At 53.5% G+C, this 57,671-nt stretch carries 38 protein-coding genes and 5 pseudogenes (1 of these 43 running past the window's edge); 26 read left to right on the forward strand and 17 right to left on the reverse strand.

Annotation, left to right across the window (positions count from 1 at the left end; all coding sequences use genetic code 11):
• Window positions 1–447: 447 nt before the first annotated feature.
• The 4 genes from CKL79_RS23890 to CKL79_RS12390 all read right to left on the reverse strand — a co-directional run bounded on the left by CKL79_RS23890 (window position 448) and on the right by CKL79_RS12390 (window position 3,254).
• The gene (locus tag CKL79_RS23890) at window positions 448–837 is read right to left on the reverse strand and encodes a hypothetical protein (protein WP_240518829.1); all 390 of its coding nucleotides are present in this window, start codon (window positions 835–837) and stop codon (window positions 448–450) included.
• Window positions 838–1,040: 203 nt separating this feature from the next.
• Window positions 1,041–1,952, reverse strand: coding sequence for an endonuclease/exonuclease/phosphatase family protein (locus CKL79_RS12385; RefSeq protein WP_240518838.1), 912 nt, complete (start codon window positions 1,950–1,952; stop codon window positions 1,041–1,043).
• 632 nt (window positions 1,953–2,584) lie between these two features.
• Window positions 2,585–2,734 (reverse strand): hypothetical protein, encoded by a 150-nt coding sequence (locus CKL79_RS23170; RefSeq protein WP_205879071.1) that lies wholly within the window; start codon window positions 2,732–2,734, stop codon window positions 2,585–2,587.
• 79 nt (window positions 2,735–2,813) lie between these two features.
• On the reverse strand, window positions 2,814–3,254 hold the full coding sequence (locus CKL79_RS12390) for a hypothetical protein (protein WP_240518830.1): 441 nt from the start codon (window positions 3,252–3,254) through the stop codon (window positions 2,814–2,816).
• Here CKL79_RS12390 and CKL79_RS12395 point away from each other — a divergent pair.
• Window positions 3,253–4,326 (forward strand): transposase, encoded by a 1,074-nt coding sequence (locus CKL79_RS12395; RefSeq protein ID WP_170944049.1) that lies wholly within the window; start codon window positions 3,253–3,255, stop codon window positions 4,324–4,326. The genes CKL79_RS12390 and CKL79_RS12395 overlap by 2 nt on opposite strands.
• Window positions 4,327–4,967: 641 nt before the next feature.
• Here CKL79_RS12395 and CKL79_RS12405 read toward each other — a convergent pair.
• Window positions 4,968–5,270 (reverse strand): annotated as a pseudogene (locus CKL79_RS12405) (DUF1830 domain-containing protein).
• 438 nt (window positions 5,271–5,708) lie between these two features.
• Window positions 5,709–5,957: a hypothetical protein gene (locus CKL79_RS12410; protein WP_121969904.1), complete on the reverse strand. Its 249-nt coding sequence runs from the start codon at window positions 5,955–5,957 to the stop codon at window positions 5,709–5,711.
• A 107-nt stretch (window positions 5,958–6,064) separates the two neighbouring features.
• Between CKL79_RS12410 and CKL79_RS23175 the strand changes: the two genes are divergently transcribed.
• The 9 genes and pseudogenes from CKL79_RS23175 (at window position 6,065) to CKL79_RS12450 (ending at window position 15,254) form a co-directional block, all read left to right on the forward strand.
• Window positions 6,065–6,214: a hypothetical protein gene (locus CKL79_RS23175; RefSeq protein ID WP_170944050.1), complete on the forward strand. Its 150-nt coding sequence runs from the start codon at window positions 6,065–6,067 to the stop codon at window positions 6,212–6,214.
• 399 nt (window positions 6,215–6,613) lie between these two features.
• Entirely contained in the window at window positions 6,614–7,633 is a 1,020-nt protein-coding gene (locus CKL79_RS12415; protein ID WP_121969905.1) for an endonuclease/exonuclease/phosphatase family protein, read from the forward strand.
• A gap of 258 nt (window positions 7,634–7,891) precedes the next feature.
• Window positions 7,892–8,185: pseudogene (locus CKL79_RS12420) on the forward strand (type IIL restriction-modification enzyme MmeI); the annotation flags it as partial.
• Between the two features lie 124 nt (window positions 8,186–8,309).
• Window positions 8,310–8,855 (forward strand): annotated as a pseudogene (locus tag CKL79_RS12425) (type IIL restriction-modification enzyme MmeI); the annotation flags it as partial.
• Between the two features lie 447 nt (window positions 8,856–9,302).
• Window positions 9,303–11,207 (forward strand): PhoX family phosphatase, encoded by a 1,905-nt coding sequence (locus CKL79_RS12430; RefSeq protein ID WP_121969906.1) that lies wholly within the window; start codon window positions 9,303–9,305, stop codon window positions 11,205–11,207.
• A gap of 107 nt (window positions 11,208–11,314) precedes the next feature.
• Window positions 11,315–11,911: a PEP-CTERM sorting domain-containing protein gene (locus tag CKL79_RS12435; protein ID WP_121969907.1), complete on the forward strand. Its 597-nt coding sequence runs from the start codon at window positions 11,315–11,317 to the stop codon at window positions 11,909–11,911.
• A 345-nt stretch (window positions 11,912–12,256) separates the two neighbouring features.
• Entirely contained in the window at window positions 12,257–13,123 is an 867-nt protein-coding gene (locus tag CKL79_RS12440; RefSeq protein WP_141242201.1) for a hypothetical protein, read from the forward strand.
• 101 nt (window positions 13,124–13,224) lie between these two features.
• A complete protein-coding gene (locus tag CKL79_RS12445; RefSeq protein ID WP_121969909.1) occupies window positions 13,225–13,845 on the forward strand; it encodes a plasmid pRiA4b ORF-3 family protein in 621 nt (206 codons plus the stop codon).
• A 23-nt stretch (window positions 13,846–13,868) separates the two neighbouring features.
• Window positions 13,869–15,254: an ISKra4 family transposase gene (locus CKL79_RS12450; RefSeq protein ID WP_121969910.1), complete on the forward strand. Its 1,386-nt coding sequence runs from the start codon at window positions 13,869–13,871 to the stop codon at window positions 15,252–15,254.
• Between the two features lie 576 nt (window positions 15,255–15,830).
• On the opposite strand, the gene CKL79_RS12455 is transcribed toward CKL79_RS12450, so the two are convergent.
• The 3 genes from CKL79_RS12455 to CKL79_RS23180 form a co-directional block, all read right to left on the reverse strand.
• Complete coding sequence (locus tag CKL79_RS12455; protein ID WP_121969911.1) at window positions 15,831–20,045, reverse strand: chemotaxis protein CheB; 4,215 nt, start codon at window positions 20,043–20,045, stop codon at window positions 15,831–15,833.
• Between the two features lie 35 nt (window positions 20,046–20,080).
• Complete coding sequence (locus CKL79_RS12460; RefSeq protein ID WP_240518833.1) at window positions 20,081–20,362, reverse strand: helix-turn-helix domain-containing protein; 282 nt, start codon at window positions 20,360–20,362, stop codon at window positions 20,081–20,083.
• A gap of 139 nt (window positions 20,363–20,501) precedes the next feature.
• On the reverse strand, window positions 20,502–20,642 hold the full coding sequence (locus tag CKL79_RS23180) for a hypothetical protein (RefSeq protein ID WP_170944051.1): 141 nt from the start codon (window positions 20,640–20,642) through the stop codon (window positions 20,502–20,504).
• Window positions 20,643–20,890: 248 nt separating this feature from the next.
• Between CKL79_RS23180 and CKL79_RS12465 the strand changes: the two genes are divergently transcribed.
• The 4 genes from CKL79_RS12465 to CKL79_RS12480 all read left to right on the forward strand — a co-directional run bounded on the left by CKL79_RS12465 (window position 20,891) and on the right by CKL79_RS12480 (window position 32,395).
• Complete coding sequence (locus tag CKL79_RS12465) at window positions 20,891–23,533, forward strand: PAS domain S-box protein (protein WP_121969912.1); 2,643 nt, start codon at window positions 20,891–20,893, stop codon at window positions 23,531–23,533.
• Window positions 23,530–26,793: a PAS domain-containing protein gene (locus CKL79_RS12470; protein ID WP_121969913.1), complete on the forward strand. Its 3,264-nt coding sequence runs from the start codon at window positions 23,530–23,532 to the stop codon at window positions 26,791–26,793. Before CKL79_RS12465 ends, CKL79_RS12470 begins: the two co-directional genes overlap by 4 nt.
• A gap of 72 nt (window positions 26,794–26,865) precedes the next feature.
• Window positions 26,866–28,092, forward strand: a complete 1,227-nt coding sequence (locus CKL79_RS12475) for an EAL domain-containing response regulator (RefSeq protein ID WP_121969914.1) — start codon at window positions 26,866–26,868, stop codon at window positions 28,090–28,092.
• A 205-nt stretch (window positions 28,093–28,297) separates the two neighbouring features.
• A complete protein-coding gene (locus tag CKL79_RS12480) occupies window positions 28,298–32,395 on the forward strand; it encodes a PAS domain S-box protein (RefSeq protein WP_121969915.1) in 4,098 nt (1,365 codons plus the stop codon).
• Between the two features lie 803 nt (window positions 32,396–33,198).
• Here the strand turns inward: CKL79_RS12480 and CKL79_RS12490 are convergent.
• Window positions 33,199–34,683: a TonB family protein gene (locus CKL79_RS12490; protein ID WP_121969916.1), complete on the reverse strand. Its 1,485-nt coding sequence runs from the start codon at window positions 34,681–34,683 to the stop codon at window positions 33,199–33,201.
• A 548-nt stretch (window positions 34,684–35,231) separates the two neighbouring features.
• On the opposite strand from CKL79_RS12490, the gene CKL79_RS12495 reads away from it, so the two are divergent.
• From CKL79_RS12495 to CKL79_RS12510, 4 genes are all read left to right on the forward strand, one after another.
• A complete protein-coding gene (locus CKL79_RS12495; protein ID WP_121969917.1) occupies window positions 35,232–36,971 on the forward strand; it encodes an ABC transporter ATP-binding protein in 1,740 nt (579 codons plus the stop codon).
• Between the two features lie 114 nt (window positions 36,972–37,085).
• Complete coding sequence (locus CKL79_RS12500) at window positions 37,086–38,111, forward strand: iron ABC transporter permease (protein ID WP_121969918.1); 1,026 nt, start codon at window positions 37,086–37,088, stop codon at window positions 38,109–38,111.
• Window position 38,112: 1 nt separating this feature from the next.
• Entirely contained in the window at window positions 38,113–39,186 is a 1,074-nt protein-coding gene (locus CKL79_RS12505) for an iron ABC transporter permease (RefSeq protein ID WP_121969919.1), read from the forward strand.
• A gap of 100 nt (window positions 39,187–39,286) precedes the next feature.
• A complete protein-coding gene (locus CKL79_RS12510; protein WP_121969944.1) occupies window positions 39,287–40,108 on the forward strand; it encodes an ABC transporter ATP-binding protein in 822 nt (273 codons plus the stop codon).
• 344 nt (window positions 40,109–40,452) lie between these two features.
• Here CKL79_RS12510 and CKL79_RS12520 read toward each other — a convergent pair.
• The 6 genes and pseudogenes from CKL79_RS12520 to CKL79_RS12545 form a co-directional block, all read right to left on the reverse strand.
• Window positions 40,453–41,510 (reverse strand): annotated as a pseudogene (locus CKL79_RS12520) (IS630 family transposase).
• Between the two features lie 30 nt (window positions 41,511–41,540).
• On the reverse strand, window positions 41,541–41,726 hold the full coding sequence (locus CKL79_RS12525; protein WP_121969921.1) for an SDR family NAD(P)-dependent oxidoreductase: 186 nt from the start codon (window positions 41,724–41,726) through the stop codon (window positions 41,541–41,543).
• Between the two features lie 6 nt (window positions 41,727–41,732).
• The gene (locus tag CKL79_RS12530; RefSeq protein ID WP_121969922.1) at window positions 41,733–42,068 is read right to left on the reverse strand and encodes a DUF2470 domain-containing protein; all 336 of its coding nucleotides are present in this window, start codon (window positions 42,066–42,068) and stop codon (window positions 41,733–41,735) included.
• Window positions 42,069–42,117: 49 nt separating this feature from the next.
• On the reverse strand, window positions 42,118–43,401 hold the full coding sequence (locus CKL79_RS12535) for an MFS transporter (RefSeq protein WP_240518834.1): 1,284 nt from the start codon (window positions 43,399–43,401) through the stop codon (window positions 42,118–42,120).
• Window positions 43,402–43,459: 58 nt separating this feature from the next.
• Window positions 43,460–46,042 (reverse strand): TonB-dependent siderophore receptor, encoded by a 2,583-nt coding sequence (locus tag CKL79_RS12540; protein ID WP_121969923.1) that lies wholly within the window; start codon window positions 46,040–46,042, stop codon window positions 43,460–43,462.
• 138 nt (window positions 46,043–46,180) lie between these two features.
• On the reverse strand, window positions 46,181–47,122 hold the full coding sequence (locus CKL79_RS12545) for an AraC family transcriptional regulator (protein WP_121969924.1): 942 nt from the start codon (window positions 47,120–47,122) through the stop codon (window positions 46,181–46,183).
• Between the two features lie 431 nt (window positions 47,123–47,553).
• Between CKL79_RS12545 and CKL79_RS12550 the strand changes: the two genes are divergently transcribed.
• The 8 genes and pseudogenes from CKL79_RS12550 to CKL79_RS12585 all read left to right on the forward strand — a co-directional run bounded on the left by CKL79_RS12550 (window position 47,554) and on the right by CKL79_RS12585 (window position 56,541).
• Window positions 47,554–48,522, forward strand: a complete 969-nt coding sequence (locus CKL79_RS12550; RefSeq protein ID WP_121969925.1) for an AraC family transcriptional regulator — start codon at window positions 47,554–47,556, stop codon at window positions 48,520–48,522.
• Between the two features lie 318 nt (window positions 48,523–48,840).
• Window positions 48,841–51,213, forward strand: a complete 2,373-nt coding sequence (locus CKL79_RS12555) for a TonB-dependent siderophore receptor (RefSeq protein ID WP_240518835.1) — start codon at window positions 48,841–48,843, stop codon at window positions 51,211–51,213.
• Window positions 51,214–51,234: 21 nt separating this feature from the next.
• Window positions 51,235–52,245, forward strand: coding sequence for an iron-siderophore ABC transporter substrate-binding protein (locus tag CKL79_RS12560; protein WP_276300136.1), 1,011 nt, complete (start codon window positions 51,235–51,237; stop codon window positions 52,243–52,245).
• Between the two features lie 5 nt (window positions 52,246–52,250).
• Window positions 52,251–52,631, forward strand: a complete 381-nt coding sequence (locus CKL79_RS12565; protein WP_121969928.1) for a DUF1636 domain-containing protein — start codon at window positions 52,251–52,253, stop codon at window positions 52,629–52,631.
• Window positions 52,632–52,830: 199 nt separating this feature from the next.
• Window positions 52,831–54,639, forward strand: coding sequence for an ABC transporter ATP-binding protein (locus CKL79_RS12570; protein WP_121969929.1), 1,809 nt, complete (start codon window positions 52,831–52,833; stop codon window positions 54,637–54,639).
• A 99-nt stretch (window positions 54,640–54,738) separates the two neighbouring features.
• A pseudogene (locus tag CKL79_RS12575) lies at window positions 54,739–55,174 on the forward strand (EamA family transporter).
• Between the two features lie 244 nt (window positions 55,175–55,418).
• On the forward strand, window positions 55,419–56,108 hold the full coding sequence (locus tag CKL79_RS12580) for a MotA/TolQ/ExbB proton channel family protein (protein WP_205879072.1): 690 nt from the start codon (window positions 55,419–55,421) through the stop codon (window positions 56,106–56,108).
• The gene (locus tag CKL79_RS12585; protein WP_121969930.1) at window positions 56,092–56,541 is read left to right on the forward strand and encodes a biopolymer transporter ExbD; all 450 of its coding nucleotides are present in this window, start codon (window positions 56,092–56,094) and stop codon (window positions 56,539–56,541) included. The genes CKL79_RS12580 and CKL79_RS12585 overlap by 17 nt, the downstream gene beginning before the upstream one ends.
• 403 nt (window positions 56,542–56,944) lie before the next feature.
• Here CKL79_RS12585 and CKL79_RS12590 read toward each other — a convergent pair whose 3' ends face one another.
• A protein-coding gene (locus CKL79_RS12590; protein WP_121969931.1) for an iron-siderophore ABC transporter substrate-binding protein crosses the window boundary here: on the reverse strand, window positions 56,945–57,671 show its 3' portion. It continues 236 nt past the right edge of the window; only the last 727 of its 963 coding nucleotides appear in the window; its start codon lies beyond the right edge, outside the window — the gene reads right to left on this strand; it ends in the stop codon at window positions 56,945–56,947.

Consider the following 57,671-nt stretch of genomic DNA (forward strand, 5'->3'; position numbering starts at 1 on the left):
CTTTTCATTCTTCTGTTACAACAGATTTCTCGCCCTTTGACCACTCATCGTTACTTTCCTCAATAATGCTACTTACCAGCGGTTATTGAGCTATTGCGGGGGGCTTACGGAACTGCCGTCAGCTGAGTTTGATTGTTTTTTACTGGGGAAGCCTAGTGAATAACGTTAAGCAGGCGCTATGCAAACTCTTTCTACATCGTCTTTCTTTAGCTCGCCGTCTAAGTCTCAGCCGCTGATTGTCCGCGCTCGCAGCATCGCGATCATGACGCTGGTCATTGGGACAATTCACTACGGGTTAGCGACGCTGGCTCAGTCTGTTTCCTTTGAAAGCGGGGCATCTGCCATCTGGCCTTCCTCAGGCTTCTACCTGGGGGCAATCATGCTGTTTGGCCCGCGTCTGTGGCTCCCTATTCTACTGAGCGAACTATTTGCTAATGCACTGCTGTTCTACCCAAACGCACCGGCTACAATCATTGGCATTTCTGCAATTAGTACCGTCGAGCCACTGGTGACTGCCTGGCTGATCAGTCGATTTATCGGTAAGCGCGATTTGTTTGGGCGAACGTTCACTTGGCGGGGCACCGAGGCGTATTTTTCATTGACATACCCTTGCAGCCATGGCTCAGAAACATCAACGACGCTAGCAATGCCAGCCATCGGAATCTTCTCTAACAGAAGTTTATCAATCAGCGATTTCGTTTCGTCGCTAATAACCTTGTTCTCAGGGTTCGCTACGAATTGCCGCCCGCAATCTTGACAACGATGATTCTGTTTACCGTTGTGAATAAAGCCATTTTTAACGACAGCTTCAGAATCGCAACTGGGACAAGCGGGCAAAAGGGAAAACACGGAGAAGGTTTGGATTGCTACGCCTACATTATCGGTAAGGGGGGATTATCGGTAAGGGGGGAGCGATCACACATCCCCTAATTGACAGAAATATCCTTACTCGTTTAGGACTACCCATGATAGAAGGTGCGTTGAGTTTACAAAAGGTGAGTCGCCAGCACGCTTAGTGAACCTTAGTGCGCCGTAAACCATTACTCTTTTTGTATCGAAAAATCGACTATGATCGGCAGGTGGTCTGATCCAATCTCAGGGCCTGTATGCATTCTGACCACATTGAGTGAAGGGCTTGCTAGACATTGATCAATGGGGATTTGAAACAGTTTAGTAAGGATGTTTAGCTTAGGTGTGGGGCGATATGACATATTAGCGGGCCAAGTGGGAAAGGTTCCGAGTCCTTTGCGCGTGTTCTTCAGACCCGTTTCGTGAGCGAGTGTTCGGTAAAAAGGCGACCACATAGTAGTGTTAAAATCACCGATTAACAAAACGGGGTCGGTTTGCTGTTGTATATAGTCACTGACTGCCCCAAATACTTTGTTTCGACTGTGGAGAAACTCTCTTGTAATTGGCGGTAACGGATGGATGGCAACGATTAATAGTTGTCGATTTATAGTTTGGACATGTGCGGTCAGATTGACCGCATTGTTGGTATCGAACTTTCTGACTTTAAGGTCTGTGATGGGGTCTTTGCTGTAAAGGACAGTACCGGGCTGATACGGCGTCAGTTGATTAGAGCTATAGGGTAAGAATGTTTTTAAGACTTCTAGCTGTTTTGCCATTGAATCGTTGACTTCCATGAACAATGCCAGGTCAGGCCGTTCCTTTTTAGTCAGTTTGATAACCTCGGTAGCATTGCTGTTAGCTACGTTTAGGTTAGTGCTCATCACTCGGTAGTTTGAGTTTGTATCGCTTTGAGCAGGCGGAAAATACCAGGGGATAACCTGAGCTGAGAGGAGCGCTGAGCAGAAGAGTGTGAATAGGATCAGGCGCGATCGCTTCAGCCAGACCGCGATCACACCTAGAAAAAGTACCATCCCAAAATACTGCATCTGAAAATGGCATAGCAGCTCGAATAACAGTGGGCCACTCATACGACTGCTGAGCATTGCCACGGTTGTGATACCTAGTACTAGCAAGGCACATCCAACGGACTCGACGGAAGCGGATCGTTTCATATCTTTATGACTGTCTGGAATGGCACTGGCACGATATCTGAAAGGGTAGTTTTTCGGGAATAAACTTTGGAACTGGACAGTGGGAAGTTTCTCTTGAAGGGCGATCTCTGAAAGTAACGAACATTCCAATACCGAAAAGGCAAGGAATGTTCGAGACTGGTTGAATTACTACACTTAACCAGTCCAATTATGGAACTTTACGCTCGGATTGAGCAAATTATCGTCACACGGCGTCCCGCCTTCAGTCGAGAGACGCCGTGTGACTGGTTTGTGCTGCTGTTGTAGGGCGTACGAGAGCGGGGAAAACTGAGGGGAAGCCCGGAAATTCGTACCCTTCCCGCTCGGAGGCTTACCTTCTCAATCCTGCGATCGGCGATCTCAACCCACAATCAACGCCGGTATTCAGCATGAACCCTAATAAAATCGTTTGTACTATTCAACGAGTTTTCAATGTTTCCCCACCTTTTTTTCGCGCGCGCGCGCACCTTGATCACCTCATGCAAAAAGCACAGAATCCAGACAATCCCTGGGAATAGATGCTCCCAAGCCCAGCGCGTCGCCTCCTAACCGTCGGTCGTGACCGTCTTCGGCGCATAGTCGGGGGCATGGTCATGGACTTCCTGTTGAAACCCGCCATAAGCCATTGCCAGCCCCTCATGGCCAGCATTACGACTCAGGCTATTGCCGAATAGACCGCCTTTAGCGGCGGTCACCGCCAAGTAGACTCGCTGTCCTTGCCAATCACAGTGTTTCTCGTCTGCAACTAGATGGGGGGGAGCGCTGCCTCAGTTTTCACTGTGCTACCGACAATTGACGCCCGCCCCAGGGCCTGACACAACCGGTACCAGTGCATCTCTGAACGCCCATCACATAGGCGATGCCCTCATATGAGATGCCATGGTGCTTCAGATACAATGCTTTGGCTGCCGTCTCTGCCGTTTCGCTCATGTACGGGGTGACAAAGTCTGGCCGTAGTTGATAGGCACTCTCACTGCTTGGCAGATAGATCCGCCGTATCTTCAGGTCTTGCCGCAGCGATTTCGTCCAGCCGTGGAACCGATAGCCTTGGCTAATCTCTACCGGAAACAGTTCTGGATGCGCTGCTATTTGCTGATCTAGGTACTGCCGATACGCTACTCTATCATCTGCTAGCGTGGCGTAGTCGATATCATCCGCTATCGGTAGGCAGATGGTCTTGTCTCCGGCAATGCCTCGTGGCTTCCGCTTGGCCATGTCCTTGGCCTCCACTCGCTGGCAATACCTCTATTTTACGCCAAACAAACTTGCTTGGAACCAGGAACGGTCGTGGCAAATTCTTGAACGCTATCATCGGAGCCTGGGCAGCCTGCTCAACTTCACGTTGAGCCTGGATGTGATGGGACTCTCGTTGAGGGACTTACAGGAAGCGCTGTATCATCTATTGGGCAGTGTTTTGTTCGTCAGTGCCATCAATCGGGTGACGATAGAAGCGCAGGTGCATATGGACAGTCATCGCCAAGCCAAACTCGTCCAAACGCCGCCGATATTGATAGTCGATGGGGTATGGGTAGATATTCAGTACGCTTCAGCAGAGACAAAAGTAGACCGGGCTGGACATGTCCGTCAACTGCGCCAAGCTCAAGACCGTGTGGTCTTAACGGCGCTAGCAGTTTGGCCGGATGGGAATCACGAGGTTTTGCACTATGAAATTGCCGAACAAGAAGACATTCAAGGCTGGGAAACCTTCTTTGCACACTTGATTGAGCGCGGACTCGACCCCGCTGCGGTGGAACTGGTCGTCAGTGATGGCAGCTTGGGCCTACCGGCGGCGATGACCAAACACCTACCCCAAGCTAAGCAACAGCGATGCATCACTCACAAAGTACGACGCATCCAAGACTATCTGAGCTATGCTCAGTTGCCCACACAGACTGAGCAGGGCCAAGCGCTGAAGCCCTCTGAAGCGAAGTCACAACGCCGCTATCAAATCCAAAGTGACGCCTACGATATTTATAAAGCTGAGGATGAAGCGGCGGCTCAACAACGCTTAGCCGCCTTCGTCGAAAAGTGGCAGGCGCTCGAACCGAAGGCAGTTAAGACCTTTGAGCGGGATATTAAACTGACCTTTAGCTTTTACTCGTTCGATGAACTGCTGCATCCTCGAATTCGCACTTCCAACCTAATCGAGCGCTTATTTGAAGAGTTTCGACGAAAATCTGATGAAATCGGGGCATTCCCTAATGAGCAAAGCTGTCTGACGATCTTTTTCCTCGTCGTTCAACGTGACCAGGCTAAACATGACCGCTCAAGCATGGCGAAAAACTAAAGACACCAACGATAATCCAGTGGGCTATCGGGCAAAGGACTATGCTTGCGGCGGCTTTGGTAAGCTTATGGGCACACGAGACAGCTCGTGCTGACTTGGACGTTGATCTGATGTTTTTGGCTGAGCAGCCTTTGCTTTTCAGAAGAAGCGCAGATTGGTTGAATGATATCAGCTGGGGCGATCGCCGAATCGAAAGCTGGGAGGATAAGGACTACGGTGCTGTGTGGTCACGTCATGTATATTTAAATGGCGATAGTTGTGCCGAGAGCGAATTTAGTCTTGGGCGATCAGCTTGGGCGTCCATAGCTCCTCTAGATCTAGGTACTCAGCGAGTAGTGAGTGATGGTTGCCGTATTCTTTATGATCCTGAAGGAATACTCATTCAGCTGATACGATTCGTATCGTACATGTTTAGCGTCTATGTACGGTTAGCCGTAAACTGAATACCGGCGTTGATTGCGGGTTGAGATCGCTGGCTCCAGGATTCGGAAGGTAGGAATCTAAGAGGGAACCTCAACAGTTTCCGGGCTTTCCCACATTTTTTGCTCTCGTAGCCACTCGCTGCAATCTTAGTTCTAGATAGCGGGGGACTTATCGGTTCGCCGAAACACGTAGGGGCAATGGTTAGCGCTGCCGCCAAACTACCCAACCACACCGCAGAGACTACCATCCTGGGGCAGTTCGACCGGCTCAGCAAGGCGTAGCTGCGTGCAGGGTATGCGCTCAGCCAAAATAGCGGTAGCCGCTTCGCTACTGTGAACCTCTAGCAGCGCTTCAGACAGGGCATGGAAAACGAGCTGCTATCGTGGGAAAACAATCCGTTCAAAATACCAGCTTGAAAGATTAGCGATACAGATGACTTGAAGTCTGCCCGTCTCGTTTTTATAGCAACAGGTGATGTGTCCAGAGGCACCAGTTGTCAACGAGTCTAAACGATCATTCACAATTTTACAGGTAGGTATGGGTTTAGAAAAGTGCTTACGCTCACTAGAGTAGAGCTGTGGATCTGAGTTGTGATGTAGGCAGCTCGAACCATAAAATAGTAGAGGCTGGCTTATTACATCTATCGTGTACAGCAAACCAAATCGCGATTAATCTATCCGAGGGATGAGAAGAATGGAATCTTTGCTTATTCTCTCGAAAAGACATACTCCAGATTGAGACTCACTCATTTCAATCCACAGATTGCGCGGCCTTAACACTATCCAAATACCGAGATATCCAGGCACCTGTTTGTCCCTGTCATTCGACTATTTATTCTAGGAAATCTAGCAGAAACGGCTTTTGCTTGACCCGAGCTTTGTCTGCTCGTCAAGGAGCGCTCCTATGAACGCCTCAGGGCATTTTGGCTACCTGTTAAAGAAATCGAGCAGAGGCGTTGATTAATGCCTCTGCTGAGCGATTGTCCAGCGCTTGATGAAGGCGATCGCCTCTGCCCTTTGAAACAAAATCTGAGGAACGCCGTTAATGACCAATAGCCACCGCTGGTAATCTTGCTGCAAATACCAGTGATCCGAATGGCCATGCGTGCGAATCTGCCAGTTTCCTTGCTCATCTTTTTCGCATAAAAAACCCAAAGCTGACGCGGAGCGAGGTAGTGCATCGGCTGCTGTATGCTGAAGGTCAGTCATGACCTAAGCGATAGACAAAAATATCAATTGATTTTTAATCACACGTTAACCTAACAGCGACTAAAAGGTATTGTAATGTATTAAATAATACATTCTAGATTCTTTTTATGACCATTCGCTACGTTATTTTCGAAGTGGGCCTGCAAGATTCTGTCTCTCAGATGGAGGCCAGCATTATCGCTGAAGCTCAGACGTATGGCGCTCTGATTGGCTGGTTTACCATGGACGCCAATTACAGCGACAAACTATCGCTGTAATTGGCGCTTTTTCAGAAGCGTAGCCAGCTCGAAGTGATCGCCTACGCCTCGCTCTATATGCCTCGTTGTGTCTTAATCCATACACGTCAAAAGCCTGCGCTCCCTTGCGCCATTGACTGAGAGCCTAAACTGGCCATCCCTGGCGAGAGTTAAGCACAGTGGGAACGCCTTCTCAACTCGCCTGTGCTTGGGTATAGCTCACCCGGTCAATGCGTCACCCATTGTTATAGATTCGGAGTTGAGCCATCCAGTCATGCGTGCCAAAGGCACCGGCTAGCACTGTTTTGTTCCTTACGCCACCTCACCCAGCTGATTGACTGAGTGACATAAACCACATACTCAATGAGACCATTGGCAGTATGCTCCCTATGAACTTCACAGATTTTGCAGGAGCGCTCTATGGCTAAACGAGGTGCGAAAAATATTAGCTTTGCCACCTTCAATCTGTACAACCTTCAACTGCCAGAGGTTGAATGGTACAAAAAGGTCTATTCCAAAGCAGAGTACGCTGAAAAAATTAAGTGGTCGGCGGCAACCTTGATTCGGCTAGATGCTGACGTGATTGCTTTTCAGGAGTTATGGTCTAAACAATGCCTCGTGGACTTGTTTGAAGCTGCCGGTCTGGCAAAGGACTATACCCTCTACTTCATCCAGGATGAGTGGTACAACATCGCGGTCGCAGCAGCCGTGCGGAAGCCCTGGCGGGTAGTTGATCGCAAGAACCATAAGGACTTTCCCTCAAACATCAACCTCAGTAAGCCGCGCAGTCGAGATGGTGAAGATGATGAGCTGGACATCACCATTGACCGGTTCTCGCGCACGATTTTGCAGCTCTCCATCAACCACGAAGACGAGCAGACTGAGCTACCCACTATTGAAGTTTTGATTACCCATCTCAAGTCAAAGCGTCCGACTGTCTTAGGTACTCGAAGCAAGGCGTTGAAGGTACATCAGGAGGCGATTGGCAGCGCCCTCTCGACCATCCGGCGGACAGCGGAGGCGGCAGCACTGCGGGTGTTGCTCACAACGCTTATGAAGCAGACCGATCAGCCAGTGGTCGTGTTAGGCGACCTAAACGACGGTGCGCTGAGCAACACGCTTTCGATTATCACTCAACAACCGCCGTGGCGGATGTATGCCTCTAGCCGGGTAGGTAATCGCAATGATGCAGGTCTCTATACGGCTAGTGTCTTGCAGCAAATGCGATCGCTCAAAGACGTGTATTACACCCACGAATTCAAGGGCATTCAGGAGGTGATTGACCATGTGTTGGTCTCAGAGCAGTTTTACGACCATTCGGATCGTCGCATTTGGTCATTTCGGGAAATGCGCGTTTGGAATGACTATATTGAGGATGATGACAGCAGTTCGTCAGATCATGGCGCGGTTAGTGCCTATTTTCTGTATGACCCGAGATAAGCACAGAGTAACGGCCTAGGCTTGGCCTAAAATAGCCTCCGACACTAAGGCTCAAACGGCGAAAACTCGTGAGTCTCATAGCCTGTCTGCTACCAACCGAAAAAATGGTTGTAAGTCAGTCATATCAGGTGATTTAGAGCATCAAAAGACGTAGGGTGATTGCTTTACCCAGCAGAAAGTCAAGAAAGTAGGTTGTTTTTAAATCCTTTCTCTGAAAGGGTTTAAGGCAAAACCGTAGGTTTCTGGCCAAATGCCCCCGCTAGTCCTAAATCTGACATTGGCGGCGTACTCCAGCGCAACAATATCCATATAAAGGTTTGCTCTGAAGGGGAAGTCAGCGCCACGCTTACGGCCTTGCGAGATAGCCCAGCGACTGCTAAGCAAAAGGCCAAGCTTATCCTCGCTACCGATGGCAAAGGCTTTGAGGCTGAAAACCTTGTCGATGGCGAGACGATCGCCTGCGACTACCCCGACTTTCATAACTACTTCGGTTTTTTCTTGCCGCTGGCGGGCATTACGACGATTAAGCAGATTCGTGAAAACGCCTTTGATACGGTTTAGTCTTTGATGAGCCACTACAGGCTACAGATGATAGATCATCTATAAAGTCCTACTCTAGAGGGATACAGCGGTTACTCCTCATGTCGCTATCCGTAGCATCTCAAAAGCTAAACCGTATGATATCAAGGCTACGAGTCGTCTTAATCGTCTTTATATTGAGCTGCTGAAGGAGAACCCAGACTGGGATAAGGCGGAGCGACGAGAGGCGCTAAACCACTTTATGGCTCGGTTAATCTTTTGCTTCTTTGCAGAAGATACGAATATATTTCACAGTGATGGTCTATTCACGACCACTGTTGATCGGATGAGTTCGAGCGACTCCTCCGATACTCATAAGATAATCTCTGAGCTATTTCAGGCAATGAGTACCGTGCTCGAAGCGCGAAAAGCTGCCAAGATCCGCAATTGGGCAAATGAGTTTCCTTATGTAAACGGTGGACTCTTCTCGGGTGATGTAGAGGTACCCCGATTTAGCAAGATTGCTCGCTCCTATCTGCTTCACGTTGGCAATCTCGACTGGACGAAAATCAACCCTGATATTTTCGGCTCTATGATTCAGGCGGTAGCAGATGAGGAGGAACGCGGGGCGCTGGGGATGCATTACACTAGCGTGCCAAACATCCTCAAGGTGCTGAACCCGCTGTTTCTTGATGACTTGCGATCGCATTGCCTACCTTGAAATACGTACTAAAGCCACGCTTTACTTTAATTGAATCGGCTTTAACCTGCTGAGGCAGTTTTAATCTTTACTTAAACAACTGTCGATAGATAGGATCTACGATTATCACTCGTACATTGAAGTCACGCTTTACTTTAATTGAATCGGCTTTAACCTGCTGAGGCAGTTTTAATCTTTACTTAAACAACTTTTCAACAATGTCCTCAATTAGCCCTTTTTCTAACCCTGGTTAAAGACAAGTCTTTTGCCAAAAAGTTTGGACTGAGATTAATCGTTGGTGGGCGATGGTGAACAGAAGTTGCTGTAAGAAAGCCAGCAAAATAAAGAGGTAATGATTGGAGATTTGAAAGGGTTGAGCTTTGGTTTATGCGAACCCCGGACTGAGATTTGATGTGCGAAAACGGTAATTTTGTAGAGAGGAGAGCATCCGTGAATCACGATAATGACATTACCAATCAGTCAGGTAATCGTCCGTTTGAAAGCATACTGAAGACTAGAATGTCTCGGCGACATACACTAACGCGTGGGGCAGCTCTGTCAGCTACAGGCTTTTTAGCGGCGCTAGCGGGCAATAAGGCATTGATGCGGGGGGCGGTTGCGGCAGCAACGGCCCCTGCATCCGGTGCTGCGGCATCTGGAGGAGGTACTGCGATCGCACAGGCCCGCCGCTCCTCCCTGTTCAATTTTCCGGCTGTCCCCGCTGCCGTTTCGGGTGGCCCTGAGCCCGCCATTTCCTCTACCTACCAGTACGATGTGCTGATTCCTTGGGGCACCCCGATTCAGCCCGGTGGCCCTGAGTATACGGGCGATCCCAACAGCCGCCCCACGGCTGCACAACAGGCTGAGCAGGTGGGCCTGGGTCACGACGGCATGTGGTTTTTCCCCATTGGCCGGGGCAATGACCATGGCATGTTGGCGGTCAACCTAGAGTTCGGCACCAACTCTCATCTGCTGGGCAAAGAAGCTCCTACCAGCCCGGAAGATGTGCTTCTGTCTCAGCACGCTCACGGAGTCGCCGTGGTTGAAATCAAGCAGATCAACCGCAAGTGGCAAGTCGTCCGCAGCGATAAAGCCCGCCGCATCCACGTCAACACCCCCGTCACCTTCAGCGGCCCTGTGGCTAACAGCCCTCTCCTGCAAACGCCCTTCGGCAATGCGCCCCTAGGCACCGTCAACAACTGCGCCAATGGCTACACCCCCTGGGGTACCTACCTCACCTGTGAGGAAAACTTCAACGGCTACTTTGGGGCATCTGGCAGTTGGACCCCCACCGAAGCCCAGGCCCGCTATGGCTTATCTGAGAGCGGCTTTGGCTATGGCTGGCACCTATTTGACCCCCGCTTTGACCTGGCCAACTCCAGCTACCGCAACGAAGAAAACCGCTTCGGCTGGGTGGTCGAAATCGATCCGATGAATGCTTCTCAAACGCCAGTCAAGCGCACTGCATTGGGCCGCGTCAAGCACGAAAATGCCCAACTGGTCGTGGGTAGCGGTGGCCGTGCGGTGGTCTACATGGGGGACGACGAGCGCTTTGACTATTGCTACAAATTTGTGAGTCGAGCTAACTGGCGATCTATGATTGCCCGTGGCATTAGCCCCTTAGATGAAGGCGATCTGTATGTGGCCAAGTTCAACGACGACGGCACTGGTGAATGGATACTGCTTGACTACGACGCTAATCCAGCTCTACAAAATTCTTCGGAGCTCTCAAGCCAGGAAGAGGTACTCACCTTTACCCGCGTCGCTGGTGACGCCGTAGGTGCCACGCCGATGGATCGGCCTGAGTGGACTACCGTGGCTCCTGATGGCAGCGTCTACTGGGCGCTTACCAACAACAGCCGACGTGAGGAGCCCAATGCGCCTAACCCGCTGGCACCGAACCCGTTCGGCCACATCTTAGTCACTAAAGATAGTAACAATCAGGTCGGTACCACCTTTACCTGGGACATCTTCGTGCTGGCTAAAGATACCCACTCTATTGAGCAAAGCGCCTTTGGCAGCCCCGATGGCCTCTGGGCAGACGCCGATGGCCGCCTGTTCATCCAGACTGATGGTGACCAGCCGATCGTTAATGGAGTCAAGCTCAATGACCAGATGCTGGTGGCTGATCCCGGAAGCGGCGAAATCCGCCGTATTTTTGCTGGGGTGGCAGGCTGTGAAGTGACTGGAGTTGCGGTTACCCCTGATCGCCGTACCATGTTCATTAACCTTCAACACCCCGGGGAGGGCGATCCTGCTTTGACCAACTTCCCGGCCCCTACCGGCAGTGGCCTCATCCCTCGTGACGCTACCGTGGTAATCACCAAAAAAGACGGCGGCATCATCGGTTCGTAAGCATCGCCTTCACTAGTAGGGACTCTGAGGTCAGGATTAGAGTCCCTGCTGCTCTAAAAATTGTCTCCTTGTGCGTATTTTGCTTATCAAACAATTAGGTAACTCTTATGAAACATCTAGCTTGTTCGGCAGCTGCGGTCTTAGGTCTTTGTGCGATCTCAACCCCCGCTAGTGCGGTCGAGTTCAAATGGAATGTTGAGTACACCGGCTGGTGGGAATCTGAGGGCGGTGGTTCGGTTGCTGGCTTTTTTACCGCTGATGCCGCCGATGCCGCCGATGGCGTTGTCTCCGCATCTGAAATTCAGTCTTGGCTGTGGAGTTGGGCTGGTAACGATATTGTTCCAGCCTTTGAGATTCAAGGATCAAGGGGGGGAATTCAAACCTTTCCGGAAATCGCCCCAGCTGGCTTTTTTGTAGACGGTACGCTCAACCTGCCCTTTCTAGTGGATGATCTTGATCAAGCAACTTATGTGGGTGGCGAAGCAGGCGAGCAAATCATTGACCTAGAGTTTCTCATCGTTCAAGGTAATGATCCCTTTCCCACTGGCGATTCCGTGGCGAGTAGCGGGAGCGCAAATGCTGAGGCTGGTCAAATTGTCATTGGGGAGCCCACTCAAGTTCCTGAACCTGCTGCTGCCCTAGGGTTGATCGCTCTGGTGGGAGCCAGTGTGGTTACTCTAAAGCGACGCAGCCAGGAAGCATAGGGAGCACATCATTCTCTGAGTAGAGAAAAAGTAAGCTAGAAGCAGTCGCTGTGAGTAAGAGGATAGAGTCAATGACGCCAGAGAACCATGCCCTCACATGGATGCCCATGTGAGGGCATGGTTCATTTTTGGGCGTTGCTGATTTCCGGGATGAATCGAGTTTTGGACGCCTTGCGTCGCTGACCTACGATAGGAGCGTTCATCCCTTGATTCAGCAACGCCCAAGAAACTAGTTCCAGCCGAAGCTCCACTGATTAGAGTAGATCTTATTTTTAGTATTTGATGGCAATGAAGCAGCCGACAATAATAACGCAATGGCGACGCTAGCGACTCATCAATCAGCGTTTGAATAATAATAATTCAACTCGTCTCAATATCTCGATTATGTTATTGCGAATCTTATCAACGATTGCCCTCACTGCATTAGTCTTTAATCGGCTAACCCCTACAATATTTGCACAAGAACAACAATCAGAGACTCTTTATAATTCGTTTTCTTACCCTGAAGAACCAAAGATCACGATTCCAAGACTCTCAGCGATTATAACGATGTTTTGTTTCAACCTAAATTTTAATCATGGGCAAGACTCCAGTTTTCCGGTAACCCTTTTTCTAGCACGACCGATTATAGATAGTAATGGCAATGTTATTGCCCCGATTAATTCTCTGGTCAATGCTATGGTTGAGGCCAATGGCAATGAAATTGAAATTCAGCTGAACGCCTTGGTGATTGGAGGAAGCTACATCCCGATTGAAACCCCGAAAGTTACACTGCCCGCATTGACTGATACGCAACGCAATTTTAATAATTTTTCCTCAAATTTTGACCGTGGTCCGCGGGGTATTGCTTTTCGAGTTACCGATAATTTAATTAATTGGCTTTCTTTAAGCCGAACTGACGCTGTCTTAGAACCAAGTACGAGTACAATGTTGGGGTTTGGCTTATCCGTTGCTACAGGAATCGCACAAGGACTTAACGAACCTGCTCCTCCTGATCCAGAAGAATCCAGAGTCATGGAAATTCAGGAGGGGATTGTTCTTATTTTTCCCCTAGAATCTTCTGTGGAATTGTCGCCGATGCCTAACTATCAAAGTCCTTATTTCTCAGAGAGATCGTCTGCTCCAGTTTGTGAGGATGGAGAAGTGAATCCAAATCAGACTCAGTTGAATAATAATCCAGTTAGAAACGATTTTTTAACTGATGTAGATTGACTGGACAGTGGGAAGTTTTTCTCGTGCTTTGGTCGATTGAGAGCAACGAGAGCGAAAAAAAGTGTGGGAAAGCTTGGAAACTCGTGCGTTAGCATGAGGGCATGCCTGACACAGCCTTCCCTGTTAAATACCAGCTAAAGGTTCACCTCGTCGGCATCAGTCCGATGATCTGGCGGCGCTTCCTGGTGAGCGGCGACAGTACGGTCTCAGATTTCCACTATATCCTGCAGCTGGTGATGGGCTGGAGCGACACCCATCTGAACCAGTTCATCATTCACGGCAAACGCTACGGCGTCTATCACGACGGCGGCATGACCTTCACCGATGCCCCTACCACCGTGCGACTAATTGACTTGCAGCTGAGAGAACGAGAAAAGTTTCGCTACGACTACAACTTCATCGATAACTGGAGGCATCAGCTGCGGGTAGAAAAAATTCTGTATCCAGAGCAGCCGCTGGAGGTGCCTATCTGCGTCGCGGGTAAGCGCTCTGTACCACCCGAAAACTGTGGTGGTCCCTGGGCTTTTCAGCAGAAAAAGCAGGACTACTCTGTTGGCTACGCCTATGAAGTGATCGCCGATATCTTAGCCGGTGGGCCTGAGACTTTGGAAGAACGCTACAGCGAAGTGCGTTTGCTTCAGCAGTATCTGAGTCTAGAAGAATTCGACCGCAAGGCGGTGAATCGTCGCCTTCAACAATACGTTGAGGGTGATCGAAAATAGTTGTTTGCTGAGGTTCTAGGATAATGCCACTCAAAGTTCAGATCGTCTTTGAAAATGATGCCGGTGAGCCTGCGGTGGTGCAGGAAGTGGCTCAGATAGAGCGTGATGTATTCTCACCCGCCACGCTAGGACTGACGTTAGAAGACGCGAAGGGCATCCTTCGTGGCCTTCAGCGCCATTTAGTTACTCAGCAGATTGAAGACTATCAACAGCAACAGCTGACCTGTCCTGATTGCCAACAGCCGCGCCGCATTAAGGACCGCCGTAAGCTGGTATACCGTAGCTTGTTTGGCAAGCTTCAGCTGCAATGCGATCGCCTTTTTCACTGCGACTGTCAGCCGCAGGAAAAGAAGAGCCTCAGCCCGCTATCAGACCTGCTTGCTGAGCGCACAGCTCCTGAGCTGCTGTATGTAGAGACGAAGTTTGCCGCGCTGATGTCTTTTGAGCAAAGTGCCCAGCTCTTAGCGGAAGTGCTGCCGGTTGACGAGCAGTTGAATGCGGCCACTGTCCGCAACCATACTCAGCAGATGGCAGAGCGACTAGAAGCTGAGTTAGGGGAAGAGCGGTTTATGTATATCGACAGCTGTGAATGGGACATCGCTGCGCTACCACAGCCTGATATGCCGCTAACGATGGGTATCGATGGTGGCTATGTCCGAGCGATTAAGTCCCAGTCCGATCCGAAACAGCCGCATCACTTTGAAATAATCACAGGCAAAAGTATTGCTGACGATGGCTCGTCTAAGTGCTTTGGTTTGGTCAACAGCTATGACCAGAAGCCTAAGCGCCGAGTGTTTGAGATGCTTCAGTCTCAGGGGATGCAGATGAATCAGCAGGTCACTTTTCTCTCTGATGGTGGCGATACGGTACGAGAGCTTCAGCTCTATCTCAATCCGCAGGCTGAGCATTTACTCGATTGGTTCCACATCACCATGCGCATTACGGTCATGACTCAGATAGCGAAGGGCGTCACTTTCCCAGATGACTGGCCGGATAAAGATATTGGGCTTACTCTGGAGAGCATTAAGTGGTATCTCTGGCACGGCAATGTCTTTCGGGCGCTGCAAGCAATAGATTGGTTGGCTGACTCGCTCTACACAGAGGATACACCTTCTAAGCATGGCAAGCTGTTTAAGAAGGTGGAGGAGTTCAAGACCTATATTTCTAACAATCAGCCCTTTATCACAAACTATGGCGAGCGCTATCGCAATGGAGAAAGGATTGCGACCGGATTTGTCGAGTCTACGGTTAATCAGGTGATCAGTAAGCGCATGGTCAAAAGGCAGCAGATGCGATGGAGTCAGAAGGGAGCGCATCTCCTATTGCAAGTCAGAACGAAGGTGCTCGATGGCGACTGGCGTGAAACCTTTGAACGATGGTATTCAGAACTGGCTGCTCAAGCAGCTTGAACGGCTAATCAACGAGTTCCCGGGCTTTCCCACACTTTTTTCGCTCTCTTTTGCCTACTCTGACTTACATCAGAGAATCCATCGGGCTTATGCAGTTCCGAGTGTGTGAGATACATCCGGGTCGGGTTCCGTCTATACTCCGGTGGGATTGTGGCCCATCACCTAGCGGATTGGCGAGCCGCTAGGCTACCCACATACCTTTTGGTCTCAGTGTTTCAGCCTGATTTCACTGATTGACACATGGGCGTTGCTTCGTCAACGGTTCACTTGCGTTAACCCTTTCGGACTTCCCCTTGCTCCTTCCCGGTTTAGGCGACTAGGTCAGGATACGTTCGTGGTCTGCATTCCACTGACATCATTACTAATGTCAGCGTGACCGGAGTCGGTGACTCTGTTAGGTGGGGACAGCAGGACAGGTGCTGCTGAGAGATAATCTCCACTCTTAATTTGGCTATTGCCTCCTTGTCACACTCGACTTATCTACATCGCACCGCCAACAGTGTCCTATACAAAGGCGAACTTCAGCTTACCTATCCTCCTTTTTTCTGGCTTTTCTTATCCCGAACTGACGCTGTATTAGGGATTGCTCTGATTCAGAGACATATGCTGCTCAATCAAATTCTTGAGCTGATCGAGATTCACAGGCTTAGTGAAGTGCTTATCAAACCCGGCAGCCTTAGCTTTGGCTTTATCCTCTGGCTGGCCGTAGCCGCTATTGGCAATCAAATAAACCGCGTCCAGTGCCGGATCTGAGCGAATGGCGCGGGCGACGGCATAGCCATCCATCGCAGCGGTCAGGCCAATGTCGCTGATGATGACATCTGGCTGAAGCTGCCTGGCCAGTGATAGGCCGTGCTCGCCATCGTTTGCTATGTCTATCTGGTAGCCCAAATCTTCTAAAAAAAGCTGTAGAAGAAAGGCCGAATCCTCGTTGTCTTCAATGATTAAAATATGTTTGGCCCCGCTTGCTGCCACAGATGAAGCGAAAACAGCATCTGACGGAGGAGGCAAAACCTCGGTGGCTCCTATCAACTGGGGTAGCCTGATCATGACAGCAGTGCCTTGCCCTATCCCTGCACTCTCTGCCCAAATTTGCCCCTCATGAAGCTCGATAATGCCCTTCGCTAAGGGTAGTCCCAAGCCCAATCCACCGCTGCGCGCCAAACTGCGATCTTCCTGGCTAAACGCTGTGAAAATGCGAGTGAGCGCTTCTACTTCCATGCCAATGCCCGTATCAGTCATTCGGGTGATGACATGCTCTGACTCCACTTGGGTAGAGATCTCAATATGTCCATCGAGATCAGAGAACTTAATCGCATTTTGTAAGACATTGGTGAAAGCCTGCATCAGGCGAGCCGTGTCTCCATTAACCCAGACAACGGCCTCAGGCAGCACAGCATTGAGCGTAAGCCTTTTCTCTGATACAGCGCTCTCAGCATCTGTAACCAGATCTCTGAGCAGCTGCGTCAGATCCATTTGCTGCCGGTGTAGCTGAATCTTCTGGTAGGCAACTCGCGAAACATCAAGCAAGTCATCTACCAGGCGAGTGAGCTGGGTGATCTGGCGACTGGCGACGGTGTAAAGCTGCCCGGCGCGTTGGTGAAGCTGCTCATGCGATGAATCGCGAGAGGCTGTCTCCGTAAAATCTGCTGCTTTCAGGGTTTGCATCAGCGTAATGCTGTTGCTAAGCGCGTCGAGCGGATTGCGCAGTTCATGACCTAAAGCAGCTAAGAAGTCGTCCTTACGGCGGTCAGCGGCTTTTAGCTCCGCTTCATTTTGCCTGCGCTCAGTAATGTCTTCGATCAACAGCAAAATCATGTCGGCGTTGTCTTCTCGTTGCAGCCTGCAAGCATTCAGCAGCAGTGTTTTTTGCCCAATTTGCTCGAAATCATGATCCACCTCAAAATTTTGCACCGGATGATCATTCGTCAGAATTGCTTCGAGCACCGATCGCAGTGGGGAGATATTCCACTGCCCGTTGCCGAGTTCAAACAAAGAGACCTGCTCGGTGGCTGGAGCGGATACCTGAAACGTTTTGTAGAAGGCTCGATTGGCGGTGTTGACTTGCAGATCGGCATCAAGCACCACCAGCGGGGTTTGCACGGTTTCGACGATCGCTTCGGCGTAGTTGCGGGCGGCTTCTAGGGTGGCAGCATGGCGTTTGAGCGCGTCAATATCGACAAACACCAGCGTCACGCCGTCGATTTGGTTTTCGGTGGTGCGATAGGGACGAATGCGGAGGCTGTACCAGTGACCTGTTTTGGTTTGAATCTCCTGTTCCTGGGTGTTGAGGGTTTCCAGCACCTCCAAAATCATCGGTTCTAGCTGGGAAACATCGAAGTTGGCGTGGAGGTCGCTAAACGGTCGCCCGACATCGGTCGGAATGAAATTGAATAGTCGCTGGGCGGTGGGGGTAAAGCGGCGAATCCTTAAGTCGTTGGTCAGCATGACAATCGGCACACTGATGCTGGCAACAAAGTTGTTCAGGTCGCTGTTGTCACGGTTTTGTTGCAGGTTGCGGCTGCGAAGTTCGTCGTTGGTAGTCGAGAGTTCTTCATTGGTGGCTTGAATCTCTTCCTTTGCCGTTTGCAGTTCTTCGTTGGTGCTTTGCAGTTTCTCATTGCTCGACAGAATTCTTTCGTTTGCCACCTGCAGGCTTTGGTTCAGTTGGTTTTGCTCCTGAACCACCGCTTGCAGGTGAGCTTGTGCCGAGAGTTCTCGTTGGGTAGCGGCGGCCAGCGCCTGCCGCAACTGCATAATTTCCCGCTCTAGATCGGCTGGCTCTTGGCTCGCAATCGGAGCGGGGTTGAGGGCAGCGGCAGGGGGTGAGATGGTTTCCAACACGACCAAAAAATAGCGCGTGCGCGTCGTGGTTGGACGGAACGGCATCACTTCTAGATTGAGCCAGTGCGGTTGCTCCCCCGCTTCTAGCTGAATCTGTTCTTGGCGCACGACCGCGTTTTCGGCCTGGGCCTGATACAGGGCAGTGCGAAGGGTGAGCGACAAGCTTTCCCGCACCATCAGCAGCAGGTTTAGCTCGGTGGTTCCCGGTATCAATTTCAGGTACGGGTCGAGATCGCCGCGCATTTGTAAAATCTGCATCTGGTCATCCACCACGACGGATAGCGGCGCGTAGCGGTTGAAGATCAGTTGGCTCACTTCTTGGACTAGATCAACCGGACTAACGAAGCTTTCAGAGATGCGTTGCGGACTGTTAGCGCTGGAGGCGGATTGAGTAGTCTGAAACGAAAATAAGGGACGAGTTAAGGTCAATTTTCGGGCATAGAGCTTGCAGGCTTCATCCAGAGTCGCAAACAAATCTGAGGCAGTTTTGACGGTTTCAGACGTGCCCAGCAGCAGCAGGCCGGTTAAGTTGAGGCTGTAATGAAACAGCGACATCAGGCGTTCTTGCAGCGGGTCTGATAGATAAATCAGCACGTTGCGACAGCTAATTAAATCAAGATTAGTGAAGGGGGGGTCGCCCGCTAAGTTATGACGGGCAAACACGCACAGTCCGCGGACAGCGCTGCTGATTTGATACCCGCCGCTAGGCAAGGACACAAAGAAGCGGCGTTGACGCTCCGGTGAAACCCCTTTCATCTCGCTGTCTAAATAGAAGCCGGATCTGGCTTTGCTAATGGCCGTTTCGCTAATGTCGGTGGCAAAAATCTGAATCGGCGGCACGGTCGCCTGATCATCGAAAAACTCTAGCAGGCAAATGGCGATCGAGTAGACTTCTTCCCCGGTGGAACAACCCGTGACCCAAATCCGAATTGGGGTTTCTGCCGATTTGTTTTGGCTAATCGTGGGAAAAACCTGTGTTTTTAACTGTTCAAAAACTTCCGGGTCACGGAAGAAACTGGTGACGTGGATTAAAACTTCCTCATACAATGCCTGCACTTCCGCCGGATGCGCTTGCAGATATTCAGCGTAGTCTTCCAGGCTTTCGATTTGATACAACACCATCCGGCGCTGCATCCGGCGATTTAAAGTATTCGGTTTGTAGAGCGTGAAATCAACGCCAGTCGTTTTCCGCAAGAGCGCAAAGATTCTCGCCAACGCATCACCCGGCTCGGGCGGCACCTCCTTCACCACTTGGATTGGCTCTACGGCAACCAAAAAGGGACTGCGGCTCAGTTTGGCCAGTGATTCGGCAATTTGTTCCGGCGGCAGCACAAAATCCACGTTGCCCGTCGCCACAGCCGTATTCGGCATACTGTCAAAGGTGGCTGTCGCCTCACTTTGAGCAAAGGTTATACCGCCAGCCACTTTGACCGCTTTCAACCCCTGAGAACCATCGCCATCTGCACCAGATAGCACAATGGCGATCGCTTTAGTGCCGCGATCAAGGGCTAACGACTCAAAAAACGCATCTCCCGGATGATATTTCCCATTAGTTTTCTGTCGCGGCCCTAGATGTAGCAGTCCGTCCTCCAGCGTCATCTGGCTGTTGGGCGGAATCACGTAGATCTCGTTTGGCTCAACTGTCATCCGGTCTGTCACCTGCTGCACAGGCATGGCGGTGACTCTGCCCAAAATTTCAGACAGCAAGCTTTCGTGGTCAGGCGATAAATGCTGAATCAGCACAAATGCCATGCCCGTATCGGTGGGCAGGTGACGCAGCAGTTCCGTAAATGCCTCTAACCCTCCGGCGGAAGCGGCAATGCCGACCACCGGAAAGGGAGCGTCGGTTTTGGATGATTGCTCCAAATTCATGGTTTCAGCCGCGACTTCTTGTGAGTTACTCGCAGAGCGCACGTCAGATGAATTTTCTTCGGAGGGGGAAATCATGAATTATGGGTGGTGATCGGCTCGGCAGGGTGAATTCAACGGTCTTTTGGGAAATACTGCGCTAACAGACGCTGAGCGATCTCCTGGTCTGCCGTAGCCTGAGACTGGCTCAGTTCGAGCAGCAAGGTTCGCAATTGCCGCAGGGCGAGCGGCATTGGTTTCGCGCGATAATTCTCCCAGCGGTTGACCGTGACAACGGTCACGCCTAATTTGGCAGCAAACTGCTCTTGCGTGAGTCCATACAGCGATCTCAGGGGCAAAATCAAGGCATTCATATCGATGGACTGGGAGTTGGCATGATTCGTCGCTGATTTCATCTATACAGCTCCTCTGAAATTAAAGGATGATACATCATTGTGATTTAATTTCCATCAGACCACCCAAAACATATGACGAGTCTACTAGAAGGCATACTCGCTTAACAGAATCGGAGTCGTCTCGGTTTTCAATCCCTTTCTAGATTGGGAGTAGAGGGGCGTTGTTGGATTGGGTAGGTAGGGCATAAGCAGGGTCGTCTGGCTCAAAGTCGAGCATCCCTTCACGGCCATTAGCCCGACTGCTGAGGTGCATGCGAATCATAATGTAGGTCTGCACCACTAAGGGGAAGAGGGTTAGTTCCCGCTCCTATGGGGACATGCGGCTATGGGAGCTTACACCGGCTGCTGCCCCAGCAGCCGGTGCTGTAACACCTCCGGCTATGCCGATAACGTCTTGACCCATCAGGAGAGGGCCGGGGGCCGGGATACAATTGCTGCACGAACCCTGCCAGCGGGCCGAGCTGACCCATAAAATCCGTCAAGCTCTCGCCAGAGGTTAACCATGGGATATTTTCTCGCCGTACCGTTATGACCTGCCCAGTTCCCATTCCCTCCCCTCGCCTGGCCAAAGGGTTCGCCATCGCCGGGCTGGCGGTGGTGTTTGTCACTGATACCTGGACGTTCCTGGGATTTGGCCACGCTAGCCTGTACCCGCTGTTTGTGGCGGTAGCGGGCTTCTCTCGCAGCGATCGCTGGGTGGTGATGGTTGCCGTCGCCAGTCTGGGGCTAACGGCGGCGGGCTTTTTTGTGTCACCGCCAGCTCCCGCCAATTTTGCCATCGCCTATGTGATTGCCAATCGGCTGCTGGCGGCTGTGGCGATCGCCACGACCGGCGGCCTTACCCTGGTCATTTTGCGGTACATCAAGCAGGTAAACGCCTCCCAGCGGGCGCTTAGCGACACCTACGAAACCCTCAGGTCGCAGCAGATCCTGCTGCAAATTGCCAGCGAAATTGGCCATCTGGGGGGCTGGCTGGTGCCTTTGCCCGAGGGCATCTGTATCTGGTCTGAGGAGGTGTGCCGCATCCACGAGGTCGAGCCGGGGTTTTCCCCTACCGTAGCCCAAGGCATTGAGTTCTATTCGCCCGAATACCGCGATCGCATTGACACCGTCTTTACCGCCTGTGCCGAAATTGGCCGGCCCTTCCACGAAGAGCTGCAAATTATCACCGCCCGCCAGCGCCGAGTGTGGGTGCGCACCATTGGTCAGGCCGTGCGCAACGACCAGGGGGTAATTGTGGCAGTGCAGGGGGCCTTCCAAGACATCACGGCCCAAAAGCAGGCCGAAGCATCCTTAGAGCGCAGCGAGCAGCGGTTTCGCCAGCTGGCTGACGCCATGCCCCTGATCGTGTGGACCGCCGACCCTGACGGCGTTGTTGACTATGCCAGCCACGCTCTGCGGGTCTACACCGGCATCTATGAACCCGAACCCCACCCCAGCCAGATCTGGATGACCCTGCTACACCCCGACGATTTTGACCCTTGCCTGACGGTGTGGGCTGCTGCGGTGCAAACCGCTAGCCCCTATCGGTTTGAGTTTCGTCTGCGGCGCTACGACGGCGACTACCGCTGGCACTTGGTGCAGGCCGTCCCCATTCAGGATAAGGACGGCACCACGGTCAAGTGGTACGGCACCGCGATCGAAATTCACGAGCAAAAGCAGCTTGCCCATGAAGCTCGCCAGACTGCTGATCGCTTTAACACCACTCTAGAGAGCATCACCGACGCCTTTTTTACCCTCGATCACGAGTGGCGCTTCACCTTTCTCAACCGCCAGGCCGAGCGGCTTTTGCATCGCCAGCGGGCCGATCTGCTGGGTAACTGTCTGTGGGATGAGTTTCCAGAGGCGGTGGGCACCGTTTTTGAGCAGCAGTATAGACAGGCCATTAACGAGGGGCGATCGGTCGAATTTCGAGAATTTTATCCGACCCTCAACAGCTGGTTTGACGTGCGGGCCTACCCCTCCAGCGAGGGCCTGGCCGTGTATTTTCAAGACGTGAGCGATCGCATTGTCCTAGAAGAGCAGCTGCAACAGTCCCAGCGGCTAGAGTCGGTGGGCCAGCTCACCGGCGGCATTGCCCACGACTTTAACAATCTGCTGACCGTGATTTTGGGCAACGCCGAGTTGCTCAGCGAAATGCTCAAATCCGACCCCAAACTCCAGCCCCTAGCGGAGATGATTGGCAGCGCCGCCCAGCGGGGGGCCGACCTCACCCAGCGGCTGCTGGCCTTTGCCCGTCGCCAGGCCCTCGACCCCGAGGCTGTAGAGGTCAACCAGCTGATTGCCACCATGGATGGGCTGCTGCGCCGCACCCTGGGAGAGCATATTGAGATTGAGATCGTGCGCGGAGCCGGGCTGTGGCCCGCCCTGGTTGACCCTGCCCAGATCGAAAGCGCCCTGCTCAATCTCTGCCTCAACGCCCGCGATGCCATGGTTCAGGGCGGCCGACTGACGATTGAAACCGCCAATACCCGCCTCAGCCAAGACTACGCCGACCAGCATGTAGAGGTGGTGCCGGGGCAGTACGTCATGGTGGCGGTGTCAGACACGGGCCTAGGCATTGCCCCCGAAAATCTAGAGCGGGTGTTTGAGCCCTTTTTTACGACTAAAGAAACCGGCAAGGGTACTGGCCTGGGGTTGAGCATGGTTTACGGCTTTGTCAAGCAGTCGGGGGGCCACATTAAGCTCTATTCTGAGCTGGGTCAGGGCACCACCATTAAAATGTATCTACCCCGCTTTTGGGGCGACACCGAGCCTCAGCCCCGTCAGGTAGATAGATCCGTAGTGGGTGGCTCAGAGCTAATTTTACTGGTCGAAGACGACGAACTGGTGCGCCGCTACGCCCACGATCAGCTGGTAAATCTGGGCTACCGGGTGCTGGTGGCCACCAACGGCCCCACCGCCCTGATCCTGCTGCGTCAGCGAGACGACATTGACCTGCTATTTACCGATGTGGTCATGCCCGGCGGCATGAGCGGGCGCGAGCTAGCCTACCTGGCCCGGCGGTTCAGACCAGGTTTAAATGTGCTTTACACTTCGGGTTATACCGAAGATGCCATCGTCCATCATGGCCGATTAGACCCTGGGGTGCAGCTCTTGAGCAAGCCCTACAGCAGAGCCGAACTCTCGCAAAAAATTCGCGATGCGCTGGCCGCACCGCACCGCCCATGACCCGACCCACCTCTCCCCGACCCATTTCAGAGCAGCTACGGCTGCAGGTGCTGCGATCGCACTACCTGCTCGACACCCCCGCCGAGGCGGCCTACGACAACCTGGTACGGCTGGCGGCCCACCTGTGCCAGGTGCCCATAGCTGTGGTCAACCTGATCGACGAGCACCGCCAGTGGTCTAAGGCCGCCGTGGGCCTAGAGCGGTTTGAAAGCCCCCGCGACATCTCCTTTTGCACCCACGTGGTCGATAGCGATGCCCCCCTGGTGGTGGCCGACACCCACCAAGATGCCCGCTTTGCCGACAACCCCTTCGTGGTCGGCCCGCCCCACCTGCGCTTCTACGCAGGGCTGCCGCTCAGGTCGTCCCTGGGGGTGCCCCTGGGCACCCTGGCGGTGTTTGACCGGGTGCCCAGCACCCTCACCGCCGAACAAATGCGCCTGCTAGAGGCCCTGGCCCAGCAGGTCATGGCCCAGCTAGAGCTCCGGTTTGAGCGCATTCACCATCGCCTCACCGCCCTGCGCCTGTCCGTGGCCCAGCGGTTTAGCCAGATAAACACCTGGCAGCTCTACATCGACGAGAACCGCCTGCTGTGGACCGAGGGCATCTACCAGCTGACCGGCCTGACCGCCGACAGCTTTGACGAAACTTTGGAGGCCTTTGTGGCGCTGGTGCACCCCGGAGATCGCGACGCGGTCATCGCCGCCCTGATCCAGGCGGTGCAGGGCCAGCCCCTCGACCTAGAGCACCGGCTGGTGCGCCCCGACGGCGAGGTGCGCCAGGTGTGGCTCCAGGGCCAGAGCTTTGCCGGCGACAGCGCCTTTCCCCCCATGCTGGTGGGCACCCTGCAAGACCTCACCGCCGACAAGCTGGCCCAGGCCCAGCAGCAGGCCCAGCAGCAAGAGCTGCGCTACGCCCACGACACCCTCAGCTTTCACATCGACAACTCCCCCCTGGCGGTGGTGGAGTGGGACGGGGCCTTTCGGGTCAGCCACTGGTCTCCCCAGGCCGCCGCCCTGTTTGGCTGGAGCGAAGCCGAGATGCGGGGGCAGCACCCCGGCGACTGGCCCTTTGTCTACCCCGACGACGCCCCCATCGTCGAGCCGGTGATGGCCCAGCTGCTCAACGGCGAAGCCCGGCGTAACGTCAGCCGCAACCGCAACCTAACCCGCAGCGGCGCGGTGGTGCACTGCGAGTGGTACAACTCGGCGCGGCTCGACGACGACGGCAACTTGATCTCAATTTTTTCGCTGGTGCTCGATGTCACCGAGCGGGTGCAGGCAGAGCAGGCGATCGCCGCCGGTCTGGCCCGCGAGCAGGCGACTGGAGCTGCCCTGCTGCTGCGCACCCGCGAGCTGCAGCGGATTAACGAGCAGCTGCAAAAGAGCCGCGCCCTGGCCCGCATCGGCGGGCGGCTGGGGCGGCTGGGGGGCTGGGCCGCCGATATTGACCGCAACCAGGTGTACTGGTCAGAGGAAATCTTTCACATTTTAGAGTGGGCGAGCGACGATGCCCCCTCCCTAGAAAACGCCCTCAATCTCTACCCTCCAGAGCACCGACAGCGGTTGAGCGCCGCCATTGCCACCTGCGCCCAGGGGGGTACCCCCTTTGATCTGGATGTCGAGCTATACACCGCCACCGGGCGACGGTTTTGGGCCAGGGCCATAGGCGAAGCCGAGCGCAACGCCGAGGGCAACATTGTGCGAGTGATTGGGGCGTTGCAAGACATCTCGGCCCAGAAGCAGGCCGAGTCGGCCCTAGCGCGGTTTGCCACCCGGCTGCGCACTACCCTCGAAAGCATGACCGACGCCTTCTACCTGCTCGATGACCAGTGGCGCTTCACCTACCTCAATAGCGAGGCCGAGCGCGTGCTCCAGCGGCCGCCGGGAGAGCTAATTGGCCAGGTGGTGTGGGAAGCGTTTCCTGAGGCGCGACAGTCTCAGCTCTATGCTGAGTATCACGCGGCGGTGGACAAAAATCAGTCTCGACACTTTGAGCTGTACTACGCGCCGCTGCACGAGTGGTTCGACATCAATGCCTACTCCTCCACCGACGGTCTGGCGGTGTACTTTCGGGTGATTAGCGATCGCATTGCCCTCGAAGATCAGCTGCGCCAGGCCCAGCGTTTAGAGTCGCTGGGTCAGCTGACCGGCGGCATTGCCCACGACTTTAACAACCTGCTCACCGTGGTCGTGGGCAATGCCGATCTGCTGGCCGAAACCCTCGCCCCCGACTCGACCCTGCGCCCCCTGGCCGAGATGATCAGCAGCGCTGCCCAGCGTGGGGCCGAGCTCACCCAGCGGCTGCTGGCCTTTGCCCGTCGCCAGGCCCTCGACCCCAAGCCCGTTGAGGTCAACCAGCTGATTATCACCATGACCAACCTGCTGTGCCGCACCCTAGGCGAGCACATCGAAGTGGTAAGACTGCCCGCAGACGATCTGTGGCCCGCTCTAGTAGATGCCGCCCAGCTGGAGAGCGCCCTGCTCAACCTCTGCCTCAATGCCCGCGATGCCATGGCCCAAGGCGGCAATCTGATGATCGAGACCAGCAATGTCTACCTCGATCCAGACTACGCCGCTCAGCATGTCGAGGCCCAGGCGGGCCAGTACGTGCTGATCACTGTCTCAGACAGCGGCATAGGCATTGCCGTAGAGAATCTACCCCGTGTGTTTGAGCCCTTTTTTACCACTAAAGAAAGGGGCAAGGGCACTGGGCTTGGGCTTAGTATGGTGTACGGCTTTGCCAAGCAGTCGAACGGGCACATTACGATTTATTCGGAATTGGGACATGGCACCACCATCAGGCTGTATGTACCTAGATATCGGGGGAGCCAAGGAGACCTTGCTGAGATGGTGGCTATGACAGCGCCGGCAGGTGGTGAAGAAAAGATACTTTTGGTCGAAGATGACGACCTAGTGCGTCACTATGTGCAAAATCAGTTAGAACAGTTGGGCTATCGAGTGACGGTGGCCAGCAGCGGCCCGGCGGCTTTAGAAATAATCCGGCAGCAGCCCGAGATCGACCTGCTGTTTACCGATGTGGTTATGCCCGGCGGCATGAGTGGCCGAGAGCTGGGCGATGCCGCCCGGCGACTGCGACCCGATCTCAAAATTCTCTACACCTCGGGCTATTCAGAGCAGGTAATCGTGCACCACGGGCGGCTCGACCCCGGCATCAAGCTGCTGAGCAAGCCCTATCGGCGCGCCGATCTGGCCCAAAAAGTTCGCGATGTGCTGGATGAAAGCGCTAATAAGCAGGCTTAAGCAGGGCGCGGATAGAGGATGGGGCAGTGACAGATCTATACACCACAGTCGCGTGGAGAGAGCGGTAAAGGGATGGGCGATCGCCGACTGTTGATTTTGGATGACGACCCCATGACCGGGGAAACCATTCAGCGGATTGCTGAATTTGCCGGTTTGGAGGTGTACTTTACCCCCGACCCCGACCGATTTTTTGCTCTGCTCCACGACTGGCAACCCACCCACATTGCCCTCGACCTGGTAATGCCCACCATGGACGGCATGGAGGTGATGGCCCGGCTGGCCAAGCTGTCGTGCCGGGCCAAAATTATCATCACCAGCGGTGTGGGCAGCCGGGTGCTCGACGCCGCCGGGCGCTCGGCTGCCGAACACGGCCTCGACATTGCCGGGGTGCTGGCCAAACCCTTCTCGCCCCCCCAGCTGCGAGAGATGCTGCTCGGCCAGATTAGCACTGCGCCGCCGCCGCCGACCGTTGCGATCGCCCCATCTGAGCCACCCGAGATTACCCTGACCGACCTGCACCGGGCCCTTGATCGCCAGGAGTTTGTGTTGGCCTACCAGCCCAAGGTGCTCTGCACCACGGGCGAACTGGCCGGGGTTGAGGCTCTGGTGCGGTGGGCTCACCCCAGCTACGGCCTGCTGCCGCCGGGGCGGTTTATTCCCCTGGCGGAGAGCTGCGATCTGATCGATCCCATCACCGACCAGGTGATCGATCAGGCGCTGGCCTGGTTTGGGTCGCTTTGCGTCGGGGCCACTCAGCTGTCGCCCACCACCCGCGATCGCCTGATGCTGTCGGTGAATATTTCGGCCCGCACCCTGACTAACAGTGCCCTGTTTGAGCGCGTGCGCGAGCGCTGCGAGGCCCACCGCGTTGACCCCACCCGGCTGATCTTTGAACTCACCGAAACCAGCGCCATGGATGACCCCGTGGCCTCCCTCGATCTGCTCACCCGGCTGCGGATGATTGGCTTTCACCTGTCGATCGACGACTTTGGCACCGGGTTTTCGTCGATGCTACAGCTGGTGCGGCTGCCCTTTTCCGAAATTAAGGTCGACAAGTCCTTTGTGATGACGGCCATGACATCCCCCGAGTCGCGCACGGTGGTCAAATTTATCGTTGATCTGGGCCACAGCCTAGGTTTGCGCTGCACCGCCGAAGGGGTTGAAGACGCCGAGATCCTCGACTACCTGAATCATATTGGCTGCGACCTGGCCCAGGGGTACCACATTGCCCGGCCCCTGTCCGGCCAAGATTTCTGGCCCTGGCTGGCCTCGCGCACCTACACGATCATCCGCCCCTGAGAGGATGATCGGGCCACATACGTGGGTTTGAAGTTCGGGCAGGGAATGTCCCCACGCTGTTTTCCCCGTGCCCGTTAACCGCAGCCCGTAAAATTACAGCCTGTGAAGCTGTAGGTAGCATTGATCGCCCCCTAGTTTGTAAGGGAACTATAAAGAAACAGTGCAAACGCACACATTTGCAAACAAGTCGTCATGCAGGCCCAGAATGAATGACTCACCCGACGACGCTGAAAGGCTGGCGGCGGTGCAGCGATACCACATTTTAGATACGCCGCCGGATGGGGCCTTTGACCGCATTACAGCGATCGCCGCCCGCTTGTTTCAGGTGCCGATTGCGTTGGTTACGGTGGTTGATAGCGATCGCATATGGTTTAAGTCGCGCCACGGGTTGGCCGTAGAACAGATTGATCGAGAGCCAGGGCTGTGCGCCTCGGCAATTTTGCAGGGCGAGGTCTACGCCATTGCCGACGCCCTGCAAGACCCGCGCACGCTGACGAATTCCCTGGTGCGGGGCGAGTTTGGCCTCAGGTTTTACGCCGCCGCCCCCCTCACCACCCAGGATGGCTATAACCTCGGCACCCTGTGCATTATTGATCGCCAGCCCCGCCAGCTCACCGCTGACGAAGCCCAAACCCTGGTCGATCTGGCCGCCGTGGTGATGGATGAACTGGAGATGCGCCTGTCGGCCCGCCAGCTGGTGGCCACCACCGCCGCCCAGCGGGTGGCCATCGACAACCTCTACCACGGGGCTCCCTGCGGCTATCACTCCCTGGATGCCGACGGGATAATTATTGAAATCAACGACACCGAGCTGGGGTGGCTGGGCTACAGCCGCGAGGCGGTGGTGGGCCAGCTGCGCTTCTCGGATGTGATTACCCCCGCTGGTCAAGCCACCTTTGCCGCCAGCTTCCCCCAGTTCAAACGGCAGGGTCGCATCGACGATCTGGAGTTTGAGCTGGTGCGGGCCGATGGCACTACCCAGTGGATTTTGATCAGCGAGATCGCCGAGTACGACGAGCAGGGCAACTACGTAAGCAGCCGATCAACGGCCTACAACATTAGCGATCGCAAACGCACCGAGCTTGCCCTGCGACAGCTCAACCAGTCTTTAGAAGCCAAGGTGACCGATCGCACCGCCGAACTGGCCTATCGCAACGCCGAGCTAGAGGCCAGCAACCAGGCCCTACACCTGAGCAACCTGCGCTTTCGCAGCGCCTTTGACTATGCCGGCATTGGCATGGCTCTAGTCAGCCTAGAGGGCCACTGGCTAGAGGTGAATCGCTCGCTGTGTGAAATCACGGGCTATGGCGAAGCCGAACTGCTCGCCACCACATTTCAGGCCATCACCCACCCCGATGACCTAGATACCGATCTAGACCTGGTGAGGCAGCTGCTCAGTCAAGACATTCGCCACTACCACCTCGAAAAACGCTATCGCCACCAGCAGGGCCACTGGATTTGGGTCATGCTCAGCGTGTCGATTGTGACTGACGAGAGACAGGTGCCGCTCTATTTTGTGGCTCAAATTCAGGATATCAACGAGCGCAAGCAGTCAGAGCTTGCCCTGCACAAGAGCCAGACCATGCTGCTAGAGGCCCAGAAGATCGGCCACATTGGCAGCTGGGAGTACGAGGTCGCCACCCAAAAAGTGACCTGGTCCGCCGAAAAATTTCGCATTTTGGGGCGCGACCCCGCCCTAGGCGAACCCAGCTTTGACGAGCTGCTGCAGCTCTACCATCCCGAGGATGGCGACCGACTGCGCCAGGCGGTGGAGCGCACCCTGACTACTGGCGAGCCTTACAGCATCGGGCTAAAATGTACCCGCAGCGACGGGGTAATTCGCTACCTCGAAGACCGGGGCCAGGCCGAACGCAGTGCCCAGGGCAATATCGTTCGCCTGTTTGGCATCGCCCAAGATGTTACCGATCGCGTACAGGCCGAGCGCGAGCTGCGGGAAATGAGCACCGCTTTAGCCCACGCCGTCGAAGGTATTTCTCGGTTAGACCACACCGGGCGCTACCTCAGCGTCAACCAGGCCTACGCGGCCATGGTGGGCTACACCCCAGACGAACTGGTGGGCCAAAACTGGCAAATGACCGTTCACCCTGACGATCTAGAACGAGTCACCCTGGCCTACGAGCAGATGCTGGCCGAGGGCAAGGTAAATGTCGAAGCTCGGGGAGTCCGTAAAGATGGCTCAATTTTCCACAAGCAGTTGTTCATGGTAGTGGCCTACGACGACCAGCAGCAGAGCCACGGCCACTACTGCTTTATGAAAGACATCAGCGAACGCGCCCAGCTCGAAGCTGAGCGTAGGCAGGCCGAGATTGCTCTGCAACAAGAATTAGAACGCCTATCTGAGGTGGTGGATACCCAGCAAAAGGTCGCCCTGGTCAATCCTCGCCTAGAGCAGGTGATGACGGTGATCGCGGAGAGCGCTCTGTCGTTGACCCAAGCCGATGGGGCCGCCGTTGAGCTATTAGAAGGCACCGAGCTTGTGTGCCAGGCCGGCAGCGGTATCGCCCAAGCCCATTTGGGCTGGCGATTGCCCTTGACCAACAGTCTGGGCGGGCAGTGCCTTACCGAGGGTCGAGCGCTGTACTGTGCAGATGTGGATAGCGATGGGTATGGCAATCTTCCTATTGTTCAGGCCCTCGGCCTGCGATCGGTGGTAGTAGTACCTCTGACATACCAGGCAGAACGGGTCGGTGTAATTAGAGTCTTCTCACTCCAGCCCCACGCCTTTACGGGGGCTGACCGGCAAACCCTACAGTTAATGGCTGGTTTCCTGGCGGCCAGCCTGCACCTGGCTAAAGAATTTGAGGCTAAAACGACCCTGCTGCAAGACCTGCAAGACAGCGAAGAGCGCTATCGTTCGGTGGTGGCAGCTCTGTCTGAGGGGGTAGCCGTGGTGCAGGCCGATGGCACCTTGGTCACCTGCAATGCCAGCGCCGCCAAGATCGTGGGCCTGCAAAGCGGGCAGATCGTGGGGCGATCGCTGGCTGATATGGCCCTAACCTTCATTCAAGACGATGGTTCTCCCTGCCCTGACGACGACCACCCGGCCTGGATCACCCTGCGCACCGGGCAGCCGGTCAACAATCGGGTGCTGGGCCTAGTCGAACCCCAAGGCACCACCTGGATTTCTTGCAACACTCGCCCCTTGCAGCACCCAAATGCCCCCCTGCCCTACGCGGTGGTGCTATCGTTCACGGATATTACCGAACTCAGGCGCTCGGAGGTGGCGGCCCTGCGGCGGCGGGCCGAGCAGGAGCGTCTGCTCAGCGAGATTGCCCAGCGCATTCGCCAGACCCTCGACCTAGAGGCAATTCTCACCACCACCGTCACCGAGGTGCAGCAGTTTTTACGCACTGACCGGGTGATGATCTATCGGTTCGAGGTCGATGGTAGCGGCACGGTGATTGCCGAGGCGGTCACGGCGGGGCTGCCCTCCTTGCTGGGTCAAAGAATCCAAACCACCGTCGACGAAAGCCGCCTGGCGAGTTATCAACGGGGCGAGGTCAGAGCCTATGCCGACATCCAGACAGAAGAGACAATTGCCTGCCCTGTGGATCGCCTCACCCAGGCTCAGGCCAAGGTGATTGTGCCCATTGTGCAGGGCAATAGCCTGTGGGGTATGCTGCTGGCCTACCACGGCCAGAGCCCCCACCCCTGGGAAGCCTCTGAGCTTGACGTGCTCAAGCGACTAGCCATCCAGCTGGCGATCGCAATTCAGCAGTCGCAGCTGTACCAGCACATTCAGACCGTGAACCGCCAGCTCGAACACCTGGCCACCCACGACGGCCTCACCCAGCTGGCCAACCGCCGCAGCTTTGATACTCACCTTCAGCAGGAGTGGAGCCGCCTGCTGCGGGTTCAGGCTCCCCTGAGCCTGATTTTGTGCGACATCGACTACTTCAAACCCTACAACGACACCTACGGCCACCCTGCCGGGGATGTGTGTTTGCAGCAGGTGGCCCAGGCTCTAGATCAGGTGGCCCAGCGCCCCGCCGACCTAGTGGCCCGCTACGGCGGCGAAGAGTTTGCCCTGGTGCTGCCCGACACCGGTCGCGCTGGGGCCGAGGCGATCGCCTGCGCCATTCAGCAGGCCCTTGCAAAGCTGGGGCTGTACCACGGGGCCTCGCCCTTGGGCCAGCGCATTACCCTCAGTCTGGGCATTGCCAGCGTCATTCCAACGGCGGGGCAGAAAGCTCAAATCTTGATCGACCAGGCCGATGCTGCTCTCTACACCGCCAAGCAGCAGGGGCGCGATCGCTACTGCCTAGCGCCTACCGCCCTGTAGCGGGCAGCCACATAAACCTTGTTCAAAGAAGCTAGAACTGTGGTGCGCCTATCTGGAAGGGGCTAACCTGGAGGAAGCCCAGCTCCAAGGGGCTGAACTGAAGGGCGCCAACCGGCAAGAGGCTAAACTGCTGAACACCAATCTGCAAGAGGCTCAAAACTTAACCGACGAACAACTCACATCGGCAAAGCTCTGCCGCACCACCCTCCCCGACAGCATCACCCTAGACCCAAACCGCGAATGCGAAGAACTGGGCATCGATCCGGAGACTGGAAGATATATTTGAGACACCCCTGAGACAGCAAAATAGGCTAGTCCACGGGGCAGGTTAGCTGCTCGATCAGGCAACTACTCAACATATCTTCATGAGCTAAATACACTGCTGAGGCTGGCTTGCAGCCGTTTCCCAACCAGTGATAGCTAGACCGTGAGACTCACGATTTTTCGCCGTTTGAGCTCTAGTGTCGGGATCTGTTTTAGGCCAAGTTCAGCCCTGCCTACTGAGCGATCATGAGACTCATATTGAGATTTAGATTAGCTTAGAGGACGATAAGTTATTGGCTAAAAGTATTGAAGTTAGTGGGTTTTAACCGAAACCATCTTGAGCTTAGTCAGATTGAGACTTAAAAGTCTCAATCTGGAATATGCCTTTCCGGGGGGTTATGCAAATAATCCCAGGTTCCTCCATGCTTAACTGTCGCTAAGCATATCAGGGCTGAAGTATTGCGCTAACAAGGTACAAATGAACTAAATTGCCCCATTTCGCAGCTTCGCTACTTTAGGGCCAAATAGCCCCTGCTAAACTATCCTGGCGGACTGATATCGGGAACCGGGGCGGAGGGGGCAGGTTGTTGTGGCACAGGTTGCGGTGCAGGTTGTGGCGCAGGCTCTGGTGCAGAAGGTGCAGGTTGCGGTGCAGGCTCTGGTGCAGAAGGTGCAGGTGTAGGCTCTGAGATAGAAGGACTGGGCTCTGGAGTGTTTGCAGGTGTGGGAGAGGCTGTTTCTGGGGCAGCGGGTGTGATAGGGGTGTCTTCAGGGCGATTGGCGGGTGGGTTGTTTGCAGGGGGCGGATTAGTTGCAGCTTCTGGGGCGGGAGAGCTTTGCTCGCGCTCAGGATCTCTGACAACTTCTCTTTCGGGTACCGTTACAGATTCTCGCTCACCTCTCTGGCGGGCACGGCGAGATCGCTCTGATCCCTCAATGCCAAAATCGATTTCCACTGACACCGACCCGCTACGCCCACCGCTGTCTAGCTCATAGTTACGGGCAGCATTCATCGCCGCTGCATCTAGGGCTGCATTGCCACTCGACTGTTCTAGTACTACACCCACGACCCTACCGTTTTCGTCATACTCCAGGCTGACTGAGGGCGATCCTTCCACCTCTGCTTGTAAGGCTTCTTCAGGGTATTCAGGGCGATCGCACCGACGACACCTCACAGTACTAGACCCGCTGCCATCGCCATCGCCATCACTATCCGCCGTACCTGATCCCGATCCCTCTGACGGGCCAGTACGCCGCGCAGTCTCCGTCCCCGTTCCAGTCGGCGCTGAGGATGGCTCGCTCGTTCCCGTAGCAGTCTCACCTGCGCCTTCTCTTGCACGAGCCCGCCTCAATCGATCTCTCAAGGTGTTAACATCAGGCGCATCAGAATCGGCATCTTCCGTATCACCGGCATTATTAGCAGCGGTTTCAATCGGTTCTGAATCATCCTCGGCACCGTCTGATTCTGTCTCGTCGGCCTCTGTCTCGCTAGTCTCTAATTCATTCGTTTCTTCAGGGTCCTCGGCCTCCAGCTCTGAAGCGGGATCATCGGATTCAACGATATCTTCTGTCTCAGGCTCAGCAGAAGGCTCTTCGTCTTCGGGTTCCGATACTTCAGCCTCCTCAATGGGGTCAGCGTTGACGGGTTCGGGATCGTCCAAGGCAGCGGGCTGAGGCTCAGGTTGAAAAGAGGAAATTGATGGAGGTGGCGCTGATGATCCGCCTGAAATTTGCACTTCAGCCGCTAGTTCTGCTTGGGCTAATGCTTCTGTCAGCGCTTCCACACTCTCTTCAGGCGGCACTTCTTCGATCACTTCCTCAGGCGTTTCAGCCGGATCGGTAGGGCCAGTGACCACCAGGGCAATCCGCTCAGGCAGATCGATTGCATCCGGTGGAATTAGAGCCATTAGGGGAATCAGTCCTAAGTGGGCACCTGCTGCCACTAAAAGACCTCGCAATAGCCATTTTTTAGCGATCGCATTTTCCTTAGCATGTTGCTTCAAGCAAGTGGCAGAAAGACTCATAGCGGCAAATACAAGGGCAGAGAGTTAGAAATGCTGAAAAAAGCATCTCTAACAGGATCAGTTCCCATTAATACTACAGTAATGTACTTCCTATTTGATATAAGCCTTGACCTGACTTGGCAAGATTTTGCTGCATTATGGGCAGAAACTGAGCGGCAGTATGCGCCTGTGACTTCGATTGACCATTTTCTGTGTCGGAGCCTGGGTGATTCTTATCTGGCCTTCTACAATAGTAAGCTGGGCCATCGTCGTCGATAGCCTAATTTAAGCTGCGAGTGTTACTCAAAACCAGCCAACTTTAAACCACGCCAGGCGATCGCGTCATGGGCTGACAACTCTAATGGCATTAATTATCATTGGTATAGGCTACCTGTGTATTTACGCAGGCAACGAGTCCTAGTGCCTGTTTCAGGGCTGTTCTGACAGGTAAGCAGCTTTTTGGGTCTACTTTCTCCGAGTAGGGGCCAAAAAACTCCGTGTAAGCGTCCTTTAAATCATCAGACTTGGCTACACTACTGCTCTGAGTTTTGTGAAGTTAAATCTGGTGCATGAGTAAGTCGGGGCGGGTCTATAACAAATTTCTCGTCACCTATCTCTCACCCCAGCGGGGTCGAGTTGCTGGCATTGCGATCGCACTATTCGCCAGCATTGGCTTGCAGGTACTCAATCCTCAGATTTTGCGCTATTTCATTGATACGGCAGTTGCTGGCGGGCCGCAGCGTTTGTTAGTGCAGGCAGCTTTGGGGTTTATGGCGATCGCCCTCATTCGTCAAAGCTTAGCTGTCGCCGCTACCTACTTCAGCGAAACCGTTGCCTGGAGTGCGACTAACAACCTTCGTCTGGATCTAGTTCAGCACTGCCTTCAGCTCGATTTGGCCTTTCACAAAGCCCATACGCCCGGTGAACTGGTAGAAAAGGTCGATGGAGATGTCGATGCGCTCTCTCGCTTTTTCTCTCAGTTTGTGCTGCAGGTCGTGGGAAATGGGCTGCTGGTGGCGGGTGTGCTGGGCGTGCTGTGGTGGGAAGACTGGCGAGCGGGATTGGCCTTGAGTCTGTTTGCTGTCATAGCGCTAGGTATTTTAAGCCGGTTGCAGGCTCTGGCTGTTGGCCCCTGGCGGTTGTATCGCCAAATTAGTGCTGAATTTTATGGCTTTGTGGGAGAGTATTTGAGTGGACTAGAAGATATTCGGGCGAATGGAGCAACGGGCTATGTGATGGATCGCTTCTACCGCATTTTACGGCAATGGCTGAAGGCTTTTCACCGGGCTAGGCTGACGAGCACGCTGCTGTGGGGAACGACGGTGGGATTGTTTTCGGTAGGGACGGCGATCGCCCTTGCCCTAGGTGCCTACCTCTGGAGCCGCAATGCTATCACCATCGGCACCGTTTATCTGCTGTATTACTATGCGACGCTGCTAGAAGAACCTATAGAGAAAATCCGTGAAGAACTCGAACAGTTCCAACAAGCCACTGCTAGCTTTCAGCGTATTCAAGATCTTTTGCAGCAACAAAGCCACCTACATCCAGCGGGACGGGCGGTATTGCCGCAGGGAGCGCTGGATGTAAAGTTTGAAGCAGTTTGCTTTGGGTATGACGCTGCGCCGACGCTGGAGAATGTAACCTTTGACCTACCTGCTGGACAAACGCTAGGACTGTTGGGTCGCACGGGCAGCGGCAAAAGTACGCTGGCTCGTCTGCTGTTGCGACTGTACGATATTCAGCATGGAGAGATATGTTTGGGCGGGATAAATGTGGCTGAGGTGCCGCTGAGTATACTGCCGCACCGGATCGGCCTTGTGACTCAGGATGTGCAGCTTTTTCAAACGACGGTACGCAACAATCTGACGTTTTTTAATCCGCGCATTTTAGATGAACAAATTTTGAAAACGTTGGCGGATTTGGGCCTAATGCCCTGGCTAGAGCGTTTGCCGCAGGGACTAGATACGCAGCTAGGGGCAGACAGCAGTGGGCTTTCGGCAGGGCAGGCACAGCTTTTGGCCTTTGCACGGGTGTTCTTGAAAGATCCGGGGCTGGTGATACTCGATGAAGCCTCTTCTCGGCTCGACCCGACGACGGAGGCGCTGATTGAGCGAGCGGTGGATCGGCTGCTAGGAAAGCGTACGGGCATTATTATTGCTCATCGGCTAGAGACGGTGAGACGGGCGGATCAGATTTTGATTTTGGAGCAGGGACGGGTGGTAGAGTATGGCGATCGCATCGGTCTCGCCTGTGATGCTCGCTCCAACTTCTCTCGATTACTGCAAGCAGGTACAGTTCAAAAGGTTTAGATAGCCAACTTGGGCGTGGTTCAAGCCTGAAATACAACCCATGAGCTTGCTAAGGTAGACCCATAGAGCGTATTATTAGCGAGAATATTTCTCATTAGCTAAGGTAACGCTCTTTTGTCCGCTCAAGCCATTCAGCCCCAACCTGCTAAATCCGAAACGCTGCTAGTTACCGGCATTATCCTAAGCTGCCTGCTGTTGCTAGGTTGCTTTGTCGCCAGCATTGCGCTAGGCGTTGCCGATATTGGGCCAGCAGCGGTTTATCAGGCCATGGTTGCGCCAAATGGCTCTACCGAGCACTTGATTATTCGCACGGTGCGGGTGCCCAGGTCGCTGACAGCCCTGCTTGTGGGTTCAGCCGTGGCCACTGCCGGGGCGATTATGCAGGGGCTCACTCGCAATCCGCTGGCCGATCCGGGTATTTTGGGCATTAATGCGGGGGCTGCTTTTGCTGTGGTACTCGCTGTCTTTTGGCTGAAGGCTGCTTCGCTGAGTGTATATGCCGGGTTTGCGATGGTGGGGGCAGCGATCGCAGCGATCACCGTCTACAGCTTAGGCTCCCTCGGACGGGGCGGCTTGACTCCCTTAAATCTTACGATTGCAGGCGCGGCACTGACGGCCTTAGTCTCCTCGCTAACGACAGGCATTCTCATCCTGAGTCAGCGCACTTTAGAAGAAATTCGCTTTTGGTTAGCGGGCTCGGTGGCAGGGCGAGATATGGCGCTGGTGGTGCAGGTGTTGCCTTATTTGGCAGTGGGATTGTTGTTGGGCTTAGCACTGGGGAAGCAGCTAACGACGCTGAGTTTGGGAGAGGCGATCGCCCAAGGTCTCGGGCAAAACACACTTTGGACTAAAGGGATTGCGGCGGTGAGCGTGGTTCTGTTGGCGGGCGGGTCGGTGGCGATCGCCGGACCTATCGGGTTCGTCGGCCTGATTGTCCCCCACATTGTCCGCTTTTGGGCCGGAGCCGACTACCGTTGGATTTTGCCTTATTCGGCAATTGTCGGGGCAATTTTGTTGCTGTTGGCAGATATTGTCGCTAGGCTGATCATTCAACCTCAAGAACTACCGGTAGGCATTATGATGCCGCTGCTGGGTGCGCCGTTTTTTATTCAGCTCACACGTTTACAGGTGAGGCGCTGAGATGGACTATCTAACAAAATCATCGGTGACAAAGGAACCCTTTCAGTGGCTGGTGTTTCGCACAGCCCGTCTATCTTTTAGGTTAGATAGGCGGGTGCCTAAGATTTTGCTGGGCCTGATACTGGCAACGATAGCAGCAATGATTTGGAGCGTTGGCCAAGGTGAATACCCGGTGCCGCCGCTGGATGTGGTTCGGACAATTCTTGGCCTACCGACGGACAATCCTGACTACGAATTTGTTGTAAATACGCTGCGATTGCCGCGTACGCTGGTGGCTTGGGGGGTAGGGATGGCGCTGGCAATCGCAGGCACCCTCACCCAGGGCATCACCCGCAATCCCTTGGCCTCTCCTGGCATCATTGGTGTTAACGCAGGCGCAGCCCTTGCGGCTGTCACGTTGATTGTTGTTTTTCCTTCAGTTCCGATTGCGATACTTCCTTTAGCAGCCTTTGGCGGAGCGCTGACCGTAGCTATCTTAATTTATCTTTTAGCGTGGCAAGGCGGTAGCTCTCCGGTACGCTTGATCTTAGTCGGCATTGGCTTTAGCTTGATTGCGGGCGCACTGACGGACATCATGGTCACTTTTGGCAATATCAATAATGTGAGTCAGGCGCTGGTGTGGCTGGCGGGCAGTGTGTATGGACGAAGTTGGGAACAGGCCATTGCATTCACACCCTGGCTGATTGTTTTCGGCTTATTATCTTTGTTGTTGAGCCGTGAACTGAATGCGTTGCAGTTGGGGGATGATGTGGCGCGATCGCTCGGCAGTCGGCTGGAATGGCAGCGCGGCTGGCTACTGCTCAGTGCGGTAGCGCTATCAGGTTCAGCGGTCGCCACCGCAGGCAGCATCGGCTTTGTGGGGCTGATGTCACCGCACATTGCGCGACAGCTCGTTGGCCCCTCACATGAAGGGCTCGTACCCGTAGCGGCGCTAACGGGTGGGCTGGTTGTCGTCGCCGCTGACCTCATTGGCAGACTGTTGTTTGCCCCGATTGAGCTGCCCTGTGGAATTGTCACGGCGGTCATTGGTGCGCCTTATTTTCTGTGTCTGTTAGTGCGTGATCGCGGTCTTTGACCCATGCTCAGTTCTGCAGACGAGCCTGTAGTCGTACAAGTAGACTGTAGTCCCAATGAATTACTTTGATTATAGCGCTTACCCTATGCACCCAATAGATATGCCCAACCCTGTTAGTGCCGTTGCCCTGACTACCCGTCAGCTCACGTTGGCCTATGATCGCAGCGTAATTATTACCGATCTTAGTCTTGCTATTCCCGCTGGCAAAGTGACAGTGCTAGTAGGGCCAAATGGCTGCGGCAAATCTACCCTGCTCAAAGGCTTAGGAAGATTGCTCAAGCCCAAACATGGCGTTGTCTATCTAGATGGCACGTCGATTTTCAAGCTGCCTACTAAAGCGGTCGCCAAGCAAATGGGACTGTTGCCACAAGGGCCATCTGCTCCCGAAGGATTGACTGTAAGAGAGTTAGTAGCTCAGGGGCGCTATCCTCATCAGGGTTGGTTACAGCAGTGGAGTGAGGAAGATGAACAACAGGTCGAGAGTGCGATCGCCATTACCGCACTCCAAGATTTATCCGAGCGGCCGGTAGATAGCCTTTCGGGCGGGCAGCGTCAACGAGCCTGGATTGCTATGACCCTGGCTCAAAACACTCAGATTCTCCTATTAGATGAACCCACGACCTTTCTCGATTTAGCCCATCAAATTGAAGTATTAGATTTACTTTACGATCTCAATCAGCAAGAAAGACGAACAATTGTTATTGTGCTACACGAACTCAATCACGCCTGTCGGTACGCAGATCATCTGGTCGCGATGAAAGCTGGGCAAGTGTTCGCGCAAGGGACACCTCGCGCGGTTATGACCGAAGCACTGGTGAAAGAAGTCTTTGACTTGGACTGTCGAATCATTGATGATCCGGTTGCAGGGACGCCGCTGTGTATTCCAATTGGACGCAAGGTGGCAATAGGTACCGCCACATGATGAATTTTGAAGCCTGCATATTAAGTACATAGGCATAGCCCTCTAAAGGGGCGTGGTTCAAGCGAGGATAACACTTTGGATTGGAAATTAAAACCTCAAAGTCCGGCTAAATAGACTTCTGAAGGATCTATCCCTGACTCAGACTGTCACGCTGGCGGAACCTGGGTTGAACCATGCCCGGGCTTGCACTTGAGAATGCCGGCCACATTCACCAGCCCCGCAATAGATCCCAGACTTTGTTCAATATGTTGAATTTGCTTGTCTACCGCCAGAGCGTCACTGACATCGACCTCGTAGGGATTAAATCGCTGCGGGCTCAGATCTGCTTTTACGGATGCTATACTCTAGACGTCTAAGATATGGACATTTTCAAAGGACTGAAAGTTCAGAGACAACAACGTCTCTAGCGACTGTTGATGGGTGCTGTTCGCCTGTTGAATACAGGCGTCAATCGCCGCCTTAAAATCGTCGAATTCAGCGTAATACTTAGAGTATAGGCATTCGTTTCTGACAAACTTCCACAGTCGCTCAATCACATTCAAGTGCGGTGAGTAGGACGGTAGATACAGCAACTCGATGTTGAGCGCGGCGGCGAGGGCAAAGACGAGCCGACACTTCTGATAGCGGGCGTTGTCTAAGACCACTGTAATCGGCATATTCAGATTCAGCGCGGCTAGTTTGACCAGCATCAGGCAGATGCTCTCGGCATTGATATAGCTCTCATTGGTGACGGTAATCACCTCATGAGTAATGGCATTGACGGCACCTAAGACGTTGAAGCGCTTACGGCCTGACGGCGAGGCTATAAAGATGCGCGTAAAGCACCAGAGAAAACCCAGGTAAGCCCGGTGGACAAAATGGGCAGCATCGATAAAAAAAGGGCACGTTCTCCCGCTCGTGCTTCAGCGATGCGCGGTTCAAGTTCATCCCTGCGAAACTGCTCCTGCTCTGAGATCTTCTCGGGGGTCGCGGCTTTTCCAGGTAGGTAGCCGACTTTTCGCGACTGCATCCCGATGCGCTTAAGAAAGGCTTTGATTTGGGTCGGGCTGCGCTTGATCCCGGTCAAGCGTTCGATCTCTGCTTGGGCTTCAGCGGCTGTTCGGGGCGGATGGGCTTCAAAGTGAGCTTTGAGACTCGCAATATGGGCGTTGAGCTGGCTCGATTGGCCTTTGTAGTGCAGTTGCTTGAGCGCTTCTATGCCGCCTTCCTCGTACTGCCGCAAGTAAGTCACTAACGTCGTTCTACTCTGGATGCGGCACAACTGCCGAATTTGATGATGAGGCAATCCCTGGCTTTTGAGATAGAGCACCTCCATTTTGCGTTGCACTTGCGGATGCGGGTGATGGTAGCGCTCGTAGTCAAGCGCTGCTATCGCTGCGTCGCTGAACTCTAGATTGATCATGACCGCGTTATAGGCTATGCACGACTCACTTTATTTCACCACAACAATCCTGAATAGTTCAACCCTTAACCGTCGGCAGTATATCTTGTCTGATTGAATGTCGAAGCCTGCAACCGTCGCGCCAGCCAGCACCAGCGATCGCGCCACGGCTGCACCAATTCCCTGAGCGGCCCCTATGACCACAATAAGCTTGTCAGCAAAATTAAAAGACTGCATCTTCTTTTACTCGTCGTCCCTCGCAATAGGCCAACCGAGCTGGGCTCGGCTTTCAGTAATCATATCGCTCAGCAACCGCCGCAGTGATAGCACGCCCCTCGCCGGTTCTGGAAAGTCAATTCGCAAAGACTGCACGTTGTTGTAACCCCTGACCTCAATATTCATTCCAGCCGCATCTAAGTGGATAAGGCTGGCTTGCTCTGCCCAGTCGATAGCGGCGGTGGCCCGAGCGCAGGCGAGGATGTCTTTAAGATGATCCTGGTTCAAATGTCGGGCGATGGCGGCCAGTAGTTTATCGCTCAGCGGCGCGCCATCCCGCTGGCGGGTGGGCTCAGAATTCACTTGCGGTTACCCTCATAGTCTTGTTGTGCTTGTTGTTTCCTAATCTTGTTTAGCGCTCGATTCCAGGCAGCGGGGTGGGCTCGCAGATGACTTTGGTCGCTAGCCAGGCACCTGCCAGGCAGACGACAAAGCCAATGATAAAGACGCCGGTATAGCCGAGCGCTGCGGCAATGAAGCCACTCAGGGCGGGCACCCCCACCTGATGTCCCAGCACGTAGACCGACGACTGCAAGGTGTAGTCGCTGCCTGCTGTCTCAGGACGGCTTTTGTCCATCATCACGGTGAATAGCGCGGTGCTAGCGACGCTGCGGGCAAAGACTTCACCCGTGCTGACAGCATAGAGAATGAGCGGATCGCGGATGCCAATGGCAGGCAAGGTGAGCGCAGCCACGGCGATCGCCTGCAACAGCCCAAATAAAATCAGCGATCGCTGCCGCCCCAAGGGTTGAATAAACCCGCCCGCCAGCAGGGAACCGATAATGGCCGCTGATGAGCCGACAATGCCTGTCATCCAACCAATGTCGGCCATCGAAAGGCCGAGATCTACCAGCAGAGGCCGAAACATGGTCGCGGCCATACTGCTACCGGTCGCATAGATCAAGATAAAAAACAGCCAGATTAACGCCTGCGGTTGTCGCCCAAAGCTCAGCAGTGTCTCAAAATAGTTAGAGACTGGTGAACTGTTGCTAAAAGTGCGATTTATCCGCATCCTGCTGGCGGGTCTCTCCGCTTCCCGATACCAGAGCAACGGCAGCAGCGCCAGCAAAACGCCGCCCGCCAGAAACCACACGCTCACCTGCCAGCCTAGCTGATTCAAAACCAGGAGCATTACCCCACCGCCCAAAAGCCCTCCCACCGCCCGTGCTGCGCTCTGAATGCCGTTTCCCCAGCCACGCTCGTGGGGAGCCAGCAGCCTGACGGCGATCGCATCGGTGGCAATGTCCTGAGTAGCGGCCATCGTCACAACCAGGAACACGCCCGAGAACAACAGCCCCTCATTGCCTTGGAAGGTGTCAATAGAAGCGCAGGCAATGAGTGTGAGGGCCAGGAGAAACTGAGTGACGACAATCCAGGACTTGTAATGGCCCCATTTTCTCGAACCATAGCGATCAACCAGGGGAGCCCAGAGAAACTTTAAGATCCAGGGCAATGTCAGCAGCCCCATCAGGCCAATAACTTGCAGCGATGCGCCCTGCTGTCGCAAGAAAATAGGCAAGGCTTGAAAGAAAAAAGCAGCCGGTAAAAACTGAGACGTGTAGAGACTGCCCAGCAGCACAAATTTGGTGCGAGGTCGAAGGTGCGCTTGCGCTTTTGATGGAGCCTGGGGAATCATGAGCGAAGAGGGGATAAGTTTTTTATGGGGCTTTTCTGGCCCATCTTGAGAACTCTCTTTAGAATTTGTAGCTGATAGAGCCCAGCACTGTAAAAGGCTCTCCAGGTTCAATGCCTCGGGTGCGAGTACGCGGTGAGCCCTCGATGAAATTCACGTCGAACAGGTTCTGAAAATTGAGGCCAAACCGCCAACTGTCTCGCTGATAAGAAACAGCCGCATTGGTCAGAAAGTAGCTGCCTAGATCAAAGCTGTTCTGCAAGTCGCCCTGGCGATCGCCCACCCAATTAACGCCTAATCCAAAGCCCAGCCCTGCAAAATCACCCGACTGAATTTCGTATTTTGTCCACAGGCTGGCACTGTGCTCAGGTACTCCCGGCAGGCGGTTGCCGGTTTCAAAGCGATTGTCCGCTGCGATCGCCGCGTCAATATAGGCATACGAGGCGATCAGATTCCATCCAGGTGAAAGTTCACCGACCACATCCAGCTCAATTCCCTGACTCTGCTGCTCTCCGGTCGCCACCGAAAATCGAGGATCGCTTGGGTCAGCGGTGGCGACATTTCGTTTAGTAAGATTGAAGTAAGCCAGTGTTGCGAGCAGGCGGCGATCCAACAGTTCCGTTTTGATACCCACTTCAAACCCTTCTCCCGCTTCAGGTTCTAGTGGCTCACCCTCGACCGTTAAAGCCGCGCTGGGATAGAACGAGCGAGAATAGTTGGCATACAGAGAGAGATTTTCAGCAGGCTGATAGATCAACCCTACTCTCGGACTGAACGCATCTTCACTGCGATCTGTCTCAATTGTTCTACCGCCACGGATCGTGGTTGTTGTTTGGTTAACTGTTTCGTAATTAAAGCCCGCCACCAGGATGAGATTGTCTAACAGCGAAATTTGATCTTGCGCATAGAGTTGCAGACTGCTGGTGCCGATACTCTCCTGGCTAGTGGGAGTATCGCCTCGCTCGGGCCTGGGCAGCGCGCCATAGATCGGGTCGAAAATGTTGAGCGGGGTGCGCTGCGCAAAGTCCGTGAAAGAATCTGAGTATAGTCGGTAGCGAGCTAGATCCAAGCCTAAGAGCAGGGTGTGGTCAATTGAACCGGTGGAAAATTCACCGACGACATTAGTTTGCAGGGCTAGCGTTTCATTGCTGACGGTTTGCTCTGCAAAGACACGATTGAGATCACCTGTGGCCTCGTTAAGCCCGCCAATGAACGGAAAACTCAGAGTGGCGCTAATGTCGTCAATTTTAGAGAGATAGCGAAGCGCATTGCGAATTGTCCAACTATCGCTGACGCGATGTTCTAGATCGTAGCCAATGCTGACAAACTCACTGTCGATGGTGTCGTCGGGTTCACCCAAGATGCGACTACGAGGAATATCGGCCACTTCATCACCCAAAGCGACCAGTCCGGGGTCAAGGGGGCGCTGATCGTTTAGATACTCTAATTGAAGATTGAGATCGGTGCGATCGCCCAGCTTCCAGGCCAACGCAGGCGCAACGAAAAACCGATCAGCCGCCCCCTCAAAATCTCGAAAACTGTCATCTCGCTGATACAGAGCGTTGAGGCGATAGAGCGCCCGACCGTCTTCGGTAAGCGGCCCAGAGATGTCTACCTGCGGTCGTACTAGCCCGCGACTGTCCGTTTGGAGGGCCACTTCATAAAAGGGGCTATCCAATGGCCGCTTAGAGACCACATTCACCGCCCCGCCCGGTTCAATCTGGCCAAATAAAATTGAACTGGGGCCTCTCAATACTTCAATGCGCTCAATATTGGCAATTTCTGGGAAGCCCTGTCCGGCGGCGTCTCCGTTGTCGTTAGGACTATACAGGCGAAAGCCATCCCGAAATATCGAGGCCCCTTCAAATCCTCGCAGGCTCACCTGAAAGCCTCTGCCTTCAGTCGAATTGACCGCGACCCCGCTGACATTGCGCAACGCCTCTCCCAGATCGGTAACCTGCTGATCTTCCAGCACCTGCTGAGGAATCACCTGAATGGCGGCAGGCGTATCCAAAATAGGCGTATCGGTACGGGTGGCGGTATTGGCTGCCGGGACGAAGTAGCCCTCTTCTATTGCCTGATCGCCGGTGACAACAAGCTGGAGTGAGTCGTTGGGCAGCGCGCTGTCAGGAGCGGCGGGGTCACCCACAACTGTCCGAATGGTCAACCTAGTCGCATCCGCAGCAAATGCCAGAGTCGGGGGCGCATCAACGCCCGTAATCGCAATCCGTACCTGATTATCAGGCCGGTTCGTAATTTCCACCAGCGCAATTCCGCCCGTGGGGGTGCTGGCAAAAAAGCTGTCGTCTGCTGACAGACTGAGCAGGGCGTTAGGGATATCTGCGATCGCCGCATTCCCGATCACAGCGGTTACCGGTTCAGCTAATTCACCCGCCGTTTCCAGCCGCAGCGTCAATCCTTCTGGGGTTTCCTCCAATCGGACACCGGTGATTTCGATCAGCTCAGTGGGGTCGAGCTGAGATAGCCAGCTATCCGCTGCTGCCTCGGTCGCTAGCGAGTTCGCCGTCACGGCTGCTTTTTCCAGGAAGGGCTCACGAGCGATCGCCCCCTGCCCCGTCAACAGCCACAAACCCACTATCAATGGAGCTGACCAACCCTCCCACCTCATCCACGTCACAATCATGCCTACTCTCATCACACTAAATGGGAAAAATTCTTAATAACTTCATTGCGTTGATGATAGTGGTCTGGCCTTACGCTTTTCTTTGTTAGCCGGACTTTTTTTCTGTCTCAAACGGACTTTTCGGTTTGCAACTGGGCGCTAGCGCTGCTGCATCTGGTAGGCTTTTGGCCCAATTTCAAAAGTGCGGCGAAAGGCCACGCTAAACGCTTCGGGGTTTCTGTAGCCGATAGTTTGAGCGACGCTCGCGATCGTGGCGCTGGGCATGAGCAGTAATCGCTGGGCCTGCTGCATTCGATAGCGGTGCAGGTAGCCAAACACCGTCGTCCCAAACACCTGACGAAACCCTTGTTTTAGCTTGCGGTCATTCAGTCCAATTTGATGAGCGAGATCTAGCAGGGTAGGCGGATTGGCAACCTGAGCGAGCAAAATATCTCGGGCATTAAAAATTCGATCAACTTCATCAGCTTTCAAGTCAGAGGAAGGCTGCTGCGAACCATTACTCGCCGATATTTGATCGAAATACAGGCTCATCAGTTCAATCGCCTTGCTCTCCAAATACAGGCGTTGAGATAGCCCGCGATATGGACAGTTCAGCAGTTGTTGAACGGTTGAATTCATCACGGCGCTCATGCTGTGCGACTGAAAATAATCCGTCTGATCGCACTGTGTCATCGCTACCTTCAGCGAATCCGGCAACTGTTCAATACTCTCCTGATTGCCGAGACCGATAGCATCAGGTTGAATATGCAGGTGGACTAACCGCAGCGGTTTGGCGGCGTATTCTATGACTTGGCCCTGGCCCTTTGATATCCCCAGGCTTGCCTGCCTAGGCAGAAGCTGGACTGTCTGCTCAGCATGAACACTGCGCCTTTGAACTTGCCCTTCCAGGCAAAAACTCATTCCCAGCGTGGTTGTGTCATTCGAGCAGCCCTTCGTGATCACAGCCTTTTCGCGAAAATTTAGCGTCTGAACTATCAGGCTTAGGCCGGGACGCAGCGGCCACCGCTGGCTAGACCCGTCATATTGTCTGAGCGCCGCGAGGGGCCCCTCGATCAGCGGAGCGACATGATTCGACAGCATAAGCTAAACAAAGGTGTTTACCTCACTCTATTGCAATTAATTCCCAATATCAATCCTTTTCAATAGCTGCTGAACCATCTGTTTGCAGCAGAATGACCTTTTGATTGGGAATTAAACCCTCAAAGTCCGGCCAAATAGACTTCTGAAGGATCTATCCCTGACTCAGACTGTCACCCTGGCGGAACCTGGGTTGAACCATGCCTATATGCCTCTCAATATAGCTCAGTCGTTTAGCCAGATCCACCATCTCTGAATTAGCTTAACCATAAGCCTGGCTGATTTTTAGAACTATTTTTAGAACTACTAGCTCTCGGCTGACCCATCATCATCAATTGAGAAATGTTCTCAACTAAGGTAATATCCAGTCACGTCCTGATTGGCACAGCGCTCACAGATCTCACTAGCGCTGCCAAAACATTATCAAACGCATCATGCCCATTACACTTTCGCAAGCAGACTATTGGGAACTCATCGACACCTCTCCTGAGGCCGCGATCGCCCCTAACGGTGACTCAATTTGTCCGTTTCCTGCCCGCTTAGGCGAAGGCTATTATCGCTCGGTGCCGCTGAGCGACGGTCTAGACCTGGAGATTGTAGACTATCGCCTACAAGATGATGTAGCGGTGAGGTGTGGCGATCGCACCCACCCTCTGGAATATACCTTCGAGCAAACCAGCACGGCTAGCAAAAGCACTCACCGCTATCACGTTTGCGGTAGTGGCTTAGCCCCTGAGGAGCTGTGGCATACGGCTGGTAGAGCGCGCATCGTCAGCGTCAACGTTCATATTGAGCCGACGGCATTTCGGCAGTGGATTGGGGATACAGACGCCTTGCCTGCTGCGCTGAAGCCTTTACTGCGATCGCCCAAACAAGAATATTACCAGCAGTCGAGTGTGCCCTCAGCGCCTATGCAGACGGTATTTCAGCAGATCTTGCACTGTCCCTATCAGGGATTCACCCGGCGGCTGTATTTGGAAGGCAAGCTTTGGGAAATGATGACGCTGATTTTAGCGGACATGGAAGAGGATGCGCCGCTGCTAGCCCCTGTGCTTAAGCCCGACGATGTGGAGCGAATTCACTACGCGGGAGAAATTTTGCGATCGCAGCTGACTAATCCCCCTTCACTACTCGGACTGGCCCGGCAGGTACAGATCAATGATCACAAGCTAAAAGTCGGGTTTCGGCAGGTGTTTGGAACGACGGTGTTTGGCTACCTGCACGATTGTCGGATGGAGAAGTCGCGCCAGCTACTTGAATCGGGTTCAATCAGCGTAGGCGGGGCGGCACAGTCCGTCGGCTTTGCGAACCGCAGTCATTTTGCGACCGCCTTTCGCAAAAAATTTGGCATGAACCCTAGCCTTTATCGCAAGTGCAAACCCCCTGTTTTTCGGGCGAGCTAAGGAAAAAGATCCGCCCGCCGTTCGCAAAAGATCCGCCCGCCGTTCAAGCGTGGCTTCCGGAGTGTAAGGCCTTTCGGTAGATTTATTGATAATCATTCTAACTAACAAGCTGCTGTTGGCTGGTTTAGATGAGTGCCAAAACGTGTGTGGATGTGAATCATGGCTCAGTTGAGAAGAGTATTCTGGTTAGGGAGTTTGTTTTCCGGGCTGCTGACTGTGGCGGCAGGTGCTGAATTAGTAAGTGCTGAATTAGTAAGTGCTGAATTAGTAAGTGCTGAATCAGTAAGTGCTGAATCAGGACAGCGTCAGGGTAGCCTGATGCCTGTCACTTCTGTTTTGGCGCAGGGACTGAAGCAGATTACGGGTGTTCAAATAAATGCGGTTGAAGGCAGTTTGACACTCACGCTAGAGACAATAGAGCCACTAGAAACTCCCGAAACCTCAGTGGTAGGCAACGCTCTGATAGTGGATATCCCCAATGCGGTGCTGGTCTTGCCAGACGAGGATTCATTTGAGGAATTTGCACCAGCAGCAGGCATCGCCTTGGTGCAAGTCTCGGCGCTGTCTGGAGATCGGGTGCGGGTGGCCATTACCGGCACCGACACAGCGCCGACAGCCGAAGTCGCGAGTGGGACTGCGGGGCTAACGCTGAGCGTAGTGCCAGGAATTGCTCAAGCAAGTGAGGCTGACGATGCCCTGAGAATTGTGGTGACAGGTAATGAGGATGAAGGCTATAACCCTTCTAGCGCTAGCACAGCCACGGGCACGGATACGCCGCTGCGAGATATTCCTTTTTCAGTTCAAGTCATTCCGCGAGCAGTGATTGAAGATCGCAATGTCACTGAGCTAGGCGATGCTCTGGAAACGGCCGGAGGCGTTGTCGATGCTGGTGGCAGAGGAACCAGCATATTTGGCCCAGGTCTTCTACTCCGAGGATTTCCAGTCAATGATGGCATTTTTCGAGATGGCATTTCTACCTTTTCTCTGTCGCCTTTAAGTACTAATGATATTGAACAGGTTGAAGTTCTTAGAGGCCCAGCCTCTGTATTGTTCGGTCAAGGCGAACCGGGCGGTATTATCAATTTAGTTTCTAAACAGCCTTTGAGTGAGCCCTTTTACTCGGCTGAGGTGACTGTTGGCAGCTTTGACACTTATCGCGGTGCGCTCGATTTATCTGGGCCGTTAGACGAGGCTGGAGACGTAAAATACCGGCTGAATTTATCTTATGAAAACGAAGGGAGCTTTCGAGATATCGTCAATGGTGAGAGATTGCTGATTTCTCCGATTGTTAGCTGGGACATTAGCCCCAGCACCTCATTAGACGTTTACGGGCAATATGCTTATGACCGCGAAACCATTGACGAGGGCATCCCGGCTTTAGGCGAGGGTATTGTTGATGTTCCTCGCAGTCGGTTTTTAGGCGAAAGATTTGGAGAATTTTCGCAAAATCAGTTTAGCCTTGGCTACCGGCTAGATCATGAATTTGACGAAGACTGGTCAGTAAGACATGCCTTGCAGTACTTACAATATTCGCCCAGACGGTATGCGCCGTTGATAGACTCTTTTGATGAAGAAACGGGAGATGTAGAGCGCCTTGAGTATTTTGCTGGAGGCGAATATCAGCGAATTTTTACGAATGCCGAAGCGATTGGCCGGTTTGATACGGGTTCTGTTGAGCATCAGCTTTTATTTGGAATCGAATATCGTCGTGATTCAGAGTCACCCGAGTTTCAGTTCTCCGATCTTTACACACCGATCAATGTGTTTGATCCGGTTTATACAGGGATTCCTTATGAAATTGCGCCCACCTTCTTCCGCGATGATAACATCAACACCATCAGTCTCTATCTTCAAGATCAAATTGAAATTATCCCCGAGCTAAAACTTCTGGCGGGCATTCGCTATGACTCTGTAGACCAGTTCCGCACGACCCAAGAGTTAGACGGCCCTAGAAAAGAATTTGATCTGACTGACGAAGCCTTCACGCCCAGATTTGGGATTGTTTATCAGCCGATTGAACCTGTGTCACTTTATGCTTCTTACACCACTTCGTTTAATCCTGCTTTCGGGGCTAGTCTCAATAGTGACGGTTCATCGTTTGAGCCCGAGCGGGGGCGACAGTTTGAAGTCGGCATTAAAACAGATTTGTCAGAGCAGCTGAGCTTAAATGTCGCTGCGTTTGATATTCGCAGACAAAATGTACGAACTCCCGATCCGGACAATCCCCGCTTTTCTCTGCAAACCGGAGAAGTCGCCAGTCGCGGCATTGAGCTGAATTTGGGCGGAGAGATATTACCCGGTTGGAATATGACGGCGGCTTACACCTATTTAGATGCTTTTGTCAGTGAAGATACAAGAGACACTGTCGGTAACAAACTGGCGAATGTGCCGGACAATCAGTTCAGCCTATTCACAACCTATGAGGTTCAAGAGGGTGATCTAGCCGGACTAGGAGCCGGGTTAGGGCTTTTTTACGTGAGCGATCGCCAAGGAGATTTAGGCAATACCTTTACCCTGCCAAGCTACTTCCGTACCGATGCCTCCCTATTTTACAAGCGCGATAACTGGCGCACTCAGCTCAATATTGAAAACCTGTTCAACACCGAATATTTTGCCTCATCTGGCGGCAGGACAAGTGTTAATCCGGGAGCACCTTTTGGCATTTCGGCCTCTTTCTCAATCGATTTTTAAAAACAACCTCTTCAAAGCATGATGCATCTTTGGTTCAAACCTTTTCGGCTCATTCTCTTTTTTCTGCTAGGCACACTGATTTTCGGTAGCCTGTCTGCCTGCCAGCGTCAGAGTGCTGAGCCTATCTCTAGCAGACAGCCTACTGACTGTCATTGGGTAGATCATACAGCGGGAAGAACCTGCGTTCCCGACCAGATAGAGCGATTGGTGACTTTGGACTCAACATCTTTTGAGGCTGCGATCGCGCTTGGCCTAAAGCCTATGGGCACTGTAGCCTTCCAGGGGCTCGATACTTACCTAGCAGATCAGCTAGCTGATGTAGCAGACATTGGCCAGGCCGGCGAACCCAATATAGAAAGTATAGTAGCGCTCAAACCCGATTTTATCTTGGGGCTCGACCATCAGCAGTCAGCGTATGAACAGCTGTCTCAAATTGCCCCAACCGTACTTCTTCCATTTGACCACAGCGGCCAGTGGAAAGAAGTATTCGCCAACTATAGCCAGGTGTTGAACCAGGAGACAATAGGGCAGCAGGTGATGGATGATTATCAGCGGCGAGCCCAAGCCTTTCAACAACAGCTAGCCAGTCAGTTGCCTTCAGATTTAGCCTCTTCTTTGCAGGTATCAGTCGTCCGCATGTATCCAGACAGCATCAATCTCTACTTCCGCGAGTCTTTTCCGGGCACCGTTTTAGACGATGTCTTGCTCGCTAGACCCACCGAGCAAGACATCAGTGCCGCAGAAGCAAAGAGCCGTTATCAAAATCCAATTCAAGCCTCCATCAGCTTAGAGCGGCTTGACTATGCCGATGGGGACGCTATATTTGTTTGGACGGCAGAAAACACCGCAGCCGCGAATCAAACCGCTCAAGAAAAATTGGCAGAACTTCAGGCCAATCCCCTGTGGCAAAGCTTAAAAGCTGTACAGGCAGACCGCGTTTATTTCGTTCCCAGCTATTGGATTGGCAGTGGCCCAATAGCCGCCAATGCAATTTTAGATGATCTCTTCAAATATCTAATCAAAGAATCGTAACCACTATGACTGAGAACGTTCTGTTTGTCTGCAAATCCTGTCAAATTAAACCTGACAAAGACGCTGCCGAAGCGTCTTCAAAAACTGATCGCGAAGGCATTCAGCTATTGAACCAACTCCTAGCCTTATATCAAAATTGGGCACACCAGACAAAGCTTGAAATTCGTGAAGTGGGCTGTCTGTGGACTTGCGATCAGCCTTGCGCCGTTGCTTTTGCCAATCGCCACAAAGCCACTTACCTCTTCACCCAAGTTCTCCCATCCGAAGCCAGGGCCCTGCTTCACTTTGGAGAACTTTACATCGACAGCAAAGACGGCTCAATTCCCTGGAAACAGCTTCCAGAAGTACTCCAATCAGCAGAAATCGCTAGAATCCCACAGGTGTGAATAGGGGCGATCGCTAAACCAAATTAAGGGACGTGCGGTAAAGTGCAGTACCGTTAGCGGCAAGAACTACCCGCAAGTGATAAATGCGATCGCCTCATTAATTCCGTTGAGCGGTCAAGAAAATCCCTATAGGGCTCCTTTTAGTCCGGGCGCTGAGATAAAGTATCGGACGTTGTGCTTCTATGGGCTGTTGTACGCTATGGCGTCTGAATCTATCTGGCAGATTTTGGGACGACTGATTCGCTATGCGCCAAAGCTGTACTGCGCAGATACCTTGCTGTGGCTCTTTATTGCCGGGCTGCCGGTTGTACCGGGTGTGCTCATCCGCGAATTTTTTAACAGTCTTGCTCAAGATGCTGAGCGATTCTCTTTTTCAGAATCACCCTGGATTTGGATCGCGCTGCTCCTGGCCGTCGGCCTTGCCAGAGTCGTTGCGATTTTTGCCGGACGCATTACCAAAACCCAACACCGCTTTCTCATGAGCGCTCTGACTCGTCATAATCTGCTGTTAGCGCTGCTAAAGCGGCCCGGCGCAGAGCTTTCGACGAGTCAAAAAAGCTCTCCCGGTGAAGTTCTCAACTATTTTCGTGACGATGCCAGCCAGATAGAAGACACGGTTGCCAGTACCAATGAGATTTTTGCAGAGGCCGTATTTGCCATCGTTTCTATGGCTCTCCTGCTGAGCGTAAACGCTACGATGACCTGGCTGGTCTTTACGCCGCTGTGTGCGATCGCCCTTCTCGTTCACCGGGCCGAATACCGCATCAAACGCTACCGCCGCGCCAGCCGCCAAGCCACCGCGCAAGTCACCGGCCTGATTGCCGAAATGTTCACCGCAGTGCAGGCGATTAAAGTAGCCGGGACCGAACGAGGAATGCTGCATGAGCTGAAAAGAAGAGGCGATCGCCGCCAGCAGTTGACTATCCGCGATCGTCTCTTTACCGCCCTTCTCAACTCAGGCTTTGAAGGCATTGTCAGCATTGGCACCGCCCTCATTCTGCTCCTCGCGGCCCAAAACCTACAGCCCTTAGACACTCAGAGTGGCCTCACTGTCGGCGACTTCGCCCTATTTGTTTACTACCTCTCTTTCATCACCTACTTTCTGGCCTTTGCCGGTAGCTTTCTAGCCGTTACGCAGCAAAGTGAAGTCTCCTTCGAGCGCATGGCCGATCTCACTAGCAGCGGTTCTTTTCATCAACCCGCACAAGATAAAGCACTTCACGCGCTTACGTCCTCGCACCCCCTCTACCTCCAACCTTTAGTAGGGTCTCTCCCACCGCTGCCGATCTCTGCTCAAACCATAACAGCTGATTCTCTCAGGGAACTGCGCGCGACGGGGCTGACTTATTGCTATCCTGACAGCGATTCTCTACAAGACGGCAAAGCCGAACGCGGCATTCACAATATCAGTTTCACCCTGAAAAAAGGCACCCTAACTGTGATCACAGGGGACGTAGGCGCAGGCAAAACAACCTTACTGCGAGTACTCCTCGGCCTCCTATCTATGCAATCAGGCCACCTGTTTTGGAATGATCAACCTATTCACGATCCGGCTCTCTTTTTAGTGCCGCCCCGAGCCGCCTACACGCCACAAATTCCGCAGCTGTTCAGTGTGTCTTTGCGAGAAAATATGTTGTTGGGTTCGCCAGAGAAGGGAAGGTTAAAGAGGGCAATTGCTGCTGCCGCGTTTGACCGAGATCTCGCTGCCATGCCTGACGGCCTCGAAACCCTCATTGGCACCCGTGGCTTTCGGCTTTCAGGCGGGCAAAAGCAGCGGGTTGCCGCCGCTCGAATGCTGCTGCGTCAGCCTGAGCTACTGGTTTTTGACGATCTCTCCAGTGCCCTGGATATCAAAACCGAACAGCGACTGTGGGAAAGACTGTTTGATAGCCCGCTCACTCCTGGCTATTCGCCTACCTGCTTAGTGGTCTCTCACCGTCCGGCGCTGCTGGCGCGAGCCGACCAAATCATAGCGCTAAAAGCAGGCCGAATGGTTTCATCCGGTTAGTAGCGATCATGGACATACTCAACTGAGTAAAATTATTTTTGTTAGATTCATAGGAAATAAATTAAAAATCATGCTGACTCTTATTTGCACAGTGTTCGGATGAGAGACATTGATCCGAGCTGGTGGATTTTTGCCTTGCTGTCGGCTTTTTTTGCGGCGCTAACCACTGTTTTTGCCAAGGTTGGCGTGGAGTCTGTTAACTCCAATCTGGCGACGGCGATTCGGACGGTGGTGATTTTAGCCGTGGCCTGGGGGATTGTGTGGGTCAAGGGCGAGTGGCAAGGATGGGCAGATATTTCTCACAGGTCAATGCTGTTTTTGGTGCTGTCAGGACTGGCAACAGGGCTATCCTGGCTGTGTTATTTCAGAGCTTTGCAGCTTGGCCCTGCATCGCTAGTCGCGCCGATTGATAAGTCGGGACTGGTTTTAATTTTATTTAATTTTCTCGGCTGTGTTTTTAGGTGAGCCGTTTGGCGCAAAAGCTGTTTTAGGAACCGTCTTGATGCTTGCTGGAACGCTGGTTTTATTACAGTAGGTCGGTCGGCTATGCGCGAAGATGCCGACACTCTCGCCGACACTCTCTAAGAGGTTTGTTTTACTATTCACCTAAAAACTATCAGGATTATTTATCATTTGTTTTTGAGGCGATGATAGCACAAGCGCTAAAATAAAAGGCTCTTCTCACACAAGATTCTCAATACGCCTGTGTTTATATATTTCTATTGATATTTGTTCCCAATTAGGATTAAATAATTAAAGACACTTCTGAATTGGTTTGTATGTCTTTAACCGAAATTTTCTCGGCAGGCGGCGTGGTCATGTGGCCGCTGCTACTGTTTTCTGTGTGCGCGATCGCCGTCACCGTCGAGCGCAGCTTATTCTGGTTTCGCATCAAAAAGCAAGAGCGCAAAATCGTTAAAGACGTTTTGCAAATTTACCAGGCCAATCCGCCTGCGGTTTTCCCGAAGCTCAAGCAAAATATCAATCTGCCTATCTCTCGCATCTTTTTAGAAGCGTTGGAGCTAGAAGGGGCCTCGCCTAATCAGTTCCGATTGGCCTTAGAGAGCGCGACGCAAGCTGAATTGCCTCTTTTAAAACGCTTCAATACCGTGTTTGAAACGATTGTTGCCGTCGCTCCTTTATTAGGCTTGCTCGGCACTATTTTGGGGCTCATTCGTTCATTTGCCTCACTGAACTTGGGTGGATTGAATGGGGCGAATACGGGCCTAGTCACGGGCGGCATCAGTGAAGCGCTTGTCTCAACAGCAGCAGGCATGGTAGTCGCTATCTTTACGTTGTTATTTGCCAATTTGTTCCGGGGCTTTTACAAGCGGCAGATCGCTCTACTCCAGGAATACGGCGGTCAGCTAGAGATTTTGTACGAATGGCATCACCAGTCTACTTATCAATCTACTGATCAATATCAATCTACTGATCAAAAGGAGAAAGCATATGCAGATAATCGATAACGAAGCCGATGAGCCATTGGTAATTAATATTTTGCCAATGATTGATGTGATCTTCGCGATTTTGGCATTTTTCATTATTTCAACGTTGTTCTTAACCCGCGCAGAAGGCTTCTCGGTAGATTTGCCCGAGGCCGAAACTGCTCAGTCTCAGCAGGAAGCTTTCATTACCGTCACCATTGAGGGCAATGGCAATATCTCAATCGATAAAAAGCCGGTTGCTTTGAACGAGTTGACCAAAACGGTGCAGGCGCAAGTCGGCGATCCTCCTGCGGAGGGGCTGCGCCATCGCACAGAAGCCTTATTGACCGTACAGGCCGATGAAACCATCGACTACGGCCAAGTGATTGCTGTGATGGATCAGCTACGGCGGGTGAAAGGCGCGAGCTTAGGGATGGCAACGCAGCAGCCCGCTCAGGCAGGGGACTCTAAATAATCTCAATGAGGCGACAGTTCGAAACTGTTATAGTTTTCAGTCAAAGGTCAATCGCGATGGGTCATTCCCCGGTAAAACAGGCGTGGTTTAAAAACCGCCGATTTTGGGTAACACTCGCAGCACAAATTAGACCATCGTCGTTGAGGATCTAGCCTACTGATTGCGTCAATTCCTGGCGTGGTTCAAGCGAGGGTAACACTTTTGATTGGGAATTAAAACCTCAAAGTCCGGCCAAATAGACTTCTGAAGGATCTATCCCTGACTCAGAGTGTCACCCTGGCGGAACCTGGGTTGAACCATGCCGGATTTCCCACACTTTTTTTCGCTCTCGATCATCAGGAAGCCAACAGTGCTGCCCCCCAGCAGCGTGCTAATGAAGCGAGCAGTACTAGGAGTTTTGTGCCTAGCTGGAAGCCTGTAGCAAATACTGCTCTACGTCGTCTAGCACCCAGTCTGCTGCCAAGGGACTATTGCCCGCCCCCCAGTAGTGGCCCACCGGATACACCTGGTTCTGTTGCACGGCCTTAAGTGACTGCCAAAGGGGGTCGGTTTTCAGGCGATCTAACTCGGCCTCGGCGGCGGCGGCAATTTCTGGGGTCGCGCCAAAGGTGAAGAGCAAAATCACGTCTCCATCGGCCTGGGGCAGGGCCTCTTGGCTAACCAGCTTTGAAAACGGCGGCTGATCTGGAGTACCTTCATTCTGAGATAGGGGTCGGGCAAATCCTAGATCGGCCAGAATAGAACCACCGAAGCAGTTCTTCAGATATAAACTGATCTGGCCCGACTGGTCCAGAACCCGTACCAGAGAGACCTGCATGGGCGAGGCGCTCACCTGTGCGTTCAGCGCCTCTACGCGCCGTTGGTACTGCTCTAGCACCGCCTCCGCCTGGGCCTCCAGGCCCAGCACCTGACCATGGAAGCGAAACGGGCGCTGCCAGTCGGCGGTGGTCTGCATATCAAAGGCAACAGTGGGGGCGATCGCCGACAGCTGGTCATAGGTGCCCTCTATGTCCCAGGAGGCCCCGATAATCAAATCGGGCTGTAGAACGGCCAGGGCCTCTAAATTGATCTGATCACTCTGCCCGAGTCGGGGTACTCCCGGCAGTCGCTCGGCCATCTGAGGTAGCAGA

The organism is Leptolyngbya sp. BC1307 (assembly GCF_002286735.1).
Lineage (GTDB): Bacteria > Cyanobacteriota > Cyanobacteriia > Phormidesmidales > Phormidesmidaceae > Phormidesmis.

Bases quoted from the DNA above. Each gene is read 5' to 3' on its own strand.
- CKL79_RS12385 (WP_240518838.1), bottom strand. From the start codon at position 1,952: ATGCTCAGCAGTCGTATGAGTGGCCCACTGTTATTCGAGCTGCTATGC.
- CKL79_RS12395 (WP_170944049.1), top strand. From the start codon at position 3,253: ATGTCCTTGGCCTCCACTCGCTGGCAATACCTCTATTTTACGCCAAAC.
- CKL79_RS12390 (WP_240518830.1), bottom strand. From the start codon at position 3,254: ATGGCCAAGCGGAAGCCACGAGGCATTGCCGGAGACAAGACCATCTGC.
- CKL79_RS12410 (WP_121969904.1), bottom strand. From the start codon at position 5,957: ATGACTGACCTTCAGCATACAGCAGCCGATGCACTACCTCGCTCCGCG.
- CKL79_RS23175 (WP_170944050.1), top strand. From the start codon at position 6,065: ATGACCATTCGCTACGTTATTTTCGAAGTGGGCCTGCAAGATTCTGTC.
- CKL79_RS12415 (WP_121969905.1), top strand. From the start codon at position 6,614: ATGGCTAAACGAGGTGCGAAAAATATTAGCTTTGCCACCTTCAATCTG.
- CKL79_RS12435 (WP_121969907.1), top strand. From the start codon at position 11,315: ATGAAACATCTAGCTTGTTCGGCAGCTGCGGTCTTAGGTCTTTGTGCG.
- CKL79_RS12445 (WP_121969909.1), top strand. From the start codon at position 13,225: ATGCCTGACACAGCCTTCCCTGTTAAATACCAGCTAAAGGTTCACCTC.
- CKL79_RS12450 (WP_121969910.1), top strand. From the start codon at position 13,869: ATGCCACTCAAAGTTCAGATCGTCTTTGAAAATGATGCCGGTGAGCCT.
- CKL79_RS12455 (WP_121969911.1), bottom strand. From the start codon at position 20,045: ATGATTTCCCCCTCCGAAGAAAATTCATCTGACGTGCGCTCTGCGAGT.
- CKL79_RS12460 (WP_240518833.1), bottom strand. From the start codon at position 20,362: ATGAAATCAGCGACGAATCATGCCAACTCCCAGTCCATCGATATGAAT.
- CKL79_RS12465 (WP_121969912.1), top strand. From the start codon at position 20,891: ATGACCTGCCCAGTTCCCATTCCCTCCCCTCGCCTGGCCAAAGGGTTC.
- CKL79_RS12470 (WP_121969913.1), top strand. From the start codon at position 23,530: ATGACCCGACCCACCTCTCCCCGACCCATTTCAGAGCAGCTACGGCTG.
- CKL79_RS12475 (WP_121969914.1), top strand. From the start codon at position 26,866: ATGGGCGATCGCCGACTGTTGATTTTGGATGACGACCCCATGACCGGG.
- CKL79_RS12480 (WP_121969915.1), top strand. From the start codon at position 28,298: ATGAATGACTCACCCGACGACGCTGAAAGGCTGGCGGCGGTGCAGCGA.
- CKL79_RS12490 (WP_121969916.1), bottom strand. From the start codon at position 34,683: ATGAGTCTTTCTGCCACTTGCTTGAAGCAACATGCTAAGGAAAATGCG.
- CKL79_RS12495 (WP_121969917.1), top strand. From the start codon at position 35,232: ATGAGTAAGTCGGGGCGGGTCTATAACAAATTTCTCGTCACCTATCTC.
- CKL79_RS12505 (WP_121969919.1), top strand. From the start codon at position 38,113: ATGGACTATCTAACAAAATCATCGGTGACAAAGGAACCCTTTCAGTGG.
- CKL79_RS12510 (WP_121969944.1), top strand. From the start codon at position 39,287: ATGCCCAACCCTGTTAGTGCCGTTGCCCTGACTACCCGTCAGCTCACG.
- CKL79_RS12525 (WP_121969921.1), bottom strand. From the start codon at position 41,726: ATGCAGTCTTTTAATTTTGCTGACAAGCTTATTGTGGTCATAGGGGCC.
- CKL79_RS12535 (WP_240518834.1), bottom strand. From the start codon at position 43,401: ATGATTCCCCAGGCTCCATCAAAAGCGCAAGCGCACCTTCGACCTCGC.
- CKL79_RS12540 (WP_121969923.1), bottom strand. From the start codon at position 46,042: ATGATTGTGACGTGGATGAGGTGGGAGGGTTGGTCAGCTCCATTGATA.
- CKL79_RS12545 (WP_121969924.1), bottom strand. From the start codon at position 47,122: ATGCTGTCGAATCATGTCGCTCCGCTGATCGAGGGGCCCCTCGCGGCG.
- CKL79_RS12550 (WP_121969925.1), top strand. From the start codon at position 47,554: ATGCCCATTACACTTTCGCAAGCAGACTATTGGGAACTCATCGACACC.
- CKL79_RS12555 (WP_240518835.1), top strand. From the start codon at position 48,841: ATGCCTGTCACTTCTGTTTTGGCGCAGGGACTGAAGCAGATTACGGGT.
- CKL79_RS12560 (WP_276300136.1), top strand. From the start codon at position 51,235: ATGCATCTTTGGTTCAAACCTTTTCGGCTCATTCTCTTTTTTCTGCTA.
- CKL79_RS12565 (WP_121969928.1), top strand. From the start codon at position 52,251: ATGACTGAGAACGTTCTGTTTGTCTGCAAATCCTGTCAAATTAAACCT.
- CKL79_RS12570 (WP_121969929.1), top strand. From the start codon at position 52,831: ATGGCGTCTGAATCTATCTGGCAGATTTTGGGACGACTGATTCGCTAT.
- CKL79_RS12580 (WP_205879072.1), top strand. From the start codon at position 55,419: ATGTCTTTAACCGAAATTTTCTCGGCAGGCGGCGTGGTCATGTGGCCG.
- CKL79_RS12585 (WP_121969930.1), top strand. From the start codon at position 56,092: ATGCAGATAATCGATAACGAAGCCGATGAGCCATTGGTAATTAATATT.